The organism is Allobosea sp. (assembly GCF_035999205.1).
In the GTDB taxonomy this organism is placed as follows: Bacteria; Pseudomonadota; Alphaproteobacteria; order Rhizobiales; family Beijerinckiaceae; genus Allobosea.
Window position 1 is genome coordinate 217,200 of sequence record NZ_DASYHA010000019.1, and the last position, 57,671, is coordinate 274,870.

The following is a 57,671-nucleotide window of genomic DNA, read 5'->3' on the forward strand; positions in this document are numbered from 1 at the left end:
TTGCGTTCATCGAGAATTCGCTGGGGACGGTGAAGCCAGGTGGCATCGTCGTCCATACGACGGAGTTCAATTTCTCGAACGATCGCGAAACGATCGACAACTGGTCGACTGTATTATTTCAGCGGGCGCATTTCATTGACATTGCAGCGCGCCTCGAAGCCGCAGGCCACAAGGTGCGCCCACTCGATTTCAATATCGGCCGCAAACCCATGGACCGCTTTATCGATTTGCCACCTTATCTGCACCAGTTGAGCCCTGAATTGCAGGCGTGGTGGGGCGGCGATGAGCGGCACGTCAAGCTTTCAATCGACGGCTTCGCGTGCACCTGCTTCGGATTGATCATTCAAAAATCGTGATCAGCTGCCTGTCGTCAGATCACATCTAATGTCCGATCATTGCCAGGTCGTGGAAGGCCCTGCTTGAGACTTCCACCCCTCCCCTTTGAGGTGCAATCATTGCGGACTGCGCGTTGCGAGGAGGGCTAGGGTGCACTCCAGCAACGTCTCATGCGCCCATGTGCGTGGCAGCGAAAAATCGGTTCCATCCGGAACGCTGCTAGGGTAGGTCAAGACGACTAGCAGCATGTACGGGTCCGACAATGGCCGCCAAAGCGATGACACTGGAACAGGCACCGAAGATTATTTCGTGCAAGCTCTGCGGTTCCGACTCTAGGCTCAAATTTGGTCTGCCATATAACAAGCGCGCCAATCACCCCATTCCAGACGAGCCTGACGATTGCTGGTATTATCAGTGCGATAATTGTAACTTCCTGTTTACTCCAGCCTTGGATGAGGAAGATCATACCGAGATATACGACGAAACCTATTGGCATAATCAAGATCCGGATTGGTACGGCCGCGTCACTGAAACATTCCGCCTGGTCGCCCTGGCGAATGAGCTTCTGAAAAGGCGCCTTGATCAGATCGAAATACTCGATTTTGGCTGCGGTATCGGCGGCTTTCTTGATATGAGCCATAGGAGTCTTGGTCTCAAGACTTGGGGGACAGATATTATTCCTCCGAAAGTTGGCAAGGATTGGTTCCTCAAAGATCTTGGCGACAAAAAATTTGACGTCATTGTCGCTTGCGAGGTGATCGAGCATTTGCCTAACCCGAGGAAGATCTTCGATTTCATTCGCTCCCACCTTAAGTCGCCTGGTGTTTTTGCATTTCAGACCGCTCAGTGGGATCCTGCGTCGCTCGATCGAGATTGGTGGTATCTCGGCCCGCATAACGGCCACATCAGCCTGTACAGCCGCGAAGGCCTCTCACATGTCTTCCAGGATATGGGTGGTGTCGATCGTCGGCTCTGGAACGAATATGCCGGCCTACAGGCGTGGCTTTTCGAGTAGGCGCAGCGCCGGGCTCGCCGTCGGAGCACCTCCCGATGGGTGGATGAAGGCGCGCGCGAAGTGCGCCCGGTGACATGCGAGATCGAGAAGTTGCGTGTCTCGCAGTGCACGGACCTTCTCTGGATCCGGTCAGGTTGCGTTGCAATCTGACCGGAGCGTGCTCCGAGCAGGGTGGCGCTCGGCCTATTCGAGTGAACGCTCCTAGGCCGTCGTGGCGGCGGGGCTCTTCGCCCGCCCCAGCACCCTTCCCACCGCATCGGCGACCTCGCGCGGGCTCAGCCCGTCGAGGCAGGCCATGGCCTTGCCGCATTCGCTGGGGTCCTCGATGCCGCAGCCGCAGCAGGGGATACGCTTGGAGACGATCAGGCCTTCGCCATCCTGGCCCCATTCGTTCCAGTTGACCTGATCCATGTGGACGCCGACCGTGCGCACGCCGCGCATCGATGCGAGGTGCTTCGGCCCGGTATCGTTGCCGATGAAGACGGCGGCGTGGGAGACCAGCGCGTCGAATACCTCGAACTCCGTCCGCCCGGCCTTGACCTGGATGCCGCCGATCGCCTCGATCTGCGCCATCCGGTCCGCCGGCACGGGGTCATCCGAGAACATCACGATCTCGCGGCCGGTCTCGGCGCGCAGCAGACCGGCGAGCGCGACGTAGTGGCCGAGCGGCCAGCGCTTGATCGCCAGCCGTGCGCCGACATGGATGGCGATGTAGCCGTTCGGCTCCAGCCCCAGCGGCGCCAGATGGCGCGCCAGCGCCGGGTCGGCCGGAAAGCGCGGCGGCGGCGGGGCGAACATCGTCGCCAGCGCCTCGACGAAAGCGCCGATCATCGCGGTGTGCGACACCGCCTCCTTGCGGTTGACGGGATCGCGCGTCAGCAGGTCGATCCCGAAATCCAGGAAGCCGAAGCGGTGCGGCTTGAAGCCGGCGCGGTAGCGCGCGTTGATCAGCGTCAGCACCGGGCGCGATTCCTCTCCGGGCGAGAGATCGATGGCGATGTCGACCGGCGTCTGCGCATAGCGCTGGCGCAGCGCGGCATGGGCCATGCGGCCAAGCCAGCGCTTCCGCGTACCGTGGTCATAGGTGAAATCGACCGTGAAGACCTCGTCGAACAGGCCGCTGGCGCGCAGGATATAGGCGTTGACCGGCGTCACCAGCCCCTCGAAACGCGCCTGCGGGAAGATCTGGCGCAGCCGCCTGATCGCCGGCATCGAGGTCGCGAGATCGCCGAGCTGGTCGAGCCGCATCACCAGCACGCGCTCGACCGGCCGGTCGAAAGCCGAGCGCGACGAGGCGCGCGCCGTCGCGGGCAGGGCCAGAACCCGTTCCGTGAGCGTCGCCTCCGGAGCAGCCTCGCCGGGCGCTGGCACGAAGGCGTCGGATAGCCCGTAATCCTCGCCCGGGCGGAGATCGTCGATGATGACGGTCTCCTCATGCGCCTGGTAACCCGAACTCCTGAGCTCGACATAGGCCTGCAGCCGGGCGGGGCCACGCGGCAGCTCGCGCGTGTCGATCCAGCTGTTGACGTAGTATTTGCCGCGCCCCTTCGCATCGACCCCGCTCGGCGAAGGCTCGGCGATGTCGATCGTGCGACCGTCGATGCGCAGGCGCATCCGCAGCGGCGGATCGCGCGTGACGAGGCAGAGCCGGATTGCGACCACGCCGACCAGCCGGGGATAGCTCCTGCCGTCGATCTCGCTGCGCAGCCAGCCGATCTGCAGGCAGTCCAGTCGCTCCGGCCCAAAATCGACGCCGTCCTGCAGATCGGCGATGTCGAGCACGGCCGTCAGTGACCCGGAGGCGTTGTCGGCACTGGCCTCGCGCAGGCGCTCGCGGATATCCGCCTCGGCCGCCCAATACACGGCGCCGAAGCCGGGATGATCCTCGGCCAGCGCCGCGATCGCCTGCGGCTCCATGCATTCGCGCGCGACCGAAGCGAGCTCCTGCGCCGCCGATTCGTGGTCGGGCTCGCGCTCGAGGACGGCGATGAACGCCTCTGCCGCGCCAGCGAAATCGCCGCTGGTCTTGCGCTGGATCCCGAGATCCGTGCCGTAGCGTCCGGGCATGGCGGCCGCCGCGCGCTCCGTCCAGAGCAAGGCAGCGTCGACCGCGCCGCGCCGTTTCAGCGCATTGGCGAGATGGATGCAGACCTCGCCGACCTGAGAGGGCAAAGCCGTTGGCGCGATGGTGGCGAACCAGTAGGCCAGTGGCGCCTGGCGGCCCTGATCCGCCAGCGTCAGCAGGCGCTGCGGGGCGTCGTCATCGCCGCCGGGCAGCAGGCCGAGCGCGATCAGTTCGGAGAGTCGCTGCCGATTGTCCGACTCCTCGTCACCGTCGTCGGTCAGGATGGCGGCGGGCACGAAGTCACGGGCGGCACAGGTCGCCAGCGTCGCGCGCTGCGTCGGCACGGCAAAGGCCGCGGCCACCGCGGCCGGTGACGACGCCGCGGTGCGCAAGGGGGCGGCGAGGCGGTCGGCGACCACCGCGGCCACGTTGAGGCACACCCGCGTCGCGATGGCGGCGAGGCTGTAGGCGCCCTGTTGGGGCAGCGCGGCATAGATCGGCCGGCCGCGCGCCGGCAACGCCTCGGCCAGCGCGGCGATGGCCTCGACGAGCCCGGCGCCTTGCCGGCCGGCTTCGTCGAACAGCTCCTGCCTGACCGCGGCCGCGGCGGCCGCGGCACGCCGCAGGGTGGCCCTTTCCGTGGAGCCGTCCGCTTCCACGACCTGCAGCGCGATCTCGCCCTGTTGCGGATCGGTGGCGGAGAGGCTGTCGGAAACCGGGGGGACGACCGAGAAATCGAGCGCTTCGGCCAGCCGGGCCAGGCCCTCGGCCGGCTTGACCGAGGAAAAGGCCGTGGGGCCGAACTGCGTGCCATATCGGCTGGCCCAGGCGCCGCTAGCGCCGAAGATGGCGTTGTAGAGAGGCTGCCGCTCGGCGATCGGCCCGCCGACGATCAGCGCGAGATCGCCGAGCAGCCCGGCAATCTCGCCATCGCCGTGCATGGCGGCATCTTCGGCGGCTGCGGCCAGTCGGCGCCAGTCCAGCGGGGCGGCTTCCAGTCCGAGCAGCCGACCGAGCAGCCGTGGTGCGCCCTCGCCGTCCTCGATCGGCGTCGTGAAGAAATCGTTCTGCAGGCGCTGGTTGCCGCGCGCCGAGTAGTCGAGCTCAGCCGCCGCTTCGGGATGGCCGCGTGCAGCGCTGCGGGCATAGGCCCAGCGCGCAGCCAGATGGTTGCCGGTCAGCTTGAGCAACTCTCCCGCCTGAAAGTCGGCCTCCACCTTGTCGACCTCGTCCGAGACGGCGAGATATTCGGCAAGCGCCTCCCGGCAGAAACCCATTTCCTTCAGGCAGTGGCCGACCTGCATGAGCAGGCCGTTACGATTCGGATGCAGCGCCACGAATTGGCGATAGAGGTCGTGGGCGTCCTGCCAGCGTCGGGCGTCGCGCGCAGCGTCGGCCTGGGCGAGCAGCAGCGCGTTGCGGCGTGGCACCAGCAAGCCGCGGACCTGCCGGCTCAGTTTGCTAATCCGTTTGTCCACGAGCACCATCGCGAGCAGGATTTCCTGGGGAGGGCGAGCAGACTAGCGGGAGGCCGTCCAGCGCTGCACATAATCGTCGATTCCGTCCTCGAGAGAGGTGCCGCCGCCCATGAAGCCAGCTTCACGGGCCCGGCTCATATCCGCTTCCGTGAAATATTGGTACTTGCCGCGCAGGATCTCGGGCATGTCGACATAGCGGATGCGAGGCTCCTGTCCGAGGCTGCGGAAGGTGGCGCTCGCCAGATCACGGAACGTGCGCGCCGTGCCGGAGCCGACATTGAACAGGCCGTCGATCGCGGGGTTGGCGAGCAGCCACTCGACCATGGCCACGCAGTCCTCGACATAGACGAAATCGCGCTTTTGGCCGCCGTCCTCGTAGCCCTCCTTGTGGGACCTGAAGAGTTCGATCGTCTCGCCGTTGATGATCTTCGGCATGATCTTGTTGATGACGGAGCGCATCTCGCCCTTGTGGTCCTCGCCGGGGCCATAGACGTTGAAGAACTTCAGCCCGGCCCAGCGGCCGAGCGGCCGCCCCTGCTCCGTTTGCCTGGCGGCGCGCAGGTCCACGAAGGCCTTGCTCCAGCCATAGGCGTTGAGCGGCCTCAGGGCGCTGAGATGAGCGAGGTCCATGGCGTCACTGAAGCCCTGCCCACCATCACCGTAAGTTGCCGCCGAGGAGGCGTAGACGAGCCGAGATTCGTTGGCGCGCGTCCATTCCCAGATGTCCAGCGTCGCGCGGATATTGTCCTGGAGGATCCGGTCGGCGTCCTGCTCGGTGGTCGCGGAGATCGCGCCCATATGCACAAGGGCAGGAATCTTATCGGCGTTGGTCGCGAGGTACTGCTGAAGCGCTTCCGGGCGAATGACGTCGTGCAGGGGCAGCCCCAGCAGATTCCGCCACTTGTCGCTGCGTCCGAGCCGGTCGCACACGACGACCCGGACGCCGGTCTCAGCAAGACGTCGCGAAATATTGGACCCGATGAACCCGGCGCCACCGGTGACAATGACAATGTCGTCGGCTGAGAACAAGTTGCGGCGTTGTTTCGTCATAGTCAGTCGTTCAAGCCCGATAGGTTATCTGTTTCAATAGGGAGCAAGGCGCCGCCGGCGCCGGCACCGGCCGCGTGTCGAGATGCTCGCCGGCGACGAAATCCATCAAGCATCGAGCCGGTCTTTTACGGCTTCGATCAGCAAGAGCCCGACCGCCGTCATGATCAGGCCGCTGGAGAAGCCGTAGAACATGTCATAGTGCGTCACGACATTTGGGCCGAACACGCCTGAACGGAAAAGCTCGAACGCGTTGACCGTCGGAACGAGCAAGAGATATTCGTGCGTCGATGACGGCAGCCAGTCGACCATGAAAAAGGTCCCGGACACTGGCAGCAGGAAATACTGCACGGGTTGGAAGAACTTTTCGACGGCCTCGGAAATCTCCGACAGGCCTGCATAGATGCAGGCAAATCCGGTTCCGATGCAGCCCATCATCAGCCAGCCCAGCAGCATGTTCTCATAGCTGTAGGCCGGCTCGATGAGCCTCGTGGCGATCAGGATCGCGTAGATCACCAGCGTGGCGGCGGTCGCGCCGAGAAACTCCATGAATATTCTCGAAATCAGCGAATCCAGATGCGTAATGAGCCGGTGTGTCAGCAGCACGCCCTTGTTCATGCGCAGGATGAACACACCGGACGACATGATGTGCCTCTGCAGTGTCAGCGGCATGTAGCTGCTGAACACGAAGGCGATGATCTGTACGCCGTGCTCGAACGAGCCTTTCAGGACGGACCAGACGACCATCACGCCGACGCATAGCAGCATCGGTTCGAGCACGACCCAGAGGAAGCCGATGTTCTCGCGCCCGTAACGCGTGACCATGAAGCGGATCGCGAGGGCGTTCATCGTACGGGCCTGCAGGGCGAGCGACCCCATGAAAGAGCGCCCGCCTGACCCGCCATGATACCCCGTCTCTCGCAATGCCCTGCTCCTCGATTTGCGCTGTTATCGGTTACTCATGGCGTAACGGCAACAGCGTCCCGCTGGTCGCTGTTGGCGTCGTCCGCACTTGATCGTGCCACGAGGATCGCACTCTGTTCCGCTGCCTGTTCTCCGCCCGCGTGCCCGCGCCCCTAAGCCACCAGCCATCGCAATCCCTTGGCGTCTCTGCATGAAGGCATGATCTGTGCCGGCTTGATGACCGGACGAAGACGGCCGCCGGAGCGCATACGCATCGCGCAGGCCCGGCATCGCTTCCCGGCTCGGCATTGTCGCTCCAGGCGCGACGGCGGATCGACAGCGCGATGATCGAGACGGCGTGTTGCGCTTCGACAACGCCACTGTCCCCGCGGAGCCGCCCAGCTCGACGGAGTTAGGGATATGCTTGGCGGAGCATCGCTTCCGCTTGGATGCGAGGATATGTCTGTCAGCCGCAGCATGCGTCAGCGATTCGCGGCTTGAGAGCCATTGATGATGAGATTCTATCGGTCTCCCGATAATCTGGAGATCATCACTTCGGACGAGTATGTTCCGCCTCATCCGATCCCGCATTCGGATGACCTGAACATCATTCAGATCATCCTTGGGGCGAGAAGCAATCTCATCGGTGTCTGGCCGGAGGCCTATTATCGCTCGACCATCGATAGCTTTCGCATTCTGGGTCGCCAGATCGTCTTCGTGAACGATCCGGAGCATATCCGCCACGTCGTCGTCGCGCGGCACGGCAATTTCGAGCGCAAGAGCCCGCAGATGCGGCGCGCGCTCGAGGCGCTGCTTGGCGACGGGCTCTTCATCAGCGATGGCGAGACCTGGAAGCGGCGCCGGCCGCTTGTCGCCGACATCGTCCACAAACGCCGCCTGCCGGAGTTCGGACAGACGATGGAAGAGGCGGCCCTCGCCGTCGCGCAGGAATGGGCGGCGCTTCCGCCGGGCTCCGAAATCGAACTGACCGAGGAAATGGGCCGCCTGACCGCGGCGATCATTTCGCGCGCGGTGTTCGGCAAGAACATCGCGCGGGATGCGGCGCAGCAGGTCATCGAGGGCTTCAGCGCCTATCAGCGCCACGCGGACTCGTTCAACCTGGGCTACTTCCTCGGCGCCGACAATGGCTGGCCGGCCTTTGGAGGCAGGCGCCGCCGCAAGGCGATCGCGATGGTGCACGACGTCGTCGAGAGCGTGATCAACGCCCATCTCGCCGGCGAAGGCGATGCCGGCTCGATGGTGGACCTGCTGATACGCCGCAATGAGAAGGCCGGCGGTGAACCACTCGACGTCACCGCATTGCGAAACGAGGCCGCGACGATCTTCATGGCCGGGCATGAGACGACGGCGACGACCTTGACCTGGGCCTGGTATCTGCTCGCCAACGCATCCTGGGCTGCGAGGAGCGTTCGCCAGGAGATCGACAGCGTCTGCGGCGCGCGGGCTCCCGCGCTCGCCGATCTGCCACAACTGCGCTGGTGCCGTGCGGTGATCCAGGAAACGCTGCGGCTCTATCCGCCCGTTCCATTGCTGCCGCGGCAGGCTTTGCAGGCGGATCGCATCGGTCCAGTCGACGTGGAGAAATCGGCGCTCGTCATGATCGCGCCGTGGCTGCTGCATCGCTCGCCCGATCTTTGGGAGAAGCCGAATCACTTCCTGCCCGAGCGCTTCCTGTCCGGCGCCCGGATCGACCCCTTCGCCTACATCCCCTTCGCCGTCGGCCCGCGCATCTGCCCCGGCATGAATTTCGGCCTGGATGAAGCGACATTGTGCCTGGCGATCCTGGCGCAGCGCTTCGAGGTCTTGCCTCGCGACGGCTACAAGGCCGAACCCGTCTGCCGCCTGACGCTCAGGCCGAAGGGCGGACTGCCGGCGCGCCTCGTCGCGCGCCAGGCCCGCAATCCCCTCTAGGACGGACTGGCCTCATGCAAGCCCTTGAGAGAGTGCTGCATCGGCTGCTGCGCCGCTTGCCGATATCGTTCGTCTCGGATCTCGGGGCGCGTCTGGCCTGGCTGAAGATCCGCTTCATCGATCCCGCGGTCGCCCGCAAGGCGCGCGCGAATATCCGCCGGCATTTCCCGGATATGCCCGATGCCGAGGTCGAGAAGCTGGTCTGGCGCTTCGTGGCCAATGTCGGGCGCCTGATGGCCGAGTTCTCGGTCGTCGACCGCTTCGCCGCGGCCGACCGCATGGAGTTCGTCGGCGTCGAGGCGCCTCAGGCCAATGTCGGCAAGATGCCGACCATCGCGCTCTGCCTGCATCTCGGCAACTGGGAGGTGCTGGCCTCGGCCATGCAGATGATCGGCGTGCCGATCGCCTCGATTTCCGAGGTTCCGGAGAATGCCGCCCACCGCGACATCGCCGAGGCGACTCGCGGGAACTTCGATGTCAACGTGCTGACGCCCGACCGCAATGGCGCTTTGCGCGCGCTGTCCATCCTGAAGGCAAACGGGGTCGTCGCCGTTTTCCCGGACGAGAAGCGCGGCAATACGATGATGGCGCCCCTCTTCGGGCGCCCACCTCACATCACGGGCAATCTGGCCCTGGTGGCCAAGCTCGCGCGGCGCACGGGCGCGCAGCTTGTCGTGGTCTACTGCGAGCGGCTGGAGGATGTCCGTTTTCGACTGCATTTCGAGGGGCCGTTTCACATGCCCCCCGGCAGCGACGGCCCGCTCTCCGACGTCGCCTTCCTCAACGGGCAGATCGAGCCGATCATCCTCCGGCATCTCGACCAGTGGTATTATCTCGACGACGCGATCGGGCCGATCGCGTAGCGGGCGCCGGGGCTGTCGCGCGTGTTGGCGGAGCGCCGATGATCGCGTCGCTGTTTTCGACGCCGTCTGACCACCGACACCTTCCGAATCAGCGTACTGCCTATGGGGCAGTTTGGGCTGGCCAGCGGTCGGCACGCTTTGCTAACTCAGGCAGATGTGCGGGCAAGCGGTTCCGCAGGGGGATGCAATCGGCCATGGCGAGTGAGGCACCAACGATCACGCTCGATCTCATCATCGAGATCCTCAAGGAGGTGGTCGCGGAAAGGACGCCGGGCAGCCAGGTCAAGGTCGAGGCAGCCGGCTGGGGGCGCGACACCTCGCTGGAGGAGGCGGGCTTCAACTCATACGATTTCGTGGAAATCATCTTCAAGATCGAGGACCGCTTCGGCATCGAGATCGATTACAACGCCAACAATGGCGTCAACGATGCACGGACGATCGGCGAGATCTGCGAGGCGCTCCAAAAGCTTCTGGCCAAGAAGCAGGTGTCATGACGCGTGTCGTCGTTTCGGGGCTCGGCATCGTGTCGCCGGTCGGCTGCGATGTCGCGAGTTTCTGGCAGGCTCTGATTTCGGGGCAGGACAGCTTGAGAGAGGCGTCCACCCTGCCGGGCAAGGGCATCCAGGTGGGCGAGATTCTCGGCCACGACTTCATGGCAGGACTGCCGCTTTCGGCCTCGGTCTGTGATCGGAACGCGCTGTTCGCCGTCGCTGCGGCGCGTCAGGCCCTGGTGTCGGCCGGCCTGGGGGATGGACTGCCGCACCCCGAGCGTGTCGGCGTCATCCTCGGCAATTCCGCCGGCGGGCAGAGCAGCACCGACGAGCAATATGCCAGATTCTATGCCCACAAGCGCCCGCACCCGATGACCGTCGCCAAGGTGATGGTGAGCTCGTCGGCGAGTTGGGTCTCAATGGTATCGGGCGCGACCGGCCCCTGTTTCGTGACGTCGAGCGCCTGCGCTTCGTCGAACCACGCCATCGGCACCGCCCTTCAGTTCCTGCGGGCCGGGCTGGCCGATATCATCGTCGCAGGGGGCACAGAGGCTCCGCTCACCGTCGGAACGCTGCATGCATGGGATTCCATGAAGATCATGTCGCGCACGGCATGCCGGCCCTTCGCGGCCGGGCGCGACGGGCTCGTGCTCGCAGAGGGCGCGGGCATGATCGTGCTGGAGACGGAAGCGCATGCGCGCAGCCGCGGCCTGACGCCGACCGTCGAGGCGGCGGGCTTCGGCTGCTGCGCCGATGCAGGCGATATCGTCGCGCCCAATGTCGATGGCATGGCGCGGGCGATGAACCTTGCGCTGGCCGACGCTGGTGTGACCGCAGGCGACCTGGCTTATATCAACGCACATGGCACCGGGACGCGCGCCAACGACCGGGCTGAGACTTTGGCTCTGAAGCAGCTCTTCGGCGACAAGCCGCTGCCGCCGACGTCCTCGACCAAGGGGGTGACCGGCCACTCTCTTGGCGCGGTGGGAGCCTTCGAGGCCATCGCCACGGTCATGGCCATCGAGAACGGCATGGCTCCGCCCACCGCGAATTTCGACGCTCCCGATCCGGAATGCGATTTCGACTGCGTGCCCAATGAAGGTCGGGCTATGCCGATTCCGGTCGCCATGTCGAATTCCTTCGGTTTCGGCGGGCTGAACACAGCGTTGGTCTTCAGGTCGTTACGCTAGCATCGCTGAAAGGAGGCTACGGGACGATGGTATTCGAGACTGCTGACCGGCCGTCCCGCGACGGCTTGACCGGAGATTGCCTGCAATGCCCGTGCTGCCTCCGCTGAAGGTCGCCGTCATTTCCGGCGGCTCGAGCGGTATCGGGCTGGCCTGCGCGCGCACGCTTCTGGGGCGCGGCTATCGCGTCGTCCTGCTCGCGCGCGACCTTGACAGACTTCGGGATGCGGGCGCTGCCCTGAGCCCCGACAACGGCGACCTTGTCGAGTTTCTGCCGGTCGATGTGGCCGATGCGATCGCGGTGCAGGATGCGATCGCCGGGATCGCGACCCGCTACGGCGGCATCGGCTGGCTGATTACCTCGGCGGGTATCGCCGAGCCCGGCCTGTTTCGCGATCTCGATCTCGGCGCCCACCGGGCGCAGATGGAAACCAACTATTTCGGCACGCTTCATCTGATCCATGCGGCCATGCCGGTCATGAGACGCGGTGGCCGGATCACGCTGGTTTCTTCCGGGGCGGCCTTTATCGGCATCGCCGGGTACAGCGGCTACGCGCCCGGCAAATTCGCCGTGCGTGCGCTGGCGGAAATCCTGCGCCTCGAGTTGGAAGCCGAGGGAATTGCTATCAGTGTGGTGTTTCCGCCGGATACGCAGACGCCGCAGCTCGAGCGCGAGAGGCTCAAGCGCCCGCTGGTGACGCGCCTGATCTCGGAGCAGGGCGGCGTGCTGACGGCCTCGCAGGTGGCGGAGCGGATCGTCGCATGCGCGGAACGCGGAGATTTCATCATCGCGCCGTCGAGGACGATCGCGCTCCTGGCCTGGTTTCACAGCCTCTATCGCCCGATCATGGCGTGGCAACAGAGACGATTCCTGAGAAGCGACCGGGGCGGTCGAGACGGTGCGGGGATGGCATGATCTACATCTGCTACGGCATCACGAAATCCGCCAGCACCTTCCTCTATCAGCTCACGGAGGAGACCTTCCGGGCGGCCGGGCGACCGGTCGTCAGGCTGGGGCCGCCGCTGCGGCCGGCTGATTCAGTCGAGAACTACTTTGACTTCCTTACCGATCCGATCCTCGAATCAATCCAGCAGGCCGCTGCCGGACGGGACGTCGTCCTGAAAACTCACGGCCCGCCGATCGGGGCGCTGGCGAGGCAAATCGCTGCCGGCACATTGCTGGCGAATGCTTCGATCCGCGATCCACGCGAGATCGCCTTGTCCATGCTCGATCATGGCGATCGGTCCCGGCAATGGCGGCAGCACCGCTTCTCCGAATTCGCTGAGGTGGCCGATACGCTAAATGCCCTGGATATCCAGATCGGGCTGTTCCGGTCATGGGCAGGCATCGCCGGCGTCCGAGTCTTCAAGTACAATGACATCTGCTTCGACAGCGGCGCCGTCGTGGCGGCCATCGCGGCCCAGATCGGCGCGGCAGTCGAGCCGGACAGGGTTCTGCGGAGGTTCAAGAGCAAGACGCGGATCGGCCAGTTCAGTAAGGGCCAGGCGCTGCGCTACACGGAAATGTCTTCAGAGGATCAGCAGATCTTCCTGGATCGCTATGCCGAACTCTACAGTGAGATCGATTTCGAAACGGAAGGCGCGCGCCTTGCCGCCGCACGTCAGAAGGGCCAAACGCTGCGTCCTTCCGGCGAATTTTTCCAGCATTTGATTAATTTCCGCCGCCGGTTTCGCATCTGACCCGCGCCCGCGCCGGATTACCCCAGAACCCGATCATAAACCGCCTTGATCCGCTCGGTATGCCGTTCCGGCGAAAAGAAGTCGGCGCGCTTGCGCCCGCGGCTGACGAGGTCCGCGCGCAGATCGGCATCGGCATCGAGCGTCCTGATCGCGTCGCGGATGGATTCGATCCTGTAGGGGTCGACCAGGAGGGCGGCGTCGCCGGCGACCTCGGGCAATGAGCTGGCGTTCGAGGTGATGGTCGGTGTACCGAGCAGCATCGCTTCGAGGATCGGCAGGCCGAAGCCTTCGTAGAGCGAAGGCAGCAGCACGGCTCGCGCGCCCCGGATCAAGCTGAAGAGGGCAGTCAGGGGCACGTAGGGCAGGCGCTGGACCCGCCGCTCGGGCCTGATATGCGAGCCGTCGAAGCGCCAGCTGAGCAGCCGCTCGTCCTGAAGCGTCTCGAGATCGCGGTCATATTGCCAGCCGAGCCCTCCGACCAGAACGAGTGGCCGCGGCGTTCCCGACGCGGCGAAGGCCTCGACCATGCGGGAGATGTTCTTCTTGGGTTCGACGGCACCGAGGAACAGGAAATACTCCTTGAAGGCGAGGCCGTAACGGTTCTCGATGTCGCGAGCGACCTCGTCGTCTGACACAGAGGCGATTTCCTTGGGAAGCGATACGGACTGCCATGTCGTGGTGATCCGATCGTCCGGGACATTGAAGAATTCTTGGATATCCCGCTTGGTGAATTCCGACACCGTAACGATATGGTCGGCGGTTTCGACGATGCTTTTGATCGTCCGGTAGAAGTACTTCTTGTTGTCCAGGGTCGCGTAGGGCAGCCGCAGTGGAACGATGTCGTGGATCGTGTAGATGTTGGCCGCGCCTTTCACATAGGCCGGCATCGGGCGGGTGACGTGGAACAGGTCGGTGCGGCGATCAGGGTGCACGGCCAGGCGCCGCCCAAAGCGATTGAAGTGGAGATAGGCGCGCTCCCACAGGCGAACGGCGCCGAGCATCGGATGGCGCCGATCCGGCGTCGTTCCCGAGCTCGGGTCGAGCACGATGCGTGGTGCAGGCAGACGCTGCGTTTTCGCGCCGCCGGGAACGCCGATCGTCCAGTCGATCGCGCGCGAGATCTCCTTGAGAGGGTCGATGGCCTTCGGATCGACGGCGTCGTTGAGCACCACTTCCGCAAGAAGGGCCTCCCGGCGGTTGATCTTGCGTTCCAGCCCGATCAGCAGTTCGACGTCATGGCCCAACCCGGTCGCGGCGCTCGCGAGATTGCGGGCATAGGTGGCGATGCCGGTGCCGTGCTTGAGCGTCATCGCATGGGCTTCGAGAAGGATGTTGTTCGACACCGGGTTAGGCCCTTCTTGGAGCTGACGGACGGAGACGACCGGAGCTGATGTCAATTCACGCAGGCGCGGCAGCAGACGCGCGTGCCTCGCAGGCACGCCCGGCCGTCGCCTAGCGGTGGAGGATCTGCTTCAGGGAATGATCGCCGAGATCCTGCACTTCCCGCAGGAGGCAGGCGATCGCCTGATCGATCTGGTCGTCGCTATGCGTCGCGTTGATGAAGAAGCGCAGGCGCGCGGCCTTCTCCGGAACGCCCGGCGGCACGATCGGAAAGGCGTTGATGCCCTGTTTCAGCAGGCGCTCGGCGAGCACGACGGTGGGAACTGTCTCGCCGATGACGACGGGAACGACGCCATAGCCCCAGCTGTCGCCGGTATCGAGCCCGGCTTCGCGAGCCCGATCCCGAAATCGCCTGGACTGCTGCTGGAGACGCGCCACGCGCGCAGGCTCGCGGCCCATCAGGTCAAGCGCGACGGTCGCGGCGACCGCGTTGGTCGCGGGCATGCCGACGCTGTAGACGAATCCCGGCGCCTGGTGCTTCAGCAGGTCGACGACCGCCGCGCAGCCGGCGACATATCCGCCGCAGCTGACCAGTGATTTCGAGAGCGTGCCGAGCCAGAGGTCGACACCCTGCGGGTCGACACCCTGATGCTCGAAGATGCCGCGCCCCGTGGCTCCCAGCACACCCAGCCCGTGAGCGTCGTCGATCATCAGCCAGGCCGAGAAATCGGTCTTGATGGCGATCAGCCGGTCCAGGTCCGGCCCGTCCCCGTCCATCGAGAACAGGCCTTCCGAGACGATCAGGACCCGCTTGAACCGGTGCCTGTCCGCGGCGAGCATGGCTTCGAGCGCATCGAGATCGTTGTGCGGGAAGTTCCGGCGGGCACAGCCGGCGAGTTGCGCCCCGACCACGATGCAGTTGTGGATCAGGGAATCGTGGAGGATCAGATCCTTCGGGCCCAAGAGCGTCGCGATCGTCGAGACCGCTCCGGCATGGCCCGACACGAAGGCGATGCAATCCTCCGTCTCGTAGTTGCGGGCAAGCGCGGTCTCGAGGTCGCGGTGGACGCGGCGCTCACCGGCCGTGATCCGGCTGGCCGAGACGGAGCTGCCGAATTCCGCAACGGCCTGCGAGACCGCCTCCGCGATCTCCGGATGCCCGTTCAAGCCGAGATAGTCGTAGGAGGCGAAGTTGACGACCGGCTTGCCGTCGATCACCGAGGTCGCGCCGGCGCGGGTTTCGTGCAGGCGGTAATAGGGGCTCTGCAGCTTGGCGAATTCTGCAAAGCTTCGCTGGAACTTCATCTGCTGGTAGAGCGGGTGATCCTCGAAGGCGGTGCTGACGCGCGGCTGCGCGCGGCTCGGGCGGGGTGCCGAAGCAGGTGCGGGGCGCGGAGCCTCATCCATCCGTGCCAGGAGGCTGGCGAGGGCGCCATCCGACAGGGGCTTGCCATCGCCACTCATTCTGCGCCGCCATGGCCGGATTTGCGAACCATCGCCTCGATCTCGCTCGCCTGTTCGGGAGAGAGTTCCATCTTCGTGTGGACGTTGGCCAGCCTGATGATCGTCGCCTGCATGTTTTCCGCCGGCACCGGCTCAGCCTTCTCTTCGCTCTGGTCAAGCTGCTCGACGATGTTGGCGGCCATGTCGCGAAGGCTGCGGTCGCCCGCACCCACCACTGCGATCTGGACCCCGATGGCGGATTCGAGCGCCATGTGGAGCTCGAGCGCCATGAGCGAGTCGAGGCCGAGATCGGCGAGAGGCCGCGTCAGATCGACCTTGCCCTCGGCCATGCGCAGGATCTCCGCGACTTCCCGGCGCAGCACCCCCGTGACGATCTCGGTCGCCTCGTCCCGGCTCTTGCCGCGCAGGGTCGAGCCGAGATCGTCGGCATGGGTAGCCCGCGCTTCGCCGCCGGGATGTGCGAGGTCCGCGAAAGCGGCGCTCTTGAGCAGATTGAGCCTATCGGCGCCCGTGCCGCCGGCGATGCCGGCGAAGAACTGCACCGGACCGACCGTGTCACCGAGGCTCAGGAGCCGCCCGAGATGGGCGAGGGCCTCGAAGGCGCGCATCGGGACGACGCCGGTCGCGCGCCGCAGGCGCTGGCCGAGCTGCTTGTCGCGGGCGATAAGGCCGACATCGGCGATCGCGCCCCAGCCGATGGCGAGGCCGGGTTTGCCCTGGCTCCGGCGGCTGCGCATGAAGCCTTCGAGGAAGCCGTTGGCGGCGACGTAGGCGCCCTGGCCGGGGCTGCCGATCAGCGTTGTCGCCGAGGAATAGGCAACGAAGAGATCGAGCGAGTGCTCCCTGGTGGCGTCGGCGAGGTTGATGACGCCGTCGATCTTGGTCCTCAGCACGGGCTGCAAGCGCTCGGGCGAGAGATTGGCGATCAGCCCGTCGTCGAGATGCACGGCGGCATGGATGACGCCACGCAGTGGGCCGTGGTCGCGCGCCAGCCGCTCAACCGTCGCGGCGACGGCCGGGGCATCGCCCACATCCAGCGGCTCGACGATCACGGTCGCGCCGCGCTCGCGCATTTCCGCGAGTTGCGGCGCCAGATCCTGCTCCACGACGCCGCGTCGCGAGAGCAGCGCGATGTGCGAGGCGCCTCTGCGCGCGAGCCATTGCGCCGTGGCGAAGCCAAAGCCGGTCGTGCCGCCGACGACCAGATAGAGCCCCGGGCGGGCCCGGTAGCGCACGGCCGCCAGATCCGGGCGGGCGGCGCGCGGCGGCCGGATCACGATCTTTCCGATGTGCTCCGAGGCCTGCATGGTGCGGAAGGCGGTGCCGACCTCGTAGGCTTCGAAGCTGCGATAGGTGAGAGGGCGCAGCCCCTGCTGTTGGAACGCCTCGGAGAGGCTCGCCATCATCGAGCGCACCAGCTCGGGATCGGCCGCCAGCAACTCGTCGAGATCGACGCCGCTATAGGCGATGTTGCGCAGGAAGGGCCGCAGCGCCAGCTGCGTGTTATCCAGGAAATCGCGCTTGCCAAGCTCGAGGAAACGGCCGAACGGCTTCAGCAGGCGGAAGCTCGCGAGCATGGCCGAGCCCGCCAGCGAATTCAGCACGACGTCGACACTGCCGAATGTCCTGCGGATCTCGGAGGCGAAGCGTTCCTGACGCGAATCGAAGACCGCATCGGCGCCGGCCGCCATGGCGATCGCGCGGCGCGCGGGGCTGCTGGCCGTGCCCAGAACGCGCGCGCCGTGCAGCTTGGCGATCTGGATCGCGGCGAGGCCGACGCCACCCGCAGCGCCATGGACCAGCACGTCGTTGCCCGCGCGGATGCGGCCTCTTTCGACGAGCGCATACCATGCCGTGGCGAAGGCGACGGGGATCGTCGCAGCGGCCTCGAGATCAACGCCTTCGGGCACCGGGAAGAAGTGCCAATCCGGGCTGACGACATGCGAGGCGAAGGCGCCGACGGCAAAGCCCATCACCGGGTCGCCCGGCTGCAGCCGCGTGACGCCGGCGCCGACGCGGCTGACACGGCCGGCGCATTCGAAGCCGAGCGCAGCCCGGGTCAGCCCCGCGCCGAGCAGATCGTCGTCGAGGAGCCCGAGCCCGACCATCACATCGCGGTAGTTCAATCCCGCGGCGGCGACTTCGACCTCGATCTCACCCGCCTTGGGCTCGGGGCGCGGCTGCCGCTGCCATTCGAAACCATCGAGACCGACGCCATCGGCGAAGTGCAGAACGGCGCGCTCGTCGGCACCAAACGGCGCATCGCGTTCGACGCCACGCCGGATGCGGGCCACTTCGATGCCCGATGGCGTCAGGCGCAATTCGCGCTCGGCATTGTCGAAGCTCAGGACATCGGCGACGCGGCCGGTCGCCTGTCCCGTGATCTCGACGAGGCGGATGTCGATCTCGGGATATTCGTTGATCGCGACGCGCATGAAGGCGTGGATGCCGGCATCGGCGCCTGCACTGCGCGCCTCGCCGGCGTGATCGGCAGAGCTCAGGAGCAGCAACCGGCAGGGCCGCCCGGCGCCGGCAAGCAGCTTCAACAGGTCGGCCAGGGCCTCGATGCGCGAGGCCAGCGCGGGGCCGTGGACCCTGGCGGTCTCGGACGCGACGACGATCGTCGCTCGCTCGCCGGCCGGCAAGCCGTCGAGCCAGGCGGGCAGGTAGGTCGTCCTGTCGGGTCCGAAGGCGGTGGCCGTCGCCAGCCCGTAGCGGCGAGGATCCTCGTCCTGTTCCGATCCGGCGATGATGGCGATGTGTTCGGGCACGGCCGGCCGCGGCAGCGAGGCGGCGCGAGCGGTGAGCAGGGTCAGCGTCGCATCGGATGACGAACGGCTCTCGATCGATCCGGCATGCCTCTCCTGCAGATGTCGCCGGGCCGCCTCAAGGCTGGCCCCAGCTCCACCATTCCGGTCCTGCCAGACCGATGGCGTCGACGCGCCGAGCAGGAACGAGAGATGCCGATCTTCGGTCGGTTCGACGAGCAGAACCGGCGCATCGCCGGCAAGCAGATCGAGCGCGCCGCCAAGGGCTGCCTGGTTGGCATCCCCAAAGGGCGAGAGCGGCATGCCGAAGCCGATCAGCGCGTCGAAGCCATAGGGCGCTGATTTTTCGATGCCCTCGAGAACCAGCATGTCGAACAGGCTGCCGACCCCCGGCCAGTGGCGCTTCTCGTCGGCACTCGCTGAATCGGCCACGGCGAGCGTGACGTGAACGCGTCTGCTCCGTACGGCGTCCGCCAGGGCGTCGGCGAGACCGCTGTTCCAGTCTCCCGTCACGAGGATCCGAATGGGCCGTGCCGCGGCCGATGCCCAGGCGGTGAGGGTCTGCGCCGCGACGTCGCGCACAGCCGCCGAAATGCCGAGCAGGCTCCAATGGTCGGGAACGAGGGCGCCCGCGCGCGGGTCGATCTCGCCCGTCTGCAGGAAAGGCCCTACCAGCGTCAGCGCGCGTGCCGCGAGACGCAGTTCCCGGTTCGCCGCCGGGAAACGCTGGACGAGGGTGCCGAGCAGGGCCTCGGGCGAGGGGATCTCGAAGGATTCGGAAAGCCGGCTTTCCAGATCGGTGACATCGAGTGCGCCCGCCGCGGCGAGGATGCTGCGCGCCAGCTCGAAAAGCTCGCCTGCGCTCTGCGCGACCGTGCCGTCGACCTCGACGCTTTCGAAGCTGTCGGCTCCATCCTTCGGCATCAGATCCCGGCAGACCCTGTGCGCCAGCGAGATGGCGAAGGCCTTCATGACGAGCGAGAGCTGTTTCGTCTCGACCTGTATCGTCGGCAGGCTGTCGGTGGCGGCCGACGGCGTCGGGAGCGAGAGCGGCCCGACCGCCAGATGCTCCTCGCGGAACATCCGCTCGCTCATGAACGGCTTGACCAGATGGACCGAGCGCAGGACCGCAGCCTCGACCGAGGCCACGAGATCTCCGGCATCGTCCATCAGTGCCACGGAGAGCGTCTTGAAGCGGTCCGTCTCCCGCATCAGCTTTGTCACCGAATGCGTGACTGCCCGTCCCGGCTTCCAGACGCGGATCTGCCGGAAACGGATGGGAAGATGCGCCTTGCGTTCGCCGTCGCGCTGCGGCCGCGCCAGGAATAGCCCGTGGAAGCTGGCGTCGAGCGATACCGGGTGCAGCGCATGGCGATCGTCGTAGGCGCCGGTGCCGCCCTGCGGAACCGAAAGGCGGCTCTCGCCGACGGTCTCGTCGCGGAGCGTCGAGCGTACGACCCGGAAATGGGGGCCGTAGTCGAGGCCCGCGCTCTCGGCCGCCGCATAGATCTCGGCGGTCTCGCTCAGGATCGGCTCGGCGACCACGGGGATCTCGGCCTTTCGCGCGGCCGCAGCGTCCGGAATCGGCCACAGCGTTCCGCGGGCATGGAGGATCCAGTCGTCGCCGGTCGCAAAGCGACGCCGGCTCCAGATCTCGATCGTGTCCGTGTTCTCGAAATAGCGCGTCGATATCTCGCGGGTTTCGTCATCGCCAAAGGTCATGGCCTTGGTGATGTCGAACTCTGCGATCTCCAGCGGAACGTCGCCGAACAGCTCGCGGCCGGCAGCGAGGCCGATCTCGATCAGGCCCGAGGCCGGCATCACGGCGCCGCCGTCGACCCTGTGGTCGCCGAGATAGGGCAGCAGGACGGGGTCCATGAGCTGGCGCCATTCCGCCGCTCCGTCGGAGACGCGGGCCCCGAGCAAGGGGTGCAGCGGCTGGCTGCCGATCAGGCGGCCATGTGCGGTGATCGCCTCGCTGGTGCCGTCGAAACGGTACTGCTCCGGCTGGAACGGATAGGCGGGTAGCGCCTCGACCGTGGCGGGCGCGTCGCCGAAGACGGCGCGCTGATCATGCCGGACGCCGTTGACCGCGAGGCGCGCCACGACGCTGCGCAGAGGATCCCGGTCCGGCGGATCGTTCGCGGCCAAGGTCGCGAGGATCGGCCTTTGAGCCTGGTTGGCCTTGACGATGTCGCCGAGCGGCCCGGTCAGGATCGCGCGCGGCGCGATCTCGACGAGGGCTGCGTCGGGATGAGCCGCGAGCGCGGCTTCGACGGCCTCGACGAAGCGGACAGGGCGGCGGATGTTGTGCCACCAATACTGAGCGTCCAACTCGGTCGGCGCGAGCACCTGCCCGGTAACCGTGGAGTAGAACGGAACATGGCCGTCACCGGCCGCCAGCCCGCCGAGATCGCCGACCAGCGCCGCACGCACGCCCTCGAGCGCGCGCGAGTGGAAGGGATAGTCGACTTGCAGAGGCACACCGGCGACCCGCTTCTTGCGAGCGAGGCGGGCAAGACGCTCGAGCTGGTCAGCCGGGCCGGAGACCGTCGTCGACAGGGCGCTGTTGTAGGCGGCGATGTCGACGCCGTCGGTGCCCGCCTCGCTCAGCAGGTCCTCGACGGCCGGGGCGTCGGTCGCCAGGACGAGCATGCGGCCCTTGCCGCGCACGGCCTCCTGATGCTGGCTGCGCTTGTGCATGATGCGCAGGGCGTCGGACCGCGAGATCAGTCCGGCGCACTCGGCCGCCGCGATCTCGCCGACGCTATGGCCGAGAACGCCGACCGGCAGGATGCCATATTGCTGCAAGGCCGCGCCAAGAGCCGACTGGACCGCGAAGATCATCGGCTGCGCGATCGAGGTCGGCTCGAGCTGCTCGGCCGTGATGCCTCGGCGCAGATGTTCCGCGATCGACCAACCGGCGATGCCGGCATAGATGGCGTCGATCTCGTCGATCTCGCGGCGGAAAGCAGGGTTCTGGCGATAGGCGCCGCTGCCCATCTCTGCGAACTGGGCACCGTTGCCGCTGAAGACAAAAATCGCTGGGCGATCATCGTCGTGGGCGATGGCTGTCGAACTCCCGTCCCTGGTCTTGGCGCCTTGTCCGAAACCACGCAGGGCCGCCTCGACCATGCCCGACGCTTCAGCGCCATCCGCGAGCGGAATCGCCAGGCGGTGAGGCATCACCTCGTGCTGGTAGGCGAGGGCACTCGCGATACGCTCTGACCTGACGCCGTCTGCGATGGCCTCGGCGAGGTCCAGCGAGCGCTCTCTCAGGGCCTCTTCCGTGCCGGCCGAGACTAGCAGGATCTCGGCAGCGGACCGCGGTGTTGAGAAGGTCCTCACTGGTTCATGAATGCGCGCCGAGCGCAGGACGGCATGGCCGTTCGTGCCGCCGAACCCGTAATTGCAGATGCCGGCAAACAGGTCGCCGGCGTCCGCCGGCAGTGTCAGTGGCTGTGACGCTGGTGCCAGGTTGAGATCGGCGAAGGGGATTGCGGCATTGGGGGCATCGGCGAACAGCGACCGCGGCAGAAGGCGGTGCTCGAGTGCGAGACTGGCCTTCAGCAGGCTCGCCAGTCCCGAGGCGGCTTCGAGATGGCCGAGGTTCGATTTGACCGAGCCGATCGGCAGGGGGGCCGCGCGTCGCCGGCCCAAGGCTTCGCCGATGGCGACCGCTTCGATGGGATCGCCGATCTTGGTCCCCGTTCCATGGGCCTCGACGAAGGCCAGCTTGTTCGGATCGAGTGCAATCGCGTCGTAGGTGTTCTCGATCAAGTGCCGCTGCGACTCCCCGGAGGGCAGCGAGATGCCGTTGGTTCGCCCGTCGGCGTTCGTACCTGCGGCGACGACCACGCTGCGAATGCGACGGCCTTCCGCGATGGCTTCGGGTTCGCGTTGCAGCAAGAGGACGACGGCTCCTTCCGACCGGACATAGCCGTCGGCCGCGTCCGAGAAGGGTCTGCACATCCCGGTCGGGGACAGCATGCGGGCTTGCGAGAACCCGATGAACGGCACCGGCGAAAGCAGCATGTTGACGCCGCCGACGACCGCCAGATCGACCTTGCCTGCGCGCAGCGCGTTGACGGCCTGGACAAGCGCCACGAAGGACGACGAGCATGCGGCATCGACGGTGAAGCTCGGGCCCTTCAGATCGAAGACGTAGGATATGCGGTTCGACAGGATCGATAGGGCGTTGCCCGTCATGAAATGGCTGCCGATCACCGCCGGATCGAAGGCGCCGACGCTCTGATAATCGGCGAGCGAGGCGCCGACATAGACGCCGACATTGCGCCCGGCGAGCGATGAGGGCGGCAGGCCGGCATCCTCAAAAGCCTGCCAGGTTGCCGTCAGCAGCAGGCGCTGCTGCGGATCCATCTGCTGCGCTTCGCGCGGCGATATGTTGAACGGTGTCGGGTCGAAGCCGAACGGGTCGTTCAGATAGCCGCCGGCGAAGGTGTATGAAAAGCCGGGACTGGGATCACCTGCCCGCAGGAATCGCTCGATGCTCCAGCGCCGGAGCGGCCGCTCCGAGATGACGTTGCGACCATCCAGCAACATCTGCCAGAAAGATCCGAGATCATTCGCGCCGGGGAGAATACCGGCGGCTCCGATGATCGCTGATCCAGCAAAGGTCGGCGGCTCCCGAAACGACATCGACCCCTGAAATCCTGCCCATCTCATGCAAGAGAGTGGCCGGTAGTCCACTCCAAGCAAGGCTCTTCTAAAGCTCGCCCGCTGATAAGGGGCCAGCGCAGAAAATACAATATTCAGGCCAATCCGGCGGCTTCGATTTCGCGGATGAATGGGCCCAGCGCAGAAAAGTAGTCAGACCAGGTAAAATTCGCATAGCCGTCGGTTCCGGTCAGCCGACTCGGTCCCGCGTTCAGCAACGCCATCACGGCGGCCTCCCAGCCAGGTCCGTCGATCGGATCGACGAACATCGTCGCAGGATGGCCGACTTCGCGATGAGCGGCGATGTCTGAGGCGATGACGGGCGTCCCAAGTGCCGCCGCCTCGACGATCGGCAAGCCGAATCCTTCGATGAAGGACGGCATCAGCAAGGCCCGGGCGCCGCTGATCAGGCGCTTGAGCGCAGGCGTCGAAAGCCCTTGGAGCACATGGATGTGGCCGCTGACATGGCCGCTGCGCTTCAGCCGGTCGAGAATCAGGTCGCCCTGCCAGCCCTTCGAGCCGGCGATGACGAGATGCGGGGCGCTCGGACCGAAGCGGCGGTGCAGGCGCTTCCAGACTTCGAGAAGGAGCAGATGGTTCTTGCGGAGTTCTATGGCGCCGCAGACGACGAAATAGGGAATGCCGGCGAGCGCCGGGTCCGGGTCGGGCGGCTCGCGGAAGATCGAGGGGACGGGCAGGGGCAAGGCCAGTGTGGGCAGCTCCCTGACGCGGCGATTCTGCAACTCGGCCTCGATTGCGCGCTGAGCGGTCTTCGTCGTGACGATCAGGCCGGCCGCGTATTGCGCCGTCTGATCGACCATCGCCGCATGGGCCTTGACCGCGCTTGGGGCGACATATTCCGGCATCTCGAGCGGAATGACATCGTGCAGCATGAAGAGGGGGCGGATGTCGGGGCGCCGCTTCAGCCAGCGCAGCAGGAACGGGACGGCGAGCCCGATCTGGCCGACATTGATATAGACGGTGTTCCGCCCAAGCGTGCTGGCGGCATCGCGGCCGAGGCCGATCCCGGTCGCGCGCAGCAGCGAGGTCATCCGCCCCGTCAGGGCGAGTGCGCCATTGGGCGCGAGATGCCACGACGACTGGCCGGCATTGATCGACGGAGCAAAGGCGGCCCAGGTCCGGTCGACGGCGGGCAGTCGGTTCTCCGCCCATAATTCCTCAAGACGCGCGAGCCCGCGAAGCGCCCGTTCACGCGGGAAAACCCGCGTGCCCCAGGCCGTCGGCAGGATCGCACAGCAATCTTCTGTCGAGTGCTGGAAGAAATGGCGCGCATAGGCGAGGTCGACACGGTCGATGCCGCGCGGGGTCAGCGAGAGCGGCCCCAAGAAAAGTCGTGTCGCATCATATGCGATCGGCACAGAAACGTCCTGAAAGCTCTGGGGGGAAGCGGAGATCGATCGTCACGGACTCGCGATGCGCGGAGGGAGGCTGACGCTGGTCCGGTGGAGCAAGTTCCGAACTGCCAACAGCGATACTTGCAACGGTCGGCACTCTCCGCGATAGCTGGCGCGATCTTCAGGACCGGGCGTTTGTCATCTTGATACGCATCAATAACAGTCTCGTCGGCGCTGTCGAGCGGAAGACGCTGGCTTGGCTGGTCAGGCGAGTTCCCGCATCGATCGGGCCCGATCATCTGACCGCGTTCGGCATTTTCGGCGCCGCCGTGACCCTGCTCGGATATGCCCTGACCGCCTTTTCGCCAGCCTTTCTCTGGCTTGCCTCGCTGGGGCTCGTCTTCCACTGGTTCGGTGATTCGCTCGACGGCAGCCTTGCGCGCTTCAGGAAGATCGAGCGGCCGAAATTCGGGTACTTCCTCGACCAGACGATCGACGTGATCGGCAACCTGCTGATCTGCATCGGGATGGGCCTGTCGGCCTATGTCCGGATGGATGTCGCGCTGCTGGCGCTGGCCGGCTACCACGCGCTGTCGATCTACGCGTTGGTGAAGGCGTGCGTCTCGGGCGAATTCAACGTTTCGCTGGCCGGGTGGGGCCCGACCGAGATGCGGCTGCTCATCATTCTGATGAACACGACGATCTTCTTCTTCGGCGCTCCGGAGTTCGCTGTCTTCGGCGTCGCGCTGACCTGGTGCGACATCACCATCATCCTGATGGCGATCGGCTTTTTCACCCTCTTCGTGAGCCTGCTCGCGAGCTACGCTTCGGAACTGGCTCGCGAGGAGCGGCCCGGCCGGAAGGAGCCGGACATGGGGCGCGGGGCGGCACCTCAGCCGTAGTAAGTGATGTATTTCAGAAAGTACTCCTCCCAGGTCACCCATTCGCCGCGAACGAGGTATTTCCGGCCGGCATGGGCCCAGCGGATGCCGAGCGATTCGGCGACCTTGGGATGGATCGGCACCTGAAGTCGCTTCAACGAGTTCAGTGAGCCGGGAAGCCAGAAATTCAGCGAGAGGCCGAGCTCCTTCGAGATCTGTTTGACCATCATCTTCATGATGCGGCCGTTCGGATGCGCCGTCGTGTAGAAGGTCTGCCGCGACCTGAAGTTTTCGAGGATGTAGGCGCCCATGCCGGCGGGGAATTTCTTGTCCATCTCTTCGAGACGCATCTGCTCGAACCGATGCAGCCGCTTGAAATCGATGATTCGCTCGACCTGCAGGGACTCATAGGCCCTGAAGCGGCGCTCCTGATCCGGAATTTCCTTGCGCAGCCGCGCCAGCAGCCCGTCGAAATAGGTGAACTCGAAATTCGGCAGGTCGCGGTTGCGGGCGAGCTTGTCGTCCGGGCCGTTGAAGGCGTCGAAGGGCCATGGCGAGGCGAAGCGCACGCAAGGGTAGCGCAAGGTCGGCATGTCGTTGGGGACATGCGCGCGGAGCGGATACTGCTCCCATTCCTTGATGTCCTGGACGAGCATGAGATCGCACTCTTCCAGGTCGCGCCTGCCCTGCTCGTGCAGATTGGCCGGCAGTTCCATGTAGTGGTGCTTGACCGAGAAATGGCGCGAGAAGCCGGAATGGTAGCGCAGCGCCTCGGCGAGCAGATTGCCCTGGCAATTGCCGAAGATGAGGATCCGTTTCCTCGCCGATGCGCCTGCCGCAGGCCGCGCTGCCGGGGCCGAGACAGTGGCATCGGCGGATATCCGGCGCAGATCCAGCGCCCGCAGCACGATGTCCGCATTGCGGAAATGGCGCAGCCGGATGTCGATGGTCCGTGGCACCCCGACATCGAGGCTCAGGTCACGGGGCACGCTGAACTCGCATGAGACGGTGCCAGTCGCGAGGTCTGCGCCAGTGAAGCGCCCGGTGCCGAGCGGCGTGCCGTCGCGCGTCGCGACGGACAGTTCGAGAGCGGCCTCCGACATCCGCTTGGCGCTTCGGAGCTCGCAGCTGATCTCCGCCCGGAAAGTCCCCGCCGGCAGCCGCAGGATGGCGGAGCTTCGGCCGAGTTTGGCCCGCGTGACCGAGTGGGGCGTGATCCGTACCGGTCCTGGAAGGGGCAGCGTGCGAAGTCGCCCCAGCATGCGCCAGTCGCGGAGCTCGGGCGCGGTTTCGTGCGCCTCGTCGCCTGCGCCCTTGCGATGCAGCGTCACCTCGACCATCGTCAGCAGGGCGTTGCCGAAATGCGTGAAGCGGAACTCGAAAGGCGCATCGGCGCCGCTCTCGATGCTGAGGTCTTCCGGCACGTCGAAGGCGAGGCTCTGCTCGCCGCCGAGGTCGGCCGCGGTGTAGTCGCGCCAGGCCCTCAGCATCCGGTTCTGCGCGATGATCTCGAGGCCCATCACCGGGTGGTCGGCCTGCAGGGGCATGCGCACGCGGCAGCGGAAGGAAACGCGATAGCGCCCTTTCTCGAGACGCAGGAACGGGCCGTAGAGAAACGCCTGCGCCGGCACCAGCAGGATGACCGATACGGAACCGTCGGCCCAACGGCGGGCCGGCTCGCGCACTTCCATGATCGGCATGAGCGCACGGGGATAACCGTCCGCGGGCGGTGCCAGATCTGTCTGAATCGTCACGGCCGCCGTTGCAGCTGAAGCACTCATCCTCGATTCCACCGCTTCGGATCCCGCGAGCGCCCGTTCCCTACCATCATTCGCAACGGCAGGCAGCGGGCGGTCGAAGCCCGTTCGGGATTGATCCCGATCGAAGCCTCGCTCATACGGATCATCATCTTTAATCAAACCGCCAGCGGAAACCTTGCGGCATCCGCTTCCTCGTTATCCTGTCGTTGCTGAAGCCTGCCTATAGATCGATCCCGATGAACCATTTTTCATCACTGGCGGAGGTGTTGCGGCATCAGGCCTCGCACCGGCCGCGTGTCGCAGCCGTGACGGTCTATTCCGACCGCCCGGGTGAGCGGCCACAGCTGAGCTTTGCCGAGCTCTACGCACAGGCTGCCGATCTCGCTGGCCAGCTCGTGGAGCAGACCGCGCCCGGCGATCGCGCCTTGCTGATCTTCCCGTCCTGCCTCGAATTCGTCGTCGCCTATTTCGCCTGTCTGATGGCCGGCGTGGTCGCGGTGCCGATGATGCCGCCGCGCCGCAACGCCAACTACGATGCCAGCGCCGCGATCATCGCGGACTGCGCGCCACGGCTGGCGCTGAGTCCGGCGTCGGACCCCGACCCGCGTGGCATCCTGCGCGAGCGCCTGGCCGAGCACGGCATCCGCCACTGGCCGGTCGCGCTGACGGCGGATCCCGGCGGGAGCGACTCCTTCCGGACGAATCCGTCGGGGCTCGCCTTCCTGCAATACACTTCGGGCTCGACCTCCTCGCCCAAGGGCGTGATGGTCAGCCACCGCAACCTGCTCGACAATCTCGACATGATGCGCGACCGCCTCGGGAACCACACCGATTCCGCGCATGTGAGCTGGATTCCGCTCTATCACGACCTCGGTCTCATCATGAACCTGCTGCAGCCGATCTATATCGGCGCGCCCTGTGTCCTGATGACGCCATCTGGCTTCATGCACCGCCCGCTCAACTGGCTCAAAGCCATCCACGAGCATCGCGCCGAGGTCGCGGCCGCGCCGAACTTCGCCTTTGATCTCTGTGTCGACCGATTCCGGCCTGAGCAGATGGAGGGCATCGACCTCAGCGGCTGGAAGATCGCGCTCAACGGTGCCGAGCCGGTGCGCGCCGCGACACTCGAACGCTTCAGCGCGACGTTCGCGGCCTATGGCTTCTCGCCCGGTGCGATGCGCCCGGCCTATGGCCTCGCCGAGGCGACGCTGCTGGTTACCGCGGCGAAGCGCGGAGTTGTGCCTCGCATGCGGGAGGTCAGTGCCGCCGCGCTCAAGGCCGCGCGCGTCGCGCCGCCCGACGATGCCGACGACGCCGTCCGGATTGCCAGCTGCGGCTCGGCGATGAAGGGCCTGTCGATCGCCGTCGTGGATCCCGAAACCGGCAGGCCGTTGCCCGCCGGAGAGATCGGCGAGATCTGGATCCAGGCCTCCAGCGCGGCGGGGGGCTATTGGCGGCGTCCCGAGGAGAGCGAGGCGACGTTCCGTGCACGCCTGCAGCCCGCGGGGCAGGCCGGGGCGGATACGGGCACATGGCTGCGGACGGGCGATCTCGGCCATCTCGATGCGGACGGAGAGCTCTATATCGTCGGCCGCATCAAGGACGTCATGATCGTTCGCGGCGTCAACCATTACCCGCAGGATATCGAGGAGACGGTGGCCGCCAGTCATCCCTCCCTGAGGCGCGACCATGGCGCTGCCTTCACCGTCGCCGGCGAGGACGGAATCGAGCGCATCGTCGTCGTGCAGGAGATCGAGCGCACGCATCGCCATTCGGCGTCGGAGGCCGAACTGGCTTCGGCCATCCAGGCCGCGGTCGTCAACAATCACGACGTCGCCCTGCACAAGATCGTCCTGATCCGTACCGGTACCCTGCCGAAGACGACGAGCGGGAAGGTTCAGCGGAGTCTGACACGGCGACGCTGGCTGGACGGTACGCTCGAACCGGCCATGTCAGCCGCCTCCGGCACGGAGCCGTCGACCGCTCCCGCTTGACGGGGCGGGGATCGGCACGGCAAGCCCAAGCCACCGCCCAATGGCACCGCTCAAACGCGACAGGACATCATGCCGCCCGTTACCGATATCGAGAGCTTCTGCAGGTCACGGCTGGCGGGCATGCTGGACATCGACCCGGCCGGCATCGAGTCCGCGACGACCTTCGCGAGTCTCGGGCTGGATTCTGCGGCCGCCGTTCATTTCGTTCTGGAAGTCGAGCAGGAATACGGGGTCGAGCTCTATCCCGGCGTGACGCAGGATTACCCGAGTGTGATCCGGTTTGCCGAGTATCTGACCACATTAAAGCAAGTCTAATCTCGTTGGTCCCTGATGTAGCGCCGGTGCATCAAGGGTGATTTGCTTGCGGTTTCTGGGCTGCTCGACCTCGACGCCAACGGGCATTGGCGATAGTGAGTTCATCCGCCGGCGCATCGACGTGGCATTTGGATTGCGGGATGGATGAGCGCTGATGGCAAACGCTTCGCATGCGGCCGGTAGCCAGCACATGGGCAATGCCGAGGATATCATCCCGCGCGACATCCGGTTCGGCATTCTGGAGAACGCCCAGCGCCACTGGCTCGAAGACGACATCATCAAAACGATCCTGATCGACGGCCTGTCGATCTTCCTGCCCGAGGGCGAGCGCTTCTTCATTCGCTCGCTGAAGCATTACGGCCCCAAGCTGCAGGACAAGGAACTCGCGGCCGAGATCAACGGCTACTCGGTGCAGGAGGCCTATCACACCCGCGAGCACGAGGAGTACAACCGCGCGCTGATGAAACTCGGCTACGACGTCGAGAAGATGGAGGCGCCGATCCGCCAGGGCTTCGAGATCGTCAAGAACCCGCTGCACCGGTTGTCGATCACCTGCGCGATCGAGCACATGACGGCGACGCTGTCGACGCTGACCCTGCGCCATCCGGAACTGCTGGAAAAGGCCGCGCCGGCCTATCGGCGCCTGTGGATGTGGCACGCGCTCGAGGAGCTCGAGCACAAGGCGGTGGCTCTCGACGTCCTCAAGGCGGCGACGCCCGGCATGTCGAGCTGGAAGCGCTACTTCGTGCGCGTCCTGGGCATGAACGGAACGCTGTTCCCGTTCCTCGTGCTGTTCCTGCGCAATGTCCCGATCTACGCCAAGGCCGATGGGGTGAAGACCGGCCTTCGCTTCTGGCTGCGCTTCTTCTGGGTGACGATGGTCTATCCGGGCTATTGGCGGCGCTGCCTGCCCAACACGCTCCGCTACTACCTTCCCGGTTTCGACCCCCGCAACAGCGACGACCAGGAGCTGATGCGCAAGGGTCGCGACTGGCTGGCCGCCAACCTGCCTCCGGGGTCGGAGAAGCCCGTGCCCAAGGCGGGCGCGTAACGCAGCCATGGCAAGCCAGGCCTTCACCAGCCTGCTGGAGGCGATCGAGCGCGGCGCTTTTCCCCGAACGCGCAAATGGCTCTGGCGCGGCCTCTATGGGATGCTCTCGCGCGGCTGGCGCGACGAGGACTGGCGCTTCATGAACTACGGCTTCCTGCCGGCGGGCGAGGGCGTTGCTCTTGCGGAGGCTGACGAGGTCGATCGCCCCTTCATCGGGCTCTACGCGCAGGCGGTGGCCGGGTTGCCGGTCGAGGACGCGCGGGTGCTCGAAGTCGGATCAGGGCGGGGCGGAGGAGCCCGCTACATCGCGCGCTACCATGGCCCCGCTTCGGTGACAGGGGTCGATTATTCACCGGCGACCGTGCGACTGGCTCGCAGGCTCAATGCGGACACCGGGATTCTGACCTTCGAGACCGGCGATGCCGAAAAGCTGCCCTTCGCGGATGGTTCGTTCGACATCGTGGTCAATATCGAATCCTCGCACTGCTATGGCGACGTGCCGGCCTTCGCCCGCGAGGTCGCGCGGGTGCTGGCGCCGGGCGGCTGGTTCAGCTTCGCCGACATGCGCGGCAAGTCCGCGCTCGACCAGATGCGGCAGCAGCTGGCGGTTCCGGGGCTGGTCCTGCGCAGCGAGAGCGAACTGTCGCAGGGCGTGATCGCCGCCCTCGACGCGGCGGAAGCCCGGAAGCGGGCGCGTCTGGCGAAGATCCGGTTCATGCGCGGCTTCGTCACCGAATTCGCCGGCGCCAAGGGATCGGTTCTCTACCGCGAACTCTCCGAGGGCGGCGTCGTCTACATCGCGCAGCGCTATCAGAAGGCGGCCGGCTGAATACGAGGGCCGATCTAGCTGCGCTCGTTCGATGCGGTATCGGTGCTGACCTGCTCGGACGTCTCGAAGCTCTTGAGCGTGTTGTCGTAGCGCGGGTGCAGCGTGCCCATCCAGCGGTCCCAGAGCGAGAAGGTGTGGCCGTAGTTGAACCTGAAATGGCCGTGATGCTGGTCGTGGAAGACGGTGCTGGCCAGCGGCCAGGGGGTTCGCCCGGCCGGTGACGCGAAATGCTCGAAGCCGGCATGACCCAGCATGCCGCTGATCTGGTCGTAGAATTTCTGCAGCACCAGCATCTGCCACGGTATCGGCAGGACGAAGACGATGATGGCGTAATAGGCCTGGTTCAGCAGCGCCTCGACGAAGCTCTCGTGATGATTGCTCCACACGGTCGGCGCCACGCTCTTATGATGCAGTGCGTGGAAGCGGTAGAAAGCCGGGCTGTGAAGCAGTCTGTGCACCCAGTAGAACCAGGCATCGTAGAGGACGACCGATACCAGAAGCGTCAAAGGCCCGGACCACCAGCCGAGTTCGAGCGGCCTGAGCGTCCAGCCCTGGCGCTGTGCGAAGAGGCCGAAGGCGAAGCAGGCCGACAGGGTCAGGATCGAAACCGGTGCCTGCCGCAGCTCCTGCCATTTGCGGCGGTTGACGCGGTCCTTCTGGATGCGTCGTTCCGGGTGCCGCGCATTCATGATCTCGAAAAAGAGGCCGGTCAGCAGCATCACCGCGACGACGGCGCCGACGACGAGGCCGAAGAGGCGAAGGAAATCGATCAGAAGCGCCACGGTCCGAACCCACCTTCGATCGCAGGCCGGTTCGACAGCCGGCAGAAACCACAGACAGATGATTGATGGCGCTTCCCGAGCACGCAAGGGCGGTCATGGGAAACGCCGATCGCGAGGCGGCCACCGTCAGACGGAAGCGGCGCCGTCGAGATAAAGCAGGCGATCCTCGTGATTGGTCGGATCGAGCAGATCGGCATCCGAAACGGGGGTCACCAACGCATCGAAGCCCAGGCACTGCAGAGCGGGATAGGACGCGCGCAGCAGTGCGAGCAATTCGCCGGGATGGCGGCAGCGGCCGGGGTTGAATTCCAGGATGATGCGCGGTCGCCAGCGGGAAATGGTCTCGCTCAGGCCGAGCACGATATCCTCTTCCGCGCCTTCCGCATCGATCTTGAGGAAATCGACGCGAGGGAAGTCGGCGAGGAGCGCGTCGAGGCTATGGATCGGAACGGATACGCGCGAGGCTTCGTCGCCGCCCGCGCCGCCACCGACCAGGGTCGCGTTCTTGGGCTCTCCAGGCGGGACCAGCAGGCGCCCTTCGCCTTCGCCGGAACCGGCGGCGGCGGCCACCACCGTGGTGCGGCTCGTGAACCCGTTGAGATCGAGCGTTCGCTGCAGCATCTCGACGACGGGGGGATTGGGCTCGACCGCGAGCAAGCGGCCGCTCGGTCCGATCAGATCGGCCATCAGCAGCGAATAATAGCCGAAATTGGCTCCGACATCGGCCACATGCATCCCCGGCGCGATCAGACGGGCGATGAACTGCGTCAGCCAGATCTCCCAATAGCCGTCGAGCATGACATGCGCGGCGAAGCCCCGGTCCCGGGTATCGAGATAGGCCTTGTAGCGTCCCAGGATACGCGACAGCACGGTGTGGTCGCCGAGGTAAAGCGCCTGCGTCGCAGCGCGGGAAATGCATTCTGTACGATAGCGGTCAGGGCCGCGCAGCTCGTCGAGCGACAGGATGGATCCCGGTGCAATCGGCGGCGGCAACAGCGGCGGTGCCGGCATATGCGCGTTGTTCATCGACGTGTCACTCCGGCGCGCGGACCGTTCGGGAACGGGCATCAGGTGGCGATCCCCAGTTCCGCCAGAAGCCGCATGACGCGGCCGGCGAGTTCGTCGGCCCCGTCGCCGCTGCTGTCAAGGTGAAGGTCGGGATCGGCCGGTATTTCGTAGGTCGAATCGATGCCGGTGAAGTTCCGGATCTCGCCGCGACGGGCTTTCGCATAGAGGCCCTTGGGATCGCGCTGCTCGCAGACCTCGATCGGCGCATCGACGAAGATCTCCAGGAAGGGAGTACCGGCGAGTCGCTCGCGCACCATGGCCCGGTCGGCGGCAAAGGGCGAGATGAAGCTGCACAGGACGATCAGCCCGGCATCGACCATCAGCCGCGCGACCTCGGCGGCGCGGCGCAGGTTCTCGACCCGATCGGCCTCGGTGAAGCCAAGGTCGCGGTTGAGCCCGAGGCGAACATTGTCGCCGTCGAGCAGCATCGTCAGCTTGCGCTGCGCGTGCAGCTTGCGCTCGAGCGCGTCGGCGATCGTCGACTTGCCCGAGCCGGACAGACCTGTGAACCAGACCACTGCACCCTTCTGCCCGAGCAGGCCTTCGCGCGCCTGCCGGTCGACCGTCAGGCCCTGCGCGTGCAGGTTGCTCCCGCGGTCGAGGGCGTTGCGGATCATCCCGGCCGCGACTGTGTCGCCGCTCGCCCTGTCGATCAGCAGGAAGCCGCCCGTTGCCGGGCATTTCGCGAAGTTGTCGAAGGCGATCGTGCCCGGGGTCGCCAGATGGCAGATCGCGATCTCGTCACGCTCGATCTCATCCGCTGCCACGCGCAGGCCGCTGACGATGTCGAGCCGGCCGCGGATCGCGGTAACGGTGACCGGGCTCGTAAAGGCGCCGAGGCGCATCTCGTAGTCGCGGCCGGCGAGCAGCGGGCGCCCGCCGAACCAGACGACATGCGCCGAGAACTGGTTGGCGAGAGCAGGTGTGTCCGTCGCCGCATGCAGCAGGTCGCCGCGCCCGATATCGGTTTCCGGAGCCAGCGTCAGGGCCACGGCCATGCCGGCGTGAGCGCGCTCGATCGGACCTCCGACGCCGAACAACCGCTGGACGGTGGCCGCCCTGCCGCTCGGTGCCACCCTGATCGCATCGCCTGCCGCGAGCGTTCCCGCCGCGATGCTGCCGGTGTAGAGCCGTTCGCCTTCCGATGTGCGCAAGACCCCCTGGATCGGCAGGCGCAGGCCCGAGAGGTCCCGCTCGCGGGATATCTCGATGCGCTCGAGATGCTCCAGCAGGCTGGGGCCGTCGTACCAGGGCATCGACGAGCCGGCCGTGACGACATTGTCGCCGAGCCGTGCCGAAATCGGGATCGCGGCGACGTCGAGATCGAAATGCTTCGCGACCGGTGCGAAGCCGTCCGCAATGCGGTTCAGGCGCTCTTCCGCAAAACCGACGCTATCCATCTTGTTGACGGCCAGCACGACGTGGCGAATGCCGAGAATGCTGCAGATGGCGGCGTGCCTGAAGGTCTGGTTCTGCAGCCCGCGCCCTGCGTCAACCAGGATGATCCCGAGTTCGCATTGCGAGGCGCCGGTCGCCATGTTGGCGGTGTACTGCTCATGGCCAGGCGTATCGGCAATGATGAAGTCGCGGCGCGGCGTCGAGAGGTAGCGATAGGCCACGTCGATGGTGATGTTGCGCTCGCGTTCGGCTTCCAGCCCATCAGTCAGGAGAGCGTAATCGATCTGTCCGCCCGCGGCGCCGTAGCGACGAGAGTCGGCTTCGAGCGCAGCGAGCTGGTCGTCGGGCACGGCGCCCGCCTCGAACAGCAGACGGCCGATCAGCGTGGACTTGCCATCGTCCACGGCGCCGCAAGCGAGGATACGCAGGGCCGCGGGCCTAGACGCCGGCTCAGCCTGTTCGCAGGCGCCGAAGACCGAGGCATAGGCTGCCGAAACGGGATTCAAAAATAACCCTCTCGCTTCTTCGCTTCCATCGAGGCGGCACCTGCGCCGTCGATCAGGCGGCCATGTCGCTCCGAGGTCGTCGTTGCCTCCAGTTCGGCGACGATCTCCCCGATGCTGGCCGCTTCCGATTCGACCGCTCCGCAGAGGGGATAGCATCCAAGCGAGCGGAAGCGCACCGAACGCATCTCCGGGATCTCGCCCGGTCGCAGCGGGAAGCGTTCGTCATCCGTGACGACCAGCGCGCCGTCGCGCCGCACGACGGGTCTAGGCGAGGCGAGATAAAGCGGCACGGTCGGGATGCCTTCCGCCAGCGTGTAGCGCCAGACGTCGCGTTCGCTCCAGTTGGACAGGGGGAACACCCGCATCGTTTCGCCCGGGCGCATATGCGGATTGACCACGCGCCAGAATTCCGGTCGCTGGCTGCGCGGCTCCCAGCCATGCTGGGCGCTGCGCAGCGAGACCATCCTCTCCTTGGCGCGGCTTTTCTCCTCATCCCGCCGCGCCCCCCCGATCGCGGCGTCGTAGCCGCCTTGCGCGAGCGCCTGCTTCAGCGCTTCGGTCTTCATGACGCGGGTATAGGTGGTGGCATCGGCCGAGAACGGCGTGACGCCCTGGGCAACCCCGTCGCGATTGACGTGCACGCTCAGATCGAAACCCAGCGCACCGGCGAGGCGATCGCGAAAGGCGATCATCTCGCGGAACTTCCAGGTCGTATCGATGTGAAGCAGGGGAAAGGGCGGCCTGGCGGGCCAGAAGGCCTTGGCCGCGAGATGGGCGAGGACCGTCGAGTCCTTGCCGATCGAATAGAGCATGACCGGGCGCCGGAAGAGTGAAGCCGTCTCCCGCAGCAGGAAGATCGCTTCCTCTTCAAGCCTCCTGAGCTGGTTCACTCTGCTGTTCGCCCTCGCTGGCCGGTCAGGCGATCGTCACTTGAAGCCGGCGGCGACGGAGGCGCCCTGAACCACGGGCGACGTCAGGCTCTGGAAGACGGAGAAGGCCTTCTGGACTTCCGTCAGCGGAGCATTCGAAACGTAGAGAATGTCGCCGCGCTGCATCCGCAGGCCCTGCGCCACGAACATCCCCATCGGATCGCGCAGATTCACGCGATAGACCACCGGGACCGAGCGACCGGCACCGAGGAGAGGGCTGTTGGGCTTGATCCGCCGGAGTACCTCGGCGCTCTCGAAGCGATAGAGGAACACGCCCTCCGGGTCCGCCCGGAAATCGAGCAGGCCGCCGGCCTTGGCGACGGCCTGAGCCAGGTTCATCGCATCGGCGTTGAAGGGAATCTCGGTGTTGATCCCGGTGGCGCCGGCAGCGATGAAGGTGCGCGGGTTGCGCACCAGCGTCAGCGTGTCGCCGCCACGCAGGTAGATGTTCTCGGCCGGATTGTTGACGATGGTGATCATCGGCACTGCGAGCGTGCGCGAGCCGCGCGTCAGGCGCACCTCGGTCTCGTTGACCGGCGCGCGGATCCCGCCGGCCGCGGCGATGACCTCAAGGATCCGGTCGCCCTTGTTGGACAAGGGGATGCGTCCGCCCGAAGCCACTTCGCCGGTGACGGCGACGGTGCTGCTGATCGGGCGGCTGATCGTCACCAGGATCTGGGGCTGGATCGCCTTTCCGGCCAGCCGCTCTTCGAGGATCGTCTGAACCTGCGCGGCCGTCTTGCCGGCGACGTTGACCCGGCCCGCATAGGGCACGCTGATGGTGCCGTCGCGGGCGACCGCCTGTTCCGGGATCGTCGCCGTGCGCGATCCCGGCGAGAAGCGATCGGTGGTCAGGGGCGCCGAGAACAGGCCGCCGGCTCCTGCCTCCCAGATCGTCACGGCAACGAAGTCGCCGATGCCGATTCGCGATTCGGTCGCGCCGCTGTGGTCGCCGAAGCTGCCGTTGAAGCTGTCGGTCGCGCGGCTGTTGAGCGCAGCCAGCGACGACGCCGACAGATCCACCAATTCGAAGCCGAAATCCTGGTTGGAGGCCGGCTGGGCGACGATATCGGAAGTCGATGGACCGCTAGCCGGAAGAGTGGAGCAGCCCGCCAAGACCATGGCGGAAAAAATAGCGGCAAGGCCTACGCGCACCGATCCAGTCTCCTCAGGCCTCAGCCAACTATCATCGATCGCCCCGTTTGAACACGGAGCCTGCATGCTTCTGCTCATTCGCCGCGGAAGTGTGGACTTCGCGCATCGCTGATCGGTTACGCGAGGCGCGACTTCGGCAAATATGATTACTAAAATGGCAAGGATCGCCGTTTGAACTCTGCGTCAGGCAGCTTCTTCGCTGCGGCAGCCGTGGCGGCAGGGGGCCGCGGCCTACTTTCCCTTGATCTTGTGCTCGCGTACGCCGGCCAGAATCAGCCATCCGACGAAGAAGAGCACGAGGCTCCCGCCGAAGGTCATGACGACGCTGCGCACCCGCAGCGGCTGTTCGGCATAATCGGGAATGTGCGGCTCCACGACGCGTTCGAGATAAAGCTGCTGGCGCCGCGCCTCGTTGCGCGCCATTTCGAGGCTGGTCACTGCCGAAGCGAGTGCCTTGACCGCGAATTCGCGCTGCAGAGTCAGCCGCTCATAGCCGGCGATCTTGTCGGCGAGCCCGTCCGAGGCGGTCGAGACGCGCTGCTTCTCCAGATTGATCTGGGCGTCCAGCGCGGCGATTCGCCGTTGCAGGCCGGGAATTTGCGGCGAGTTCGGCGACGAGGCCTGGACCTCCCTGAGCTGCGCCGTCACCGCTGCCAGCTCTGCCGAAAGGCGCCCGATCAGTTCCGCGACGATCAGCGAGCTCTTCGACGGGTCGAGCATCAGCTCGCGGTTCCGAAACTCGGTGATCGCGACCTGGGTCTCGACCAGCCGTTCTTCGCCGCGCTTGACCTCGGCTTCGGAGAAGCGGATCGCGTCGGCCCGGATGCGTTCGTTCATGCGGTTGACGAGCGCTTCACCCAGGTCGAGCAGCGTCTTGTTGATCTTGATGGCGTCGTCGGCAAGGAAGGTTTCCACCTTCAGCGTCGTCAGGCCGGTGGCTGCGCCGTGAACGACGCTGACACGCGTCTTGTAGTACTGGAACAGCTCCTCCTCGCTCGGCCCGTACAAGAGGTTCGGGTAACGCGCGATGAAATCGGCGCCCGGCCTGTCGAAGATCTGCCGCAGCGGCAAGGTCTGGGAGAGGGCTGCGACGGCGTCGCGCGACTGCAGATATTCCTGCACCGAGTAGCTGTCGTCCTGGGAACGCGAGACGCCGACGATCTGCAGCAGGCTTCCCAGTCCGCCGGCGAGGGGCGATTTGGCCGAGCGCACGACAAAGGTCGATTCCGAAACGAACCGATCGGATGCAATCAGGCCGAAATAGGCCGCCGACAGCGCCGTCGGCAGCAGCACGAGAAGCATGAACGCCAGTTTGGTCCGGCTCAGCCGAACTGGTGGCGCATGGAAGCGCGCCTCGGAGGCCGGATCCCCGACGTTGCCGCCCTCACCGCCGGGAACCAGCGGGCCGAAGCGTTTGGATGCAGGCGGTCGGCCCGAATGAGCCATCGGTCGCAGGCGCCGGGAAATCTTCTCGATGCGGTCCCTCATGCCGGCACCGTCTCGCCCTGCCGGGGCCGCGGAGCCGAGCTCATTGCATGCGTCTGTCCAGCACACTCGCGCTGCATCGGTTCGGCATTCCTATTCACAAGCCGGCCTGTTAGTTAGCATCGTCTCGTGGAGATCAGAAGTCACGGATGAACCAGGGCGCGACGCAGGATCAGGTCAGGGACTATGTCGAGCTCGTGCCGCTGCGCGCACGTGGCGCCGAACTGCACGTGCCGGCTGCGGATCCTCGCCCCGCCTGGCGGGTTTTCCTGGGCCGACATGCCCTGGTGCTGCTCACCTTCGTTTTGCCGTGCCTCGTCGGCGTGCTCTATTTCGGGCTCCTCACCGCCGATCGCTACACGTCGGAAGCGCAGTTCGTCGTGCGCAGCCCGAACAAGACCAGTGTCGATCAGCTTTCCAGCATGATCAAGAGCACGGGAACGGAGCGTGCCTCGGACGAAGCCGGCGCCGTGCACCAGTATGTCCGCTCGCGCGACGCCGTGGACCTGCTCGTGCGGCAGGCGGATCTGCGTGCGATCCTGTCGCGGCCCGAAGGTGACCCGTTCTGGCGCTTTCCGGGCTGGTTTTCGAGGGATCTTCGCGAGAAGCTCTTCGATCGCTACCTGAGCCTCATCTCGATCAAGCAGGACAGCGGCACCGGCATCAGCACGCTCGTCGTCCAGAGTTTCCGGCCAGAGGATTCGGTCAGGATGGCTCAGGTGCTGCTGGAAGGCTCCGAGGCGTTGATCAATCGCCTGAACGAGCGCTCGCGCCGCGATGCGATCAAGGCCGCCGAAGCGGAGGTCGAGGCTGCCAAGGAGCGCGCCTTCGAACGACGGGAAGAGCTGACCGCGTTCCGCACGCGCGCCGGTACCGTGGACCCGGCCAAGACCTCGCAGAGCCTGCTGGAGACGATCGGGAAACTCTCCTTCGAATCCGCGCAGGCCAATGCCCAGCTCGCGGAAGCGCAGCGCAGCGCGCCACAGGGGCCGCAGATCGCGAATCTGCGCAACCGTATCCAGGCGGTCGAGCAGCAGATCGTCGAGGAAAGGCGGCGGATCGGCGGATCCGCCCAGGCGCTGGCTCCGGTCATCGCTGATTACGAGCGCCTGGTGCTGGAACGCGAGTTCGCCGACCGCGTGCTCGCTTCGGCCCTGGCCTCGCTGGAGAATGCCCGCCTCGAATCGCAGCGCCAGCAGCTCTATCTCGAGCGGGTGGTCGAACCGCACGCAGCCGATTATCCGAGCCAGCCGAAGCGCCTCTTCTGGATCGGCATCGTCATGGTGCTCAGCTTCTCCACCTTCGTCATCCTGCGAGCGCTGATCAACAACGTCCGTGCCCATGAGCATTGACGGCGCAACATCGGCTTCGGACGGTTCGCTCTCGACCGCTGCGCCGGCGACGGACGCGGTTCGCGCCGTCCGTGCGATCGATGTCGTCAAGGAGTTCCATACCGAACACGGCCCGCGGCGGGTGCTGGACGGCATCTCGTTCAGCGTCGGCGTCGGCGAGCGAATGGCGATCCTCGGCCGCAACGGAGCCGGCAAATCAACCCTGATCAAGGTTCTGGCGGGGGTCGAGAAACCGACCCATGGCCAGATCCACCGCGGCCTGAACATGTCCTGGCCGCTGGCGCTGGGCGGCGGTTTCGAAGGTCAGATGACTGGCTACGACACCTGCCGCTTCATCGCGACGCTCTACGGCGCGCCGCTGAAGGAGACGGTCGAATACGTCGCCGATTTCACCGAGCTCGGCAGCCAGCTGTTCACCCAGGTGCGGTTCTATTCCGACGGCATGCGGGCGCGCCTCGCCTTCGCCCTGTCGCTCGCCATCGATTTCGAGTGCTACCTGATCGACGAGGTGATCCTCGTCGGCGACCGGCGCTTCCAGCAGCGCTGCCATGACGAGCTGCTGGTGAAGCGCAAGGACCGGGCCATGCTGATGGCCATCCATTCGATGGAGTTCGCAAGGGAATTCTGCTCGTCGGCGCTGGTGCTGAAGCAGGGCAGGGGGCGCGTCTTCTACGACCTCGACCTGGCCTGCTCGATCTATGCGACCTTGTGAGCCGTTTCGCGGCGCGCACATTCATGCGAGCGCTTTGAGCCGATGATGATCGCAGTTCTTGGTATGCCTTGCGCCTTCGCCGCCTGGGGCTTCGAGGTCGCGCGCCGGCTTGCGCAGGCCTCGGATCCCAGCCTCGCACCGATATGGGTCGATCGGATGGACGCCTTCGCGCATGACGAGGCGTCGCCGCTTCTCGTCTGCTCGCAGTTCCCGCCGCGGTCGCTCCGGCGAATGCTCCGCGAGCGCCGGATTCCGCTGATCGTCTTCGTCACGAACGGGATGGATGCCCTGCGCTATCAGCGCCAGCTGCAGCCGGTCCTGCTGGAGGCGGTGCGGACGGTTGGCGCCAGCGTCGCGCTGATCGGCGATTGCGACCCGCAGCAGTACGCGCTGCTGTTCGATGCGACGGATCGGCCTGATGCCGGGGGCGTCGTGCGCGCCATGGCAAGCCATATCGGCTTGGCGGTGACGGACGATCTCGTCGCCGAGGTGCTGGCCTGGACCGGGCCGATTCCGACATCGGAGGCGGCGAGCGGGCCTGCCTTCACCATGGCTGACGAGGGCATCGTCACGCTCGTCCTGGAAAACGGCGTCGCGCATCTTCGCGACGCGGCGATCTCCCTGAAATCAGTCTGGCCGCACCGCGTCTTCTTTGCGGGAGATCGCCCGAATGAGGAGGCCCCCCTCGTCATCGACGCCACGGGGGGATCGCGCGTGCTCTATTATGGCCCCTATTTCCACCTCGCCGAGGGCCGCTGGCGCGCCCAGATGACCCTGGGTTTCACCAAGGAGGCCGTCGGCCTCCCGCTCAAGGTCCTGGCTTATGGGCCGGGCCTCCTGGGCGAGGCCCGCATTCGGCCATTGCAGGAAGGCATCTTCGCCGCGCGCTTCACCTTCACGGTCAGCGAGCCGGAGCATCCCGTCGAATTTCACGTCCGGACCGAAGAAGGGGCGATCGAAGGACGGATCGCGCTCGGGCAGGCGGAGCTGTCCCATCTCGGCCGGGCGCTGCCATCCGAATAGGACGCTTGCAAAGCCGGCGAGCCGGCCGCGCAGACCGGGCGATAGCGAGGCTCGTGCGGCACCGCTTCCCGTAGGAAGGCGGCGCCGGAGCAGGCGGCTCAGCGGTAGCGGCGCTGGACGATCAGATTGGCAGCGACCGTCAGGAGGATCGTCGCCGTCATCAGGATGAAGGAGATCGCGCCGCCGAAGGGCCAGTTGTTCTGCTGGGCGAACTGGCCGTAGACCAGCGGGCCCATCATCTGGAATTTCGGGCCGCCGAGCAGGACCGGCGTGGCATAGGCGTTCATCGCCAGGATGAAGGTCAGGATCGTGCCGGCAAGGATGCCGGGCAGGGCGAGCGGCCAGAGCACGCGGCGGAACATCGCCGACGGCCCGGCGCCGAGGCTGAAGGCGGCCTCCTCGACATTGCGCGGAATGCCTTCGATCACGCTCTGCAGCGTCAGCACCATGAAGGGCAGGTTGACCGCGATGATGCCGATCAGGACGGCGTTCTCGGTGAACATGATCTCGAGCGGCTGGTCGATCAGGCCCAGACCCGTCAGCGAGGCGTTGAGCGCGCCCTTGCTGCCGAAGGCGGTCATCCAGCCGGCGGCGCGGACGGCGTTGCCGACGAAGAGTGGCAGGATCACCGAGATGATCAGCAGGTTCTTGAAGCGGCTCTGGGTCCGGGCCAGCACATAGGCTAGCGGGAAGCCCATGATCAGGCAGACGACGGTGCAGATCACCGCGACGCGGACGGTCCGCAGCAGCACGTTGAGGTAATAGGGGTCGGTGAAGAACTTGACGTAATTCTCGATCGTCAGCCCGTCGACCATGAACTGGCCGGGGATGAACTGATTCAGCGAATAGCGGAACAGGATCGCGATCGGGCCGAGCAGCCCGATCGCGACGAAGAGCGTCGCCGGCACGACGAGCAGGCCGGCAAGGCCGGTGCGCGCGCCGGCGACGGGTTCGGGAGCAGTCGTGCTCATGGCGAAACTCCCGGGCAGGCCGTGCCGACATGGTTCGACCGTTCACCAGCGCGAACCGAAGGGCCCGGCTTTCGAGAACCGGAGCGCAGCGGACCGATGTCCGAGAGCACCGGAAGCGCAGAAAGCCGGGTCATGCGGCCACGATGGTCAAACGGACGGGCCATGTCACGCCTTGAAGACCTTGTCCCACCATTCCTTCATGGCGTTGTCGTTCTTGGCGAGGAAGCCGTAGTCGAGGTCGCGGAGCTTCTTCTCTTCCTCGGGCGTGAAGCCGATGCGCTTCTGGAGATCGGGCGCAACGTTCAGGCCGGTGACGGTGCCGTTATAGCCCATATCGACCGCGAAGGCCTCCTGCGGCGCCTTTTCCAGCATCGCGTTCATATAGGCGTAGGCGTTGTCCTTGTTCGGCGCGTTCTTCTGGATGACGAAGCCCGAGACATAGGCCGGGATGCCCTCGACAGGCGAGACCGCCTCACAGGGGATGCCGGCGTTCTGCCACTGGACGACGCGGGCCTTCCAGATCGCGCTGATGCCGATTTCCTCGTTCTTCATCGCGGCGGCGAAGGCTTCGTTGGTCGGGTAGACGCGGGCGCCGGCCTTCTTCACGGCCATCAGCACTTCCTTGGCCTTCTCCATGTCGTTCATGTCCTTGCCGCCGGTGGCGGCCATGGAGGCGGCGATCATGATCGATTGGTACTGGATGTCGATGAAGCCGATCTTGTTGCCGTGCTTGGGATCGAGCCAGTCCTTGAAGCCGGTCGGAGCCGGGCTGATGATCTTGGGATTGTAGATCACCACGTTGCCCGAATAGATGTGCCCGATGCCATAGGGGTACTTCATGGTCGGAAGCAGGTTCTTGGCGTTCGGAATCTTCGAGTAGTCGAGCTGCTCGATGACGCCGGCCTCGTTCATCTCGTACATGTTGGCGGCGGAGAGGCCCTGGATGTCGACCGTTCCGCGCGGCAGGCGGCGCTCGGCGACCATCTTGGCCCGGCGCGGCGCGTCGCCGGCCTGATCCTGCACCACTTCCATGCCCTTGGGCTTGAGGATCGGATCCTCGATGTTCTTGGTCAGCAGGCGGGCATAGTCGCCGCCCCAGGTGCCGACCACGACCTTGCCGGCCGCCTGGGCGAAGGCCGGCGCACCCAGCGTGGAGGCGAGCGCGGCCGCGCCGGCGCCCTTCAGAAGATCGCGTCTGTCGAACTTGGTCATGATGACATTCCCCTTTTGGACGCCCGTCGAAGCCTGGGTTCAGGCTTCGCGCGGATAGACGAGCCCGGCGTCTTCGGCCCAGCCTATGGTGATGGTCTCTCCCGGCTTCGGCTCGGCGACGCCGGCCTTGTTCGGGATCTGCAGCAGCATCCGGTCATGACCGGAGAGGCTGACATCGATGTCGAGCAGGGCGCCGAGATAGGAGGCGTGCTCAACGCGAGCCTGGAAATGGTTACGCAAGCCCTGGGCATCGCCGGCGACGGCGATCCGCTCGGGCCGCAGGGCCAGGGTCGCGGCACCGTTGCCGGTCGCGGCGGCGCAGGCGATCTCGACGCCGCCCTTAGTGCGGAAGCGGCCGGGCGCGGTGATCTCGCCGTCGAGGAAGGCGCTGCGGCCGATGAAGCCGGCGACGAAGCGGTCGGCCGGCTTCTCGTAGAGCTCGCGCTGGCTGCCAATCTGGCGAACCTTGCCCTTCTCCATCACCACCAGCCGGTCGGCCATGGTCAGGGCCTCTTCCTGGTCGTGGGTGACCATGATCGTGGTCAGGCCGAGCTTGCGCTGCAGGTCGCGGATCTCGACGCGGACCTCCTGGCGCAGCTTGGCGTCGAGATTGGAGAGCGGCTCGTCGAGCAGCAGCACGTCCGGCTCCATGGCGAGGGCGCGGGCGAGCGCGACGCGCTGCTGCTGGCCGCCGGAGAGCTGGCGCGGATAGCGTTCATCGAAGCCGGCAAGCTGCACGAGGCGCAAGGCTTCGGCGACGCGCGGCGCGCGGTCGGCCGGTGAAACCTTGCGCATCTCGAGGCCGAAGGCGACGTTTTCAGCGACCGTCATGTGCGGGAACAGGGCATAGCTCTGGAAGACCAGCCCGCAGTTGCGCTTCCAGGGTGGCAGCGTCGTGACGCTGCGGTCGCCGATGGTGATGTTGCCGGCGCTGGGCGCGATGAAGCCCGCGACCATGCGCAAAGTCGTGGTCTTGCCGCAGCCGGAGGGGCCGAGCAGGACGAGGAACTCGCCATCGGCAATGTCGATCGCGACATCGTCGACGACGGTCAGGTCGCCATAGGTCTTGCGGAGGTGCTCGATCGAGAGTCTTGCCATCGTATCAGACCACCCGGCTGAGCTTGACGTAACGGTCGGTGACGATCATCGCCACGGCGATCAGGACGATCTGGATCAGGGATGCGGCTGCCACGGTCGGATCGATCTTCCATTCGAGATATTGCAGGATGGCGATCGGCAGGGTGGTGCGGCCCGGCCCGACCAGGAACAGGCTCATCTCCAGATTGCCGAAGGAGGTGACGAAGCCGAAGAGGCTGGCCGCGACGAGGCCCGGCCTGATGCTCGGCAGCGTCACCCGCCGGAAGGTGGTGAACGGGCCCGCGCCGAGATTCTGCGCGGCTTCCTCGATCGTCCGATCGAAGCCGACGAGGCTCGCCGTCACCAGACGCACCACCCAGGGAATGACGACGAGCGCATGCGCGGCGATCAGCCCGCCGATGGAGCCCATCACCGGGAGCCCCGTGGCGATCTCCGTCTCGATCTGGAAGACATACATGGCGGTGCCGAGCACGATGCCCGGCATCACCAGCGGCAGCAGCAGCAGCGTGTTGAAGACGGGGCCCAGCACAATGCGGTGGCGCACCAGCGCCAGGCTCGCCGGGACGCCGACGAGCAGGCCGATCAGCGTCGCCGCCACGCCGACCTGGAGGCTGAGCAGGAAGCCGTTGATGAAGGGCTGGTTGTTCGCGGCGGCGGCGAACCATTTCACCGAATAGCCTTCCGGCGGGAAGGACGGGATTTCCTGCCGGAAGAAGGCGAGCCAGGTGACGAAGATCAGCGGCAAAAGGATGTAGAGCAGCGCGATGCCGGCAGCGCCGTTGAGGGCGATGCGGCCGAGGCTGGGGCGCGTGGAGGCGCTCACGCCTCGCCTCCGCGGTCCAGCGGCGAACGGCTTGCGGCCTGCGTTTCCCTGACGCTGCTCAACGATACAATCCCCACCCTGGCCTGACTCAAATCCCGACGTCCGAACTTCCGCCGGATCGCGCCCGAAGGCTGCGGATGCACCTTCGGACAGTCAATCCGTTTCTTCTCTATACCTCGCATCGCCCTTCCCTATGCGCCCGAAAGGCAGGGATGCGACGCTCAGTTCAGCACGTTCTTGTGAAACACGCCGCCCTTCATGATCATCGCCAAATGGCGGCCCTGGTCCTGGAAGAGCCCAAGATCTTCCAGCGGATTGCCGTTGACGAGGATCATGTCGGCGAACGCCCCAGCACGGAGCGTGCCAAGCTTGCCTTCCATGCGCAGGAGCTGGGCACCGACGGTGGTGGCCGAACGAATGATCTCGATCGGCGAGAGCACCTCGCGGCGCAGCAGGAACTCGCGAGACTGATCGGCCTGGAGCTGGCCGAGCAGGTCCGAGCCATAGGCCACGGGGACGCCGGCGCGCTTGCAGATCTCGAGCGAGCGCAGGCCGCCGTCGATGACGAGGTCGTTCTTGGCGAGCATGTCGCCGTTCATGCCGAACTCCGCTGCACGCTCCTTCATCGCGTAGTAGGCGACGAGGTTGGCCGTCAGGAACATGCCCTTCTCGGCCATCAGCTTGGCCGAAGCCTCGTCGATCAGGTTGCCGTGCTCGATCGCGCGCACGCCGCAATTGGCGGCACGGGTGATGGCCTCGGGCGTATAGGCGTGGGCGCAGACATAGCGGCCGAAGGCGGCGGCTTCCTCGACGGCCGTGCGCACCTCGTCGAGGCTGAACTGCAGCGAGTCGAGCGGATCGTAGGGGGAGGCGACGCCGCCCGACATCATGATCTTGATGTGGTCCGCGCCAAGCCGCATCTGCTCGCGCACCGACTTGCGGACCGAGGAGACGCCGTCGGAGACGTTCATCGTGTAGGCCATGGCGTTGCAGCAGTGGCAGCGGGCGCCGAAATCGGTGCGGCGGCGCGGGTCGCTGTGGCCGCCGGTCGGGCCGATCGCCTGGCCGGCGATGAATAGGCGCGGCGCCGCGACATGGCCGCCCTCTACCGCTTCCTTGATGCCCCAGTCGGCGCCGCCGGTGTCGCGCACCGAGGTGAATCCACGGTCGATCATGCCCTTCATCAGACCGATGGCGCGCGCCGTCATCAGGGTGAGCGGCATGCTCTCCATGGAGCGGATCACGACCTCGGAGAGGAAGACGTGGACATGGCTGTCGATCAGGCCGGGCATCAGCGTGCGGCCGCCGCAATCGATCGTCTCGGCGCTCGCGGACTTGATCGGCTTGTCGGAAAGCTCGCGGATGGTGTCGCCTTCGACCAGCAATTCGTAGCCGGCACGGACCTCGCCATGTTCGGGCTCGAGCAGGGCAAAGTTCTTGAACAGCAGCGTGGCCATGGCAGGCGTCTCCTCCGGAATGGCGCTCCGACGACGCCTTCCCTCTCCCGATCGCTGATATATTGCGAAGTTTATTCTTGCTTGTCCATCGCCCGAAGCAGGGGCGAGGGCGATCGGCAGAGACGGGCGGTCTAGCTGGTCACGGCCGCATTCTGTGCCAGGAGACGGCGGCGGATCGGCATGGAGAGATTGTCGGCCAGAGCACGGCTGATCGTCGGCAGGCCATCGAGGAGGTCCGGCACGAAGGCCTGGGAGGGTGGCGTGCGCTGGGGCAGGGCGTGCAGGGCAGCAGCCATCACCATCGGATCGCGTTCGGCGTCGCCGGTCTGCGAGGGGTCGTGCAGCATGGTGATGAGTGCCAGTTCCTCGGCCCGCTGGGCGCGGATCGTCTGTTCGAGCCGCGGCTTGACCCGCGGTACGATCAGCGCCGGCTTGTCGAAGGACAGCACCTCGCAGAAAGTGTTGTATCCGCCCATCGCCACGACGCAGTGGGCCCGGTTCATCAGCAGTTCGAGGCGCGGCTCGAAGCCCAGGCTTTCCAGCTTGGGGATGCGTGCGATGCGCTCGGTGAATTCCTTGCGGCGCTCGCGCGACATGAAGGGTCCGAACACGATCAGCGAGGGCAAAGCGATCGTCGGGTCGGCCTCATAGGCCGAAATCACCCAATCGATCACACCGGCACCATCCCCGCCGCCTCCCGGCGTCACCAGAATGAACGGGCCCTTGGTGATGCGCGGAAAGCGGTTGGGCGGCATCGGGCTCGGCACCGCCCGCTTGAGATAGCCGGTGTAGCGGACCTTGTGGGCGAAGAGATGCTGGTTGGGCAGGCCGCCGAGCGGCTGGTAGATGCCCTCGAGACCGTAGACGAAGATGTCGTCATAGATCTGGTCGAGCGCCTCGAGCGCGCCGCTGTGGCGCCATTCCTCGTAGAGCTTGGCCGGTTCGTCGAGCACGTCGCGCAGGCCGAGCACGATGCGCGCGCCCCGGCGGCGCAGGATGTCGAGTGCCGGCGCGAGTTCTCCGCGCAGGCCGACCGGCTCCTTGTCGACGATCACGACGTCGGGATCGAAGGAGAGCACGACCTGCTTGATGATGTCCGTGCGCAGACGGATCGTGTCGTTCAGGTCGAGATTGAGATGATGCGGGCCGTAGCGGCCGTCGCTCTGCTTCTCGACGCCGGGGATGCGGACATAGTCGACGCCGTCGCCGAACTGGAAGCTCGAGATCACCGACGAGCCCGAGACGATGATCACTGATATATGAGGGTAGCTGGCGACCAACGAATTCGCGATCGCGCGGCAGCGGCGGATATGGCCGAGGCCGAAGGTGTCGTGGCTGTAGATCAGGACCCGCGGCGCATGCGGGCTGCGCGGCGCGCGCTCGGCGCCTGCGAGATCGACGACATTGAACGTCATTCCGCGTCGCCCCCCGCAGATAGGTCAGACGACCTCTTGGCGAGGACGAACGCACCTGAGATTACACGCCATTCTTATAGCGCGGGGCTTGGTCCGATCCAAGCCCGCTCCCGCCATCGGCCGCGAATGATTCTAATCAGGGGCGGGTGTCGCTCAGGGGCAGGTGTAGCCGCCGGCATCCGGCAGACAGCGGCTGCCATTGGGCAGCAGCAGGGCGCCCCGCGCATCTCGCGCGACGCGGTCGCCATTGGGCAGCAGGAACCCGCCGGCCGGATCCATCGTCGAACGCGAACCGTCGGGCAGGGTCACTTCGTTGCCGACAACCGTGATCCGCTTGGCCGGGGAGGCGACGGGCACTTGTTCGACACGCGACAGGCGGCTGGAGGTGCAGGCCGCGAGCATTGCAGCGACGGCGGTGGCGGCGATCAGCTTTTTCATAGGCGCTCAACGTTTTCCGTGCGGGGTCGGTTCCGGCGATAATAGCCGAGGCAGGCCGGGCGGAAAACCGGGCGAGGCCGATTTGCGGCCCCGACCTCGCGTCTCAACCGATCTGGAACAGCGATCGCGGGGCTGTCGGGGCGACCGCCGTGTGCCGCGTCGCGTGGGCAAGAAAGCCGTCGAGAAAACCCCATGCCGCGTCGTCATGGTCACGATGATGCATGAGGATCCCGAAGGCGTCTGCCTCAGGGGACGAGGCGACCCGCTTCGCCGCGAGCAACCGGCAGGCCTCGGCGATCAGCTCCTCCGGCCGGCGCCCGGTCCTGCTGCCCCAGTCCATGATGTCGAGATCGGTATTGCCCAGCTGCGGGCCGCCGGCCGGACCGAGGGCGTAGCCGCGAAAGCAGGACAGGCCCGCGAAACCGAGCTTCGGGAGGAGCGCCGCATGCTCGGGGGCGATTCGATTCCAGGGCGGCACGAAGACGGGAAGAAGGGCTTCGCCGAACAGGGCTTCGAGGCGACGTCGCGCCAGACTGAGTTCGGCGACGATGTCAGTGGCGGCGCGCAGGACGCCGAACTCGGCCTTCTTCGCGCCCTGGGGAGCGTGGTTGCGGTGCCAGCTGCCGTGCTGGCAGGGTTCCAGGGACGGCATCCTCCGCAAGGCGCCTGCCAGAGCGGGTTCCGCCAGCATCGGGATGACAGCGAGCAGGACGGGCAGGGCGAAGCGCTCGCCGAGCCCCGCCAACCGGTCGAGCGCGGGGCTGGGTGCGATGGCATCATCATCGCGTAGCCAGAGCCGAATCCGCCTGCCGGCCTCGGTCCAGCGGTCAAATTCGGCAAGCAGGGGCTGCCAGAGTGCATCATCCGTGGCCGGCTTCATGCCTTCGGCCCTGTTGTCGCGGCATGAGGGCGTGCGGCGCGATTGGCGACGGCCAGCGCAAGCCCCCGTTCCAGGATACACGCCGCCTGCGCCGGGTTGCGCTCGGTCAGGGCAAAGCGGCGTGCGGCCTGGCCCATGGCCTTGCGCATCGCGCCATCGTCGAGCAGCCGCAGCAGCGCGGCTGCGAGCCCGGCCTCGTCTCCCTCCCGTGCGAGCAGCGCGGTCTCGCCATTGCGGACCGTCGCCGAGACGCCGCCGCTGTCGAAGGCGACGATCGGCAGGCCGACCGCCTGCGCCTCGAGATAGACCAGCCCATAGGCCTCGCGGACGCCCGGCCAGATGAAGACGTCATGGGCGGCCATTTCCGCGACGACGCGATCATGCGGGATGGCGCCGAGCCAGCTGATCCGGCCTTCAGGCAGGCCGGAGAAGGCCTGCTCGATCTCGGTCCGCTGCCGGCCATCGCCGATGATGCTGAGGGTCCAAGGCCGCTCGGCGACGCGACCGAGAATCCGCGCCAGCGTCAGGTAGCTGTTCTGCTTGGTGCCTTCGCGCATCATCGCGACGGTGACGAGGCGCGGCACCGGCGCATCGCCGGCATGACGGGGCGGCTCGCGGTCGAAGGCGATGAAGGGCGGCAGTTCGAGCAGCGCAGTGCAGCGGGAGCGCCAGGGTTCGAGGCCCTGACGGTCGCGATCGGTGAAATAGAGGTGCAGGTCGGTGGCTGCGAGGCCGGCACGCACGATCCGGGTGTGCTCGGCCCAATCGCCGCTGGCGCGGCGCTCGGCGTCGCTGGCTTCGGCGACGACATAGGGAATGCCGAGATGGTCGACGATCTCCGGGCCGAGCAGGTCGGGCGCCCTGTAGTAGTTGTGATAGGTGAACCAGAGCTCGGGGGGCGGGGCGCCATCCCGCCAGCGCGCGCGCATCGCCTCGGCGTGCGTCGCGGCCATCTCCCGATGATGGACGAGGCGCTCGGCGTCGGCGCTCGGCATGAAATCACGAGCGGCCAGCACGGGTTCGACGACGTGTCCGAGCCCCTCCAGCGCGGCAACGAGCTGGCGCGCCATGCGGCGGTCGCCGGAGATGCGGCCGTCGTCATAGCTGTTGAGGGGCGTGTGGAATGCGATGCGCACCGGGGTCGGGCTCGGAAGAGGCTGCCGCGCCCTCAGCGATAGGGATCGGCCGCATCGCGCAGGCCGTCGCCGAGGAAGTTGAAGGCGAGGATGATCAGGATCACCGGCACGACCGGATAGAGCAACCAGGGATAGAGCGCCACCACATTGATGTTCTGCGCCTCGTTCAGCATCACGCCCCAGCTGGTGATCGGCGGCCTGAGGCCGAGGCCCAGGAAGCTCAGCGCGGTCTCGCCGAGGATGGTCTTGGGAATGGTGATCGTCGCCGAGGCGATCAGGTGGCTCATGAAGCCGGGAATGAGATGCAGGCCGATGATGCGGGCGGGCTTGGCCCCCATCAGCTGCGCCGCGACGACATAGTCTTCCTCGCGCAGCGACAGGAGCTTCGAGCGCACGGCGCGGGCCAGCCCGGTCCAATCCATCAGCCCGAGGATGACGGTGATGCCGAAATAGACCAGCAGCGGACTCCAGGAGGGCGGCATGATCGAGGCCAAGGCCAGCCAGAGCGGAATATGCGGCAGCGATTGCACGATCTCGATCAGGCGCTGGACGAAGAGATCGACCTTGCCACCGTAATAGCCGGCGATGCCGCCGATGACGACGCCGAGCACGAAGGAGACGGCGACGCCGAGAAGGCCGATCGAAAGCGAGATGCGCCCGCCGTAGAGGATGCGCGAGAGCATGTCGCGGCCGAGCCGGTCCGAACCGAGCAGGAAGAGCGTTCCGTCCTTCGGCGGGCAGACGAGACGCCAGCTGCCCGGGATCATCGCCCAGAACACGTACTCGTCGTCGCCGCGGCAGAAGAAGCGCAGCGGCTGTGGCCGCGTGCTGTCGACCGTGTACTCGCGCTTCAGGTTCTCCATGTTGAGGTGCTGGACATAAGGGTAGACGAAGGGGCCGATGAAGCGGCCTTCATGGAAGAGGTGCACCTGCTGCTGGGGCGCGCGGATGAAGTCGGTGTTGCGGGTCGTGTAATGATAAGGCGCCAGGAATTCGGCGAAGGCGGCCATGGCGTAGATCACCAGGATGACCACGCCCGAGATCACCGCGAGCTTGTGGCGGCGGAACTTCCACCACATCAGCTGCCATTGCGAGGCGAGATAGACGCGCTCCTGCTCCGGCGTCATCACCTCGGCGGCCATCGGCTCGAATGGCGCGGTCGAGGCCGTGTGCGGCAGCGGTGCGCCGTCAGGCGGCAGGGCCGAGGTCGAAACGGTTGGTGTCGAAGCCTGGCTCACTTGGTCGCCGCTCCCTGCAGGCGAATGCGCGGATCCAGGATCGCGAGCGCGATATCCGAGATCAGCACGCCGATCACGGTCAGGAAGGAGAGGAACATCAGGAAGGAGCCGGCGAGATACATGTCCTGGCTCTGCAAGGCGCGGATCAGCAGCGGGCCGGTCGTCTGCAAGGACAACACGATCGCGACGATCTCGGCGCCTGAGACGATCGAGGGCAGGATGTCGCCGATGTCCGAGACGAAGAAGTTCAGCGACATGCGCAGCGGGTATTTCCGCAGCGCCTTGCCCGGCGGCAGGCCCTTGGCGCGGGCGGTGACGTAGTACTGCTTCTGGAGCTCGTCGAGCAGGTTGGCGCGGACGGCGCGGATCATGCCCGCGGTGCCACCGGCGCCGATGATGATGACCGGGATCCAGAGATGCTCCAGAACGGAGCGGACCTTGGCCCAGCTCCAAGGCTGGTTAAGGTATTGCGGATCGACAAGGCCGCCGATCGAGGTGCCGAACCAGACATTGGCGAAATACATGAACACCAGCGCCAGCAGGAAATGCGGCACGGCGAGGCCGATCAGGCCGATGAAGGTCAGACCGTAGTCGCCCCAGCTATACTGATGCGTCGCCGAATAGATGCCGATCGGGAAGGCGACGACCCAGGTGAAGATGATCGTGAAGAAGGAGACGACCATGGTCAGCAGCAGCCGGTCGCCGACGATCTCCCGCACCGGGCGCTGATACTCGAAGGAATAGCCCATATCGCCCTGGAGCAGGCCGGCGACCCACCAGAAATAGCGTTCGGTCACGGGCCGGTCGAAGCCGTACTCCTTCTTCAGGAACTCGATGCGCGAGAGATCGGCCTTCTCGCCCTGCGCCTGCATCTCGGCGGCGAGGGTTTCGAAATAGTCGCCCTCGGGCAGGTTGATCACGGTGAAGATCAGCATGCTGGTGATCAGCAGCGTCGGGATCATCACCAGGATGCGCTTGAGAATGTATTTCAGCAGCACGGTTCAGCTCTTCGCCCTGTCAAGGCTGGCGGTCTTCTGTGTGTCGAACCAGAAGGTGTCTGGCATGTAGCGGCCGAAGAAGGCGCCCGGCTCGAAGCTGTAGAGGCCCTTCTGCGGGACGTTGCGCAGGTTGCGCGACACCACGACCGGCTGCAGCGTGCCGTTGATCACGCCGATCGCGAAGAGCTGCTCGGCGTTGATCTGCAGCATGCGCTGCCAGATCTCCCGGCGCTGGCCATGGGTCACGCTGGCGCGCCACTCATTGTAGAGCACGACCAGCTCGCGGGCCTCGGCCGTGTCGGGCTCCTCGCCCTCGCGGCCGCCACTTTCGAGGTACTGACCCCAGCGCGGCCAGTTGAACTGCGCCGTCGAGGTCGGTGCCAGCGCGTCGGGCTCCATGTCGGCCGAGACCAGCCCGTTATCCATGCCAGCCCAAGCGGACATGATAGTCTGGCCGGCAATAATGCGGCGGCGGAAGACGTCGCGCTGGGTCGAGCGCGGATAGATCTTGATCCCGACCTCGTAGAGGTCCTGTTTGATCAGGTCGAGGATGTCGGTCTCCTCGGTGCTCTCGCCCGCTGTCTCGATGGTGAATTCGAGCCGGCGCCCATCCCGCAGCAGGCGCACGCCGTCGCTCGCGCGCTTCGACAACCCCGCCTCGTCGAGAAGCTTGTTGGCCAGCGCGGGGTCGAACTGCATCCACATCTGGGCGTATTGCGCATTGTAGAGCGGGCTTTCCGGCAGGGCCGTGTTGCCGCTCTCCTGCGCGAGGCCGAAGAAGATGACCTTGTTGATGTCGGCCCGATTGATCGCCGCCGACAGCGCACGGCGATAGCGCAGGTCGCGGTTGAGATCGCGCCAGACCGGGTCGATCGCGTTCATGTTGGGCATGAGCGCGAAATAGGATCCCTCGGCCCGCTTCCACAGCCGGACATCGAAGTTCATGCGCTTCGAGGCGTCCTTCAGGAAGGTGTAGTTGTCGAAGCGGAGATAGCGCGCCTGCAGGTCGGCTTCGCCGGCGGCGGTCTTGGCCGGTACGAGCGAACTGGTGCCGACCGTCAGCGTCGTCTCGTCGACATAAGGCAGTTGCCGGCCGTTCTGGTCGATGCGGTGGAAATAGGGGTTGCGGTGGAAGCTGAACTGCTCGGCCGGCAGCGGCGTGATGTTGCGCCAGGGATCGAGGGTCGGCAGGTCGGGATTCTCGGGCCGGTACATGCGCGAGAGCCGCTCATGCAGTGCACCCCAGTCGCGGACGCGGGCCTGCTTGACGCGGGTATGCAGCGTCACGGGATCGGCATGGTCGATATGGAACTGCTTCAGATAGCCCGACGGCATGCAGATATAGGTCGGTTGCGCGCCAGCGAGCGAAGGCAGGAAGATCGGGTTCGGCTTGGTCCAGCTATAGCGGATCTCGGTCGGGCTCAGCACCTCGAAGACCGGCGGCTCGCCATCGGCCAGCAGGGCCTGGGGCGGCCCACCCGGCGAAAGCCGCCGGTTGTTGGCGACATGCACCCACCAGTAGCGGAAGTCTTCCGCTGTGAAGGGCGCACCGTTCGACCAGCGATGACCGGGGCGCAGCCGCAGCGTGAAGATGCGGCCTTCCTGGACTTCGAAGCTCTCCAGCACGTCCGGTGCGATCTCGAGATCCTGATCGTAGCCGACCAGCCGGGTATAGCCGTAGAGCGTCATCATGCGGATGTCGCGCTGGTCGCCCATCAGCATCCGCATGGTTCCGCCATGGCGGCCGGGCTGGCGATCCTCGCCGGAGACGTCGACGACGCGGGGGACCAGCGGCACGCGCTGCTCGATCGCCGGCAGCGTGCCGGCGGCGACCTGTTGCGCGAGGAAGGGGCTGTCGATCAATTGCGCCGGCTTGACGGACGCGGCAGGGGCGAGGCGCGGCAGGCCCGCGGCGGCAAATGCGGCGGAGCCCAGGAGCAGCGCGCCGCGGCGTGTCGGATGATGCGTTTTCATCAGGCCACCTCCCGCATCAGGCCATCTCCCGAACATCGGCATTCGGGCGGGCCAGGACGAAATGCCCGTCGCCGAGCGCGAGGTGGGTGAGCGCCTCGCCATCGCGATCGCGCCTGAAGGCAGGCGCCCAATGCGTGGCGTCGGAGGCCCCGCCCGGCGCGGCGAGCTTGAAGTCGAGCTTGCGGTCGAGATCGGCGTAGGGCACCGAGCGCAGCAGCGCCCGGGTATAGGGATGGACCGGCCGCGAGAACAGGGCATGGCGCGGCGCAATCTCGACGATGCGGCCATTGGCCATCACCGCGATGCGGTCGGCCATGTAGTTCACCACGGCGAGATTGTGCGAGATGAACAGGAAGGTCAGGCCGCGTTCGGCCTGAAGATCCTTGAGCAGGTTGAGGATCTGCGCCTGGACCGAGACGTCGAGCGCCGAGACGGGTTCGTCGCAGATGATCAGGTCCGGATCGAGCGCGAGCGCCCGGGCGATGCCGATGCGCTGGCGCTGGCCGCCCGAGAAGGAATGCGGATAGCGATTGAGGAAGCGCGGGTCGAGCCCGACATCCTCCATCAGCGTCTTCACCCGCGCGGTCTGGTCGTTGCCGCTGCCCTTGTCGTGGATCGCCAGTGGCTCGCGCAGGATGTTCATCACGGTCATGCGCGGCGAGAGCGAGGAGACCGGGTCCTGGAAGATCATCTGGACGCGGGGCCTGAAGGCGCGCAGATCCTCGCCCTCGAGGCCGAGCACGTCGATTTCGCGATGGCCGTCATCGAAAACGATGGTCCCGGTGTCGGGGGTGACGGCGCGCATCACGATCTTGCTGACGGTGGTCTTGCCGCAGCCGCTTTCGCCGACGAGGCCGAGGCACTCGCCGCGCTGGATGTCGAAGCTGACATCGTCGACTGCAAGCACCGTATGCTGCGTGCCTTTGCCGAAGAAGCTGCGCGAGCCGGTCGTGTAGGTCTTGCGCAGGCCGCGCACGCTGAGCAGCGGGCTGGCCTCGCCCTGGCGCGGTGCGGGTGGGGCGGCGCGCGGCGCGGCCGGCGGGCGCGGCCTCGCTTCGCGCAGGGCGACCAGACGCTCGCCCTCCTCCATGTCGAAATGCGGCGAGGCCTTGAGCAGGGCCTTGAGATAGGGGTGGCGGGGGCGGCGGAAGATGTCCTCGACCGGGCCGCTCTCCATGATCTCGCCGTGGTAGATCACCACGACCTCGTCGGCCATGTTGGCGACGACGCCGAGATCATGGGTGATGAGCAGGATCGCCATGCCGATCTCGGACTGGAGATCACGCATCAGGTCGAGCACCTGGGCCTGGATGGTGACGTCGAGCGCGGTGGTCGGCTCGTCGGCGATCAGCAGGGCCGGCTGGCAGATCAGCGCCATGGCGAGCATGGCGCGCTGGCGCAATCCGCCCGAAAGCTCGAAGGAGTAGAGCCCGAAGGCACGGGTGGGGTCCTTGAAGCCGACGCGGCCGAGCATCGCCTCGATCAGGGGGCGGGCCTCGGCCTTCGGCATCGGCCGGTGCAGCAGCAGCGCTTCCTCGATCTGGTTGCCGATGGTGTGGACCGGCGAGAGCGAGGACATCGGCTCCTGAAAGATCATGCCGATGCGGCCGCCGCGTAGCGCGCGGATTTCCTTGCCCTCGGCCGGCAGGCCGGCGATGTCGATCGACGTATCCGGCGCCAGCGGGTCGCGGAAGAGGATTTCGCCGCCGGTGATCGCGCCGGCGCGCGGCAGGAGCCCCATGATCGCCTGCGAGATCACCGATTTGCCGGAGCCCGATTCACCGACAAGCGCAACCGTCTTGCCGGCGGGGACACGCAGGCTCACGCCCTTCACGACATCGCGAGCAAGCCCGTGAACCGTGAAGCCGATACGCAAATCGCTGATCCGCAGAATATCCATCAGCCGCTTTCGCCGGGACGCCTCTTCTTCCCGTCACAAGATCACAACCTCACTAGACGCGGAAAGTGCCATCTTGCCAACGGTCTTTGAGCAGCTGCGTCACTTCGGCGGGGATTACCGGGCGAGGATGACGGGTGCGCAACGGTCGGCTCAGCGGATTTCACACTGCCGGACGCAGTCCGGCAGGCCGCTCCGTCATGCGGTCGGGCGCGACTTCGCGGTGGCGCCAACGTCGGACGGCTGCATTCTGACCCTCAGCCGGCATCAG

At 66.0% G+C, this 57,671-nt stretch carries 43 protein-coding genes (1 of these 43 only partly in view); 16 read left to right on the forward strand and 27 right to left on the reverse strand.

Annotated elements, in window-relative coordinates; translation table 11 throughout:
• Both VGN82_RS09205 and VGN82_RS09210 read left to right on the forward strand, forming a co-directional pair.
• On the forward strand, window positions 1-356 hold the final stretch of the coding sequence (locus VGN82_RS09205; RefSeq protein ID WP_327526703.1) for a methyltransferase domain-containing protein. It extends 676 nt beyond the left edge of the window; 356 of the gene's 1,032 nt are visible here — the last part of the coding sequence; the start codon falls outside the window, past its left edge; it ends in the stop codon at window positions 354-356.
• Between the two features lie 242 nt (window positions 357-598).
• Entirely contained in the window at window positions 599-1,351 is a 753-nt protein-coding gene (locus VGN82_RS09210) for a class I SAM-dependent methyltransferase (protein WP_327526704.1), read from the forward strand.
• A 201-nt stretch (window positions 1,352-1,552) separates the two neighbouring features.
• On the opposite strand, the gene VGN82_RS09215 is transcribed toward VGN82_RS09210, so the two are convergent.
• The 3 genes from VGN82_RS09215 to VGN82_RS09225 form a co-directional block, all read right to left on the reverse strand.
• On the reverse strand, window positions 1,553-4,894 hold the full coding sequence (locus VGN82_RS09215; RefSeq protein WP_327526705.1) for a glycosyltransferase family 9 protein: 3,342 nt from the start codon (window positions 4,892-4,894) through the stop codon (window positions 1,553-1,555).
• A 42-nt stretch (window positions 4,895-4,936) separates the two neighbouring features.
• Window positions 4,937-5,905, reverse strand: coding sequence for an ADP-glyceromanno-heptose 6-epimerase (rfaD, locus tag VGN82_RS09220; RefSeq protein ID WP_327526962.1), 969 nt, complete (start codon window positions 5,903-5,905; stop codon window positions 4,937-4,939).
• A gap of 144 nt (window positions 5,906-6,049) precedes the next feature.
• Complete coding sequence (locus VGN82_RS09225; protein WP_327526706.1) at window positions 6,050-6,820, reverse strand: ABC transporter permease; 771 nt, start codon at window positions 6,818-6,820, stop codon at window positions 6,050-6,052.
• A 534-nt stretch (window positions 6,821-7,354) separates the two neighbouring features.
• Between VGN82_RS09225 and VGN82_RS09230 the strand changes: the two genes are divergently transcribed.
• The 6 genes from VGN82_RS09230 (at window position 7,355) to VGN82_RS09255 (ending at window position 13,018) form a co-directional block, all read left to right on the forward strand.
• Window positions 7,355-8,776 carry a cytochrome P450 gene (locus VGN82_RS09230; RefSeq protein ID WP_327526707.1) on the forward strand — a complete coding sequence of 474 codons (1,422 nt, stop codon included), beginning with the start codon at window positions 7,355-7,357 and terminating at the stop codon, window positions 8,774-8,776.
• A 14-nt stretch (window positions 8,777-8,790) separates the two neighbouring features.
• Window positions 8,791-9,639, forward strand: a complete 849-nt coding sequence (locus VGN82_RS09235; protein WP_327526708.1) for a lysophospholipid acyltransferase family protein — start codon at window positions 8,791-8,793, stop codon at window positions 9,637-9,639.
• Between the two features lie 38 nt (window positions 9,640-9,677).
• Window positions 9,678-10,133, forward strand: a complete 456-nt coding sequence (locus tag VGN82_RS09240) for an acyl carrier protein (protein ID WP_327526709.1) — start codon at window positions 9,678-9,680, stop codon at window positions 10,131-10,133.
• Window positions 10,130-11,320 carry a beta-ketoacyl-[acyl-carrier-protein] synthase family protein gene (locus VGN82_RS09245; protein ID WP_327526710.1) on the forward strand — a complete coding sequence of 397 codons (1,191 nt, stop codon included), beginning with the start codon at window positions 10,130-10,132 and terminating at the stop codon, window positions 11,318-11,320. Before VGN82_RS09240 ends, VGN82_RS09245 begins: the two co-directional genes overlap by 4 nt.
• Before the next feature lie 91 nt (window positions 11,321-11,411).
• Complete coding sequence (locus VGN82_RS09250) at window positions 11,412-12,233, forward strand: SDR family oxidoreductase (RefSeq protein WP_327526711.1); 822 nt, start codon at window positions 11,412-11,414, stop codon at window positions 12,231-12,233.
• Window positions 12,230-13,018 (forward strand): hypothetical protein, encoded by a 789-nt coding sequence (locus tag VGN82_RS09255; protein ID WP_327526712.1) that lies wholly within the window; start codon window positions 12,230-12,232, stop codon window positions 13,016-13,018. Before VGN82_RS09250 ends, VGN82_RS09255 begins: the two co-directional genes overlap by 4 nt.
• Before the next feature lie 17 nt (window positions 13,019-13,035).
• On the opposite strand, the gene VGN82_RS09260 is transcribed toward VGN82_RS09255, so the two are convergent.
• The 4 genes from VGN82_RS09260 to VGN82_RS09275 all read right to left on the reverse strand — a co-directional run bounded on the left by VGN82_RS09260 (window position 13,036) and on the right by VGN82_RS09275 (window position 24,647).
• Window positions 13,036-14,361: a glycosyltransferase family 4 protein gene (locus VGN82_RS09260; RefSeq protein ID WP_327526713.1), complete on the reverse strand. Its 1,326-nt coding sequence runs from the start codon at window positions 14,359-14,361 to the stop codon at window positions 13,036-13,038.
• Window positions 14,362-14,470: 109 nt separating this feature from the next.
• Window positions 14,471-15,823, reverse strand: a complete 1,353-nt coding sequence (locus VGN82_RS09265; protein WP_327526714.1) for an aminotransferase class I/II-fold pyridoxal phosphate-dependent enzyme — start codon at window positions 15,821-15,823, stop codon at window positions 14,471-14,473.
• Window positions 15,820-23,277 (reverse strand): type I polyketide synthase, encoded by a 7,458-nt coding sequence (locus VGN82_RS09270; RefSeq protein WP_327526715.1) that lies wholly within the window; start codon window positions 23,275-23,277, stop codon window positions 15,820-15,822. The genes VGN82_RS09265 and VGN82_RS09270 overlap by 4 nt, the downstream gene beginning before the upstream one ends.
• Window positions 23,278-23,363: 86 nt before the next feature.
• Window positions 23,364-24,647, reverse strand: a complete 1,284-nt coding sequence (locus tag VGN82_RS09275) for a glycosyltransferase family 4 protein (protein ID WP_327526716.1) — start codon at window positions 24,645-24,647, stop codon at window positions 23,364-23,366.
• 179 nt (window positions 24,648-24,826) lie between these two features.
• Here VGN82_RS09275 and VGN82_RS09280 point away from each other — a divergent pair, with 179 nt between their 5' ends.
• A complete protein-coding gene (locus VGN82_RS09280; RefSeq protein ID WP_327526717.1) occupies window positions 24,827-25,525 on the forward strand; it encodes a CDP-alcohol phosphatidyltransferase family protein in 699 nt (232 codons plus the stop codon).
• Here VGN82_RS09280 and VGN82_RS09285 read toward each other — a convergent pair.
• Complete coding sequence (locus VGN82_RS09285; RefSeq protein WP_327526718.1) at window positions 25,516-27,258, reverse strand: WcbI family polysaccharide biosynthesis putative acetyltransferase; 1,743 nt, start codon at window positions 27,256-27,258, stop codon at window positions 25,516-25,518. The genes VGN82_RS09280 and VGN82_RS09285 overlap by 10 nt on opposite strands.
• A gap of 242 nt (window positions 27,259-27,500) precedes the next feature.
• Between VGN82_RS09285 and VGN82_RS09290 the strand changes: the two genes are divergently transcribed.
• From VGN82_RS09290 to VGN82_RS09305, 4 genes are all read left to right on the forward strand, one after another.
• Window positions 27,501-29,258, forward strand: coding sequence for a fatty acyl-AMP ligase (locus VGN82_RS09290; RefSeq protein WP_327526719.1), 1,758 nt, complete (start codon window positions 27,501-27,503; stop codon window positions 29,256-29,258).
• Between the two features lie 69 nt (window positions 29,259-29,327).
• The gene (locus VGN82_RS09295; RefSeq protein ID WP_327526720.1) at window positions 29,328-29,573 is read left to right on the forward strand and encodes an acyl carrier protein; all 246 of its coding nucleotides are present in this window, start codon (window positions 29,328-29,330) and stop codon (window positions 29,571-29,573) included.
• A 154-nt stretch (window positions 29,574-29,727) separates the two neighbouring features.
• Window positions 29,728-30,624 (forward strand): metal-dependent hydrolase, encoded by an 897-nt coding sequence (locus VGN82_RS09300; protein WP_327526721.1) that lies wholly within the window; start codon window positions 29,728-29,730, stop codon window positions 30,622-30,624.
• Window positions 30,625-30,631: 7 nt separating this feature from the next.
• A complete protein-coding gene (locus VGN82_RS09305) occupies window positions 30,632-31,453 on the forward strand; it encodes a class I SAM-dependent methyltransferase (RefSeq protein ID WP_327526722.1) in 822 nt (273 codons plus the stop codon).
• Window positions 31,454-31,467: 14 nt separating this feature from the next.
• Here the strand turns inward: VGN82_RS09305 and VGN82_RS09310 are convergent, their stop codons facing one another.
• The 6 genes from VGN82_RS09310 to VGN82_RS09335 all read right to left on the reverse strand — a co-directional run bounded on the left by VGN82_RS09310 (window position 31,468) and on the right by VGN82_RS09335 (window position 38,779).
• Complete coding sequence (locus VGN82_RS09310; protein WP_327526723.1) at window positions 31,468-32,235, reverse strand: sterol desaturase family protein; 768 nt, start codon at window positions 32,233-32,235, stop codon at window positions 31,468-31,470.
• A gap of 126 nt (window positions 32,236-32,361) precedes the next feature.
• On the reverse strand, window positions 32,362-33,261 hold the full coding sequence (locus VGN82_RS09315; protein ID WP_327526724.1) for an FkbM family methyltransferase: 900 nt from the start codon (window positions 33,259-33,261) through the stop codon (window positions 32,362-32,364).
• Between the two features lie 41 nt (window positions 33,262-33,302).
• On the reverse strand, window positions 33,303-35,207 hold the full coding sequence (cysC, locus tag VGN82_RS09320) for an adenylyl-sulfate kinase (RefSeq protein ID WP_327526725.1): 1,905 nt from the start codon (window positions 35,205-35,207) through the stop codon (window positions 33,303-33,305).
• Complete coding sequence (gene cysD, locus VGN82_RS09325) at window positions 35,204-36,097, reverse strand: sulfate adenylyltransferase subunit CysD (protein ID WP_327526726.1); 894 nt, start codon at window positions 36,095-36,097, stop codon at window positions 35,204-35,206. Before cysD ends, cysC begins: the two co-directional genes overlap by 4 nt.
• A 36-nt stretch (window positions 36,098-36,133) precedes the next feature.
• Window positions 36,134-37,258 carry a polysaccharide biosynthesis/export family protein gene (locus VGN82_RS09330; RefSeq protein WP_327526963.1) on the reverse strand — a complete coding sequence of 375 codons (1,125 nt, stop codon included), beginning with the start codon at window positions 37,256-37,258 and terminating at the stop codon, window positions 36,134-36,136.
• Window positions 37,259-37,522: 264 nt separating this feature from the next.
• Window positions 37,523-38,779 (reverse strand): KpsE/RkpR family capsule polysaccharide export protein, encoded by a 1,257-nt coding sequence (locus VGN82_RS09335; RefSeq protein WP_327526727.1) that lies wholly within the window; start codon window positions 38,777-38,779, stop codon window positions 37,523-37,525.
• 146 nt (window positions 38,780-38,925) lie between these two features.
• Between VGN82_RS09335 and VGN82_RS09340 the strand changes: the two genes are divergently transcribed.
• The 3 genes from VGN82_RS09340 to VGN82_RS09350 are packed head-to-tail and all read left to right on the forward strand — an operon-like array spanning window position 38,926 to window position 41,863.
• On the forward strand, window positions 38,926-40,128 hold the full coding sequence (locus tag VGN82_RS09340; RefSeq protein ID WP_327526728.1) for a KpsE/RkpR family capsule polysaccharide export protein: 1,203 nt from the start codon (window positions 38,926-38,928) through the stop codon (window positions 40,126-40,128).
• On the forward strand, window positions 40,118-40,840 hold the full coding sequence (locus tag VGN82_RS09345) for an ABC transporter ATP-binding protein (RefSeq protein ID WP_327526729.1): 723 nt from the start codon (window positions 40,118-40,120) through the stop codon (window positions 40,838-40,840). Before VGN82_RS09340 ends, VGN82_RS09345 begins: the two co-directional genes overlap by 11 nt.
• A gap of 45 nt (window positions 40,841-40,885) precedes the next feature.
• On the forward strand, window positions 40,886-41,863 hold the full coding sequence (locus tag VGN82_RS09350) for a hypothetical protein (RefSeq protein WP_327526730.1): 978 nt from the start codon (window positions 40,886-40,888) through the stop codon (window positions 41,861-41,863).
• A gap of 98 nt (window positions 41,864-41,961) precedes the next feature.
• Here VGN82_RS09350 and VGN82_RS09355 read toward each other — a convergent pair whose 3' ends face one another.
• The 13 genes from VGN82_RS09355 to VGN82_RS09415 all read right to left on the reverse strand — a co-directional run bounded on the left by VGN82_RS09355 (window position 41,962) and on the right by VGN82_RS09415 (window position 57,403).
• Window positions 41,962-42,834 carry an ABC transporter permease gene (locus tag VGN82_RS09355; protein WP_327526731.1) on the reverse strand — a complete coding sequence of 291 codons (873 nt, stop codon included), beginning with the start codon at window positions 42,832-42,834 and terminating at the stop codon, window positions 41,962-41,964.
• 165 nt (window positions 42,835-42,999) lie between these two features.
• A complete protein-coding gene (locus VGN82_RS09360) occupies window positions 43,000-44,046 on the reverse strand; it encodes an ABC transporter substrate-binding protein (protein WP_327526732.1) in 1,047 nt (348 codons plus the stop codon).
• Between the two features lie 39 nt (window positions 44,047-44,085).
• Window positions 44,086-45,144 carry an ABC transporter ATP-binding protein gene (locus tag VGN82_RS09365; RefSeq protein ID WP_327526733.1) on the reverse strand — a complete coding sequence of 353 codons (1,059 nt, stop codon included), beginning with the start codon at window positions 45,142-45,144 and terminating at the stop codon, window positions 44,086-44,088.
• Window positions 45,145-45,148: 4 nt separating this feature from the next.
• Window positions 45,149-45,967, reverse strand: coding sequence for an ABC transporter permease (locus VGN82_RS09370; RefSeq protein WP_327526734.1), 819 nt, complete (start codon window positions 45,965-45,967; stop codon window positions 45,149-45,151).
• 221 nt (window positions 45,968-46,188) lie between these two features.
• Window positions 46,189-47,424 carry a metal-dependent hydrolase family protein gene (locus VGN82_RS09375; RefSeq protein ID WP_327526735.1) on the reverse strand — a complete coding sequence of 412 codons (1,236 nt, stop codon included), beginning with the start codon at window positions 47,422-47,424 and terminating at the stop codon, window positions 46,189-46,191.
• A 131-nt stretch (window positions 47,425-47,555) separates the two neighbouring features.
• Window positions 47,556-48,839, reverse strand: a complete 1,284-nt coding sequence (locus VGN82_RS09380) for a glycosyltransferase family protein (RefSeq protein ID WP_327526736.1) — start codon at window positions 48,837-48,839, stop codon at window positions 47,556-47,558.
• Between the two features lie 153 nt (window positions 48,840-48,992).
• The gene (locus VGN82_RS09385) at window positions 48,993-49,277 is read right to left on the reverse strand and encodes a hypothetical protein (protein ID WP_327526737.1); all 285 of its coding nucleotides are present in this window, start codon (window positions 49,275-49,277) and stop codon (window positions 48,993-48,995) included.
• A 103-nt stretch (window positions 49,278-49,380) separates the two neighbouring features.
• The gene (locus VGN82_RS09390; protein WP_327526738.1) at window positions 49,381-50,022 is read right to left on the reverse strand and encodes a polysaccharide deacetylase family protein; all 642 of its coding nucleotides are present in this window, start codon (window positions 50,020-50,022) and stop codon (window positions 49,381-49,383) included.
• A 131-nt stretch (window positions 50,023-50,153) separates the two neighbouring features.
• Complete coding sequence (locus VGN82_RS09395) at window positions 50,154-51,293, reverse strand: glycosyltransferase family 4 protein (RefSeq protein ID WP_327526739.1); 1,140 nt, start codon at window positions 51,291-51,293, stop codon at window positions 50,154-50,156.
• A gap of 32 nt (window positions 51,294-51,325) precedes the next feature.
• Window positions 51,326-52,531, reverse strand: coding sequence for an ABC transporter permease (locus VGN82_RS09400; RefSeq protein ID WP_327526740.1), 1,206 nt, complete (start codon window positions 52,529-52,531; stop codon window positions 51,326-51,328).
• A complete protein-coding gene (locus tag VGN82_RS09405; RefSeq protein WP_327526964.1) occupies window positions 52,528-53,526 on the reverse strand; it encodes an ABC transporter permease in 999 nt (332 codons plus the stop codon). Before VGN82_RS09405 ends, VGN82_RS09400 begins: the two co-directional genes overlap by 4 nt.
• Before the next feature lie 6 nt (window positions 53,527-53,532).
• Window positions 53,533-55,503: an ABC transporter substrate-binding protein gene (locus tag VGN82_RS09410; RefSeq protein WP_327526741.1), complete on the reverse strand. Its 1,971-nt coding sequence runs from the start codon at window positions 55,501-55,503 to the stop codon at window positions 53,533-53,535.
• A 16-nt stretch (window positions 55,504-55,519) separates the two neighbouring features.
• Window positions 55,520-57,403, reverse strand: coding sequence for an ABC transporter ATP-binding protein (locus tag VGN82_RS09415; protein ID WP_327526742.1), 1,884 nt, complete (start codon window positions 57,401-57,403; stop codon window positions 55,520-55,522).
• Window positions 57,404-57,671 lie beyond the last annotated feature (268 nt).

Coding starts and splice junctions, on each gene's coding strand:
- VGN82_RS09210 (WP_327526704.1), top strand. CDS start 599: ATGGCCGCCAAAGCGATGACACTGGAACAGGCACCGAAGATTATTTCG.
- VGN82_RS09225 (WP_327526706.1), bottom strand. CDS start 6,820: ATGGGGTCGCTCGCCCTGCAGGCCCGTACGATGAACGCCCTCGCGATC.
- VGN82_RS09230 (WP_327526707.1), top strand. CDS start 7,355: ATGATGAGATTCTATCGGTCTCCCGATAATCTGGAGATCATCACTTCG.
- VGN82_RS09235 (WP_327526708.1), top strand. CDS start 8,791: ATGCAAGCCCTTGAGAGAGTGCTGCATCGGCTGCTGCGCCGCTTGCCG.
- VGN82_RS09240 (WP_327526709.1), top strand. CDS start 9,678: ATGATCGCGTCGCTGTTTTCGACGCCGTCTGACCACCGACACCTTCCG.
- VGN82_RS09245 (WP_327526710.1), top strand. CDS start 10,130: ATGACGCGTGTCGTCGTTTCGGGGCTCGGCATCGTGTCGCCGGTCGGC.
- VGN82_RS09255 (WP_327526712.1), top strand. CDS start 12,230: ATGATCTACATCTGCTACGGCATCACGAAATCCGCCAGCACCTTCCTC.
- VGN82_RS09265 (WP_327526714.1), bottom strand. CDS start 15,823: ATGAGTGGCGATGGCAAGCCCCTGTCGGATGGCGCCCTCGCCAGCCTC.
- VGN82_RS09270 (WP_327526715.1), bottom strand. CDS start 23,277: ATGAGATGGGCAGGATTTCAGGGGTCGATGTCGTTTCGGGAGCCGCCG.
- VGN82_RS09290 (WP_327526719.1), top strand. CDS start 27,501: ATGAACCATTTTTCATCACTGGCGGAGGTGTTGCGGCATCAGGCCTCG.
- VGN82_RS09295 (WP_327526720.1), top strand. CDS start 29,328: ATGCCGCCCGTTACCGATATCGAGAGCTTCTGCAGGTCACGGCTGGCG.
- VGN82_RS09300 (WP_327526721.1), top strand. CDS start 29,728: ATGGCAAACGCTTCGCATGCGGCCGGTAGCCAGCACATGGGCAATGCC.
- VGN82_RS09305 (WP_327526722.1), top strand. CDS start 30,632: ATGGCAAGCCAGGCCTTCACCAGCCTGCTGGAGGCGATCGAGCGCGGC.
- VGN82_RS09315 (WP_327526724.1), bottom strand. CDS start 33,261: ATGAACAACGCGCATATGCCGGCACCGCCGCTGTTGCCGCCGCCGATT.
- VGN82_RS09330 (WP_327526963.1), bottom strand. CDS start 37,258: ATGGTCTTGGCGGGCTGCTCCACTCTTCCGGCTAGCGGTCCATCGACT.
- VGN82_RS09335 (WP_327526727.1), bottom strand. CDS start 38,779: ATGAGGGACCGCATCGAGAAGATTTCCCGGCGCCTGCGACCGATGGCT.
- VGN82_RS09340 (WP_327526728.1), top strand. CDS start 38,926: ATGAACCAGGGCGCGACGCAGGATCAGGTCAGGGACTATGTCGAGCTC.
- VGN82_RS09345 (WP_327526729.1), top strand. CDS start 40,118: ATGAGCATTGACGGCGCAACATCGGCTTCGGACGGTTCGCTCTCGACC.
- VGN82_RS09350 (WP_327526730.1), top strand. CDS start 40,886: ATGATCGCAGTTCTTGGTATGCCTTGCGCCTTCGCCGCCTGGGGCTTC.
- VGN82_RS09355 (WP_327526731.1), bottom strand. CDS start 42,834: ATGAGCACGACTGCTCCCGAACCCGTCGCCGGCGCGCGCACCGGCCTT.
- VGN82_RS09360 (WP_327526732.1), bottom strand. CDS start 44,046: ATGACCAAGTTCGACAGACGCGATCTTCTGAAGGGCGCCGGCGCGGCC.
- VGN82_RS09365 (WP_327526733.1), bottom strand. CDS start 45,144: ATGGCAAGACTCTCGATCGAGCACCTCCGCAAGACCTATGGCGACCTG.
- VGN82_RS09375 (WP_327526735.1), bottom strand. CDS start 47,424: ATGGCCACGCTGCTGTTCAAGAACTTTGCCCTGCTCGAGCCCGAACAT.
- VGN82_RS09380 (WP_327526736.1), bottom strand. CDS start 48,839: ATGACGTTCAATGTCGTCGATCTCGCAGGCGCCGAGCGCGCGCCGCGC.
- VGN82_RS09385 (WP_327526737.1), bottom strand. CDS start 49,277: ATGAAAAAGCTGATCGCCGCCACCGCCGTCGCTGCAATGCTCGCGGCC.
- VGN82_RS09410 (WP_327526741.1), bottom strand. CDS start 55,503: ATGAAAACGCATCATCCGACACGCCGCGGCGCGCTGCTCCTGGGCTCC.
- VGN82_RS09415 (WP_327526742.1), bottom strand. CDS start 57,403: ATGGATATTCTGCGGATCAGCGATTTGCGTATCGGCTTCACGGTTCAC.